Below are 56639 nucleotides of genomic sequence, written 5' to 3' on the forward strand. Positions count from 1 at the left end.
GGGATCGTCGCATGAGCACCAATATCCGCAGAGATCACGTCAGCGCCTTCGAGGCGCTGACGTCCGGTCGTTTCGAAAACTTCGCGCTCTTCTCCTGTTTCGTGGACGGAGCGCCGGCCTCGGCTATCGTCGCCGTAACAGCACCTGAAGACGCAGGCGGCGAATATGTCATCACGCCGCTCTTCGTCAGCGTGACCGACACGATGGTGGTCACTGACCACGGAGGAAGACCGGCCTGACATTGTCTTGCGGGCCGCTCCGGTGACCCGCCAAGCACCAGCGCGACACGCCGGACTTTTTCCTGAATAGACGCGTGTCGCCCGCATTTCTTCTTCCCGCAGTAGTGGTCCCGCATCGATGGCGCCACGGTGCGATTGCTTTGCACTTGGGCTCAGCGTGAGTGCGGGCTTCGGGCCGTGCTAGACTGATCTCGACGACTCGGCAGCATTTTGCGCAGTGACAGGATGCGCAAAATGATAAATTGCGCAGATTCACGAATTGATGTATCCGTGAGGATGAAATGAGAGGGACGTTGGCAGGATATGCCAAATGTCTGCGACTTTTGTCCGAGGGGTCTGAGACGTGAAACCGGGACGCCCAAAACGCCTGAAACTGGAAGAGCGGATCGAACTTGCGCGGCGCTATCATGCCGGGGAAACGCCGAAGGTTCTGGCAGAGGCCTACGGTGTGTCGCGACGACACGTGACCCGGCTTGCCAAAGAGGAGCGGGGCGAAGGACAGGAGGTTCGAGACCCTTCGGTCACGGTGAGTTTCCGCGCGGCGACCTCTGAAATGGCCGACTTCGATACGGCTTGGCACGCCCGTGGCTTTACGAGCCGCAGCCAGGCCTTGCAGGCGGTTGTGCGGGCGCGGTGTGGGCTGCTTGATCTGATGCGAGAAGATCTCCGGGCGTTCTCGGAGACGTTGCGGCAGGCACAAGACCTTGCAGACAGCGGCCGCATTCTGGCGAAGGCGGTGCAACGCGGAAAGCTGACGCTGTCGCCGGAGAACCGTGCGACGCTTGTCGCGCTGCATGATCTCGCGCAGCGCACCTATCGCGATCTGGCCGCGCTGAAAGCGTCGGCCTGTCAGCGACGGGGCGTGGGGTGGGACGCGGCGGATCCCGAGGCGTCAGACGTGCATGAGGAGTTGGTGGACCATGTCTGAGCCGCTCGCCCTCTATCACGCCGTCATGGGCAAGCTCTGGGAGACGGAGCGCATCCAGGGTCAGCGTCAGGCGCGCATAGACACGCGGCTGGCAGTGCGGCGGCAGGGTCGCAGTTACCAGCGCGTGGGCCGGGCCTCGCCGCGCAATCTGCTGAAGTCGGTTATGCCGGAGAGCAGCGCCGCGGTGTTCAAGCGGATCAGGGCAGGGGGGTGCAAGACGAAGCAGAGCCTTGGCAACCAGCTGTCTTACGTGAACGACAAGGCGGTTTACACCTACGCGACGATGACCAACCCGCTGACGGCTGAGGCCGTGCTGACCGAGGCGCAGAAGGCGGAGATCGTGGAGGCCTGGGCGCAATCCTGGAGGGGCACGACGAAGCTCGGGTTTACCTCGCATATGCTGCTGTCGTTCCCGACCGACGTCACGGTGGATCAGGTACGCGAGATCACACTCGATTGGGCGGAGCATTTCTTCGAAAGCGGGGATTACGGCGATCAGTGGGACTACGTGCTCTCGGTGCATGATGACCGGGCCCACAAGCATGCGCATATCCTTCTAAACAACCGGGGCCTCGCCAACAGCACCTGGTTCTCCTGTTGGGCGGAGGGCGTGATGTCGCCGCAGTTGATGCGGGAAAAGCAGGCGGAGATCGCCGAACGCTACGGTGTGATACTGGAGGCCACGACCCGGCTCGAGCGCGGCATCTTCGAGAAGGCCCCAGGTATCGCAGAAATCTACCGGGCAAAGGACGAGGCGCGCCTGCCGCGCGAGATCGCACTGTCGCCCGAAGAGCGGGCCATAGCCAAGGCGCAGGTGATAGGGTTTGCCAAGGACTACCGCAATCTGGCCGATGTGCTGGATCGCATGGATCAGAAACACCTGGCCTACGCGATGCGCCGCATGGCGGCCTCAATCGGCTCGGACACGACCTACAGATTCACCGCAGGAGAGATCGATATGGAGACAATTCGAACGGTCGGTGAGGCCATCGACTATGCCGAGAAAACCATCGAAGCGCTACGGCTCAAGGCAGAAGAACTTGATGCCACCGAACGCCCGGGATTTGAGACCAAGGCGGCGGGTGTCGTTCGTGATCTCTCGCAGATGGTGCCGGACCCTGATCTGCGCGCCCGGTTCGGGCGTGACTTGACCGAGTCCTATCCGCCAGGAGCCGGAGACGGGCGCTTGAGTGCTGCGTTCTCATCGGGCAAGGACCCTGTCCTCGAGGCCCTGAAGGCGGATGCCGCAAGGGCCGGTCTCGATCCGCAAGAGATGGCTGCCCGGATCGAAGCTGGTGGGACGATGAACTATGGGCTTGCTCAGGATTGGGTGGACCGCGACATGGCGGCGGTTCTGGCCAAGGATGGCATCGATCTCGCTCAGGCCAGCGACGATCAACAAGATCGCGCGTTGGAAACAGTCGATCGGTTCATGGACCGATTGCTGGAGCGCGCGAAGGAGCTCGGCATAGCGACGGGTCTGTCGCGCGCATCGGACGATTTGCAGGTGATCGATGACGAGGACCGTGGGCCAAACCCGTATCTGCAGGACCTCGCGGACATGTTGCGCGACGGAAGCCTGTCAGAGGCTCAGGAAGAGACCGTGGAACGCACGCTGAAGGCCGAACTCTTCAAGGAGCTGGGCGAGGAGGGACTTGGGGAGCTGCGGCGCGGCAATTACGAGGTGCTGGCAGAGGTGCTTCCCAACCGGATCGATCAGATCACGGTTACGCAGGAATTCCTCGAGCTGACCCACGAGGAGACCGGTGATCAGGTCTTTACCGACCGCGCCTCCGCTTTGCAGCAGGACAAGGTTGAGGCGTTGGCCCGGGACACCCAACTCGAGATGCAGCGGGGCAGGGGGCTATCGCGCGATCTCGACGATGAGATCAGCTTCTGATGAGCACCCGGCTTCCTCTCTGGGCTGCCGTGCCAGTCGGGACTCTCTGTGGAACGGCACTCGGCACGATCGCGGCGAGCTTCTATCTCGCACTGGCGTTGAGAACGGGGTTTGCCGAGTTTGACATGTTTGCCGTCTGGACGGCGAGCGCGGGTCTGCGCGCGGCGCATCCCGAGGCATTCAAGGTTGCGTTCGGCGCCGTTGGCTTCGGGGCCATTGGACTGGCGGTTCTGGCCTTCAGCTGGACCTGGGCGCAGGACCGGGATGATTACGGGTCCGCACATTGGCAGACCAGACGTGAACTCAAGGCGAACGGCATGCTCCAGACACCGGGATCCGGGTTTGTCTGCGGCAAGCTGGGAAAGCCCGCGTCAAAGGCGCCCTACATCTCTGCGAGCGACATACCGCATGTAATGATGGTGGCCCCGACCCGGGCCGGGAAGGGCGTGGGCTTCGTGATCCCGAACCTTTTGTCTTTCGCAGGTTCGGTCGTGGTTCTGGATGTGAAGGGCGAGAATTTCGAGAAGACGGCAAGGCTGAGGGCGCTCAACGGCGATGAGGTCTTTCGCTTCAGCCCGTTCGATTGGGCGAATAGTTCGCATCGCTACAACCCGCTCGCGCGGATCGCGGCCGCCCCCAGTTTCGCCCAGCAGTTCACAGAAGTCTCGATCCTGGCGGACCTCTTCCTCGACAAGGACAACAAGACACTCGACACCTTCTCCGAGGCAGGCAAATCGATATTCGTCGCGGCCTGCCTTCTGGCGATCCAACGCGGCAGACCGACACTGGGCGAGGTCAACAAGATCGTCACCGGCGGGGATTACAAGAACGCACAGTACAGTGCCTATGCGGAAGAGGCGAGGGAAGCGACGGTGCGCGAGCTTTGGATCAACGCGGCCAGCGCGTCGTCGCGGCTGCTGACGTCCAACATCCAGGCTTTGATGACGGCCGGTCTGAAGCAGTGGGACAACCCGGCGGTCCGTACGGCAACCGATGCAAGCGACTTCGAGTTCGCGAACTTCAGGAAAAAACCGCACGCGCTCTACATCGTGGTGTCAGAAGATCACATCGCGACGCTGGCACCGCTCCTGCGGCTCATGTTCGCGGATCTCATTGCCAGTTTGCGGCAGAACGAGCCGGGTCCCTACGAGCCGTGGCCGGTCATGATGATGATCGACGAGTTCCAGCAAATGGGCGCGATGCCTTATCTCGAGCGGGCGATCCATTCGCTCGCCGCCTATGGCGGGCGCGTCGCGATAATTGCGCAGTCGTTGGCCTCGCTCGATCGCATCTACGGACCCGAGGGGCGCGAAAGCCTTGAGAACGGCGCAGGGCTCAAGCTCTACATAACGCCTCGCGACCAGCGTACCGTTCGCGAGGTCTCGGCGGCCGTCGGCAGCACCACCCGGGAGGCGGTGACCCGCATGTATGGTCGCAACAAGGGCATTTTGGGCGCGACCTCGACGACTTCTCGTCTTGAGGAACGTCCACTTCTCTCCGAGACCGAGGCACGCACCATGGATCCCGATGAGGTGATCATCCTGGCCTCACCTCAGCACCCGATCCGTGCACAGCGCATCAAATACTTCGAGGATTCCTTTTTCATCAATCTGTCAGATCGTCAGGCGGGCCGCGATTTTCCATATCCCCCACGTGTTGATGGCGTAGGGCCCTGGTTAGAAGACCCGAATCCCGCTCCTCCTGCACCCCATCCCGAGTCTTTCGAATCCACTGCAACAAGCGAGCGTGCACGCCGACGGCAATCGCGGTCCATGCAGACGCAAATGAATGAATACGCCGCCGGTGAGCTGCGTCCGGAAACCTTGGATCGGGAGGACCCGGTCCCAGAAAAGTGGGAGCAAGTCTTCCGCGAGCAAGGTGACTTCATCGACGAACTGCTCGGGGACGAAATTGGACAATAGCCTCTGATAAATGCATCGCTCATCAGTCAGAGTAGCCAACTGCACTTCTGTATCGGAAATGATCCCCGTTGCATGCTCATGATGCCATGTGATGCGGCAAGAAAACTACCCTTCTTAGGCTCGCAGAGCTCACGATTTAGACCTGCGTATAGACTTCCACACTAACGTCCGTTAACTTCCAGCCTAGGAGGTAGCGATGGCAAACGAGCTGACATTCGAGGCGATCCGGGGCGTTCAGTCTCGTACTGCGTACTACACTGTTATGGTCCCCATGAAAATGGTGCCGAGGCTGTTCATTTTCGACGGCGATGATCTGCCGCCTGACCTGCGTGCCCAACGGGTGCTTTCAAAGGCAAGGGTACCTCAGATCGCAAATTACCTTGCTGAGAATTGGGACAATTACATCCTTTCCTCGCTTTGCGCTTCAGTTGATGGGGACCTGACATTCACCGCAGCGGGCAACGATGGGGCACTGAAGAACGTTGGTACGCTCAGCTTTGCGATGGATGCGCGGATCATTCTAAATGACGGCCAACACCGCAGAGCGGCAATTGAAGATGCGTTGAAGACAAGGCCAGCCTTGGAAAATGAAACGATATCAGTTGTGATCTTTGCGGACCGTGGACTTGAGCGAAGTCAACAGATGTTTGCAGATTTAAATATGAACGCCGTTCGCCCATCAAATTCGCTGAATATTCTATACGACAAAAGGGATCCGCTCGCCGGACTATCCGTCGACGTGTTTCGAATTGTGCCATTCTTTAATCGGTTTTTAGAGCTTGAGAAAAAATCACTCTCAAACCGAACAACCAAGCTCTACACATTGTCCAGTTTGCAGCAGGCACATGAATGGATGGTTGGTCCAGCAGGAGACAGATTTGGCGAGGAAACGCTCGATCTCGTGGTACAATTCTGGAATGCGCTCTACGACGTTTTGGACGACTGGCAAAGACTGGATGGCGGAAGCTTGAACGCGCATGATCTTCGGCAAAACACGGTGCACTCCCACGGCGTTTTGCTGCAAGCCTTCGGCGTCCTCGGGGGAACCTTGATTGATGCCTATCCTCAGGAATGGCCTGAGAAGCTAAAGTCGCTTTCTTCCTTGGATTGGTCGAGACGAAATGCGGAACTCTGGGAAGGCAAAGTCATGAACGACGCACGCATGAATGGCCAGCGCAGGAGCGTTCTTCTTGGAGCGGCTGTCTTGTTCGAAACTATTGGATTGCCATTGGAAGCAAGAATGAAGGCGGCCATGGAAGCGCAAGGTCAGGTCGCGGCATGAGTAGAGAAAAAAAGGCGACCGAACCTGACGCAGCGCTTACGTTCGATGCACTCGAAGAACGGATTCGCGTTGCCTATTGCAACGACAAGCGCCCTTGGGTGATCGGCTACAGTGGTGGAAAGGACTCGACCTGCGCATTGCAGATGATATGGCGCGCACTGCAGGCACTACCGAAATCCGAACGCGAAAAACCAATCTATGTCTTGAGCTCTGATACGCTGGTCGAAACACCCGTTATTGTGGACTATATCGATAGTGCACTCACGCGCATAAACGACGCAGCGAAAGCACAGGGCATGCCGGTTTCGGCTCACAAGGTTGTGCCTGATGTAAATGATAGCTTCTGGGTCAACCTAATAGGACGCGGCTATCCGGCTCCATCACGTCGCTTCCGGTGGTGCACTGAACGACTTAAGATAGACCCTGCCAATGCATTCATAAAAAGCCGCGTCGCAGAGTTTGGCGAAGTTGTTATGGTGCTTGGTGTTCGCAGCGCTGAAAGCGCAACACGCGCGCAAGTAATGGCGCTTCACCGGCTGGAGGGGAGTCTGTTTTCGCGGCATTCGTCGCTCTTGGGTGCGTATGTTTTCACACCGATTGAGGCGCTCTCGGTTGATGACGTTTGGGACTATATCCTGCAAACGCCGTCACCGTGGGGAGCTGACAATCGTCAGCTTCTCAAGATGTATCGCAACGCTCAGGCGGGTGAGTGCCCGCTGGTGGTCGATAAAAACACCGAAAGCTGCGGCAACTCCCGGTTTGGTTGCTGGGTATGCACTGTCGTCACAAAGGACAAAGCAATGGAGGCGATGGTCGACAACGGCGAGGAATGGCTCGAACCGCTCTTGGACGTTAGAGACTTCCTGGCGGAGACGCTGGATCCAGAGCGCAAGAAAGTCGTGCGAGATTTCCGCAGGCGCACTGGGAAGATAACGCTCAATCGCTCAGGCGATGGGTTGATACCCGGGCCCTACAAACGCGATTTCCGCCAAGAGGTGCTCAAAAGGTTGTTGGAAGCACAGAGGGAGGCGGCGAATCTCGTCACAGATGAGCCTGCTCCGACGCTGATCCATGAAGCAGAAATCCACGAGATTCAGCGCATTTGGCGACGTGAGTTGGGTGATTGGGCCAATAGTGCCTATCAGATTGTAAAGGATGTGCTCGGTAAAGAACTCCATGCGCACGAAGCCGACGACTTCGAGTTTTCGTCCGCCGATGGCGACATTTTGCGCCAAGTTTGCCAGGAACACGATCTTCCAATCCAAATGATGGGCGAACTGCTGGATGCCGAACGTTCGGTTCAGGGCATGCGTCGCAGGTCATCGATCCACACGCGCATTGCAAGCATCCTTGAAAAGGAATGGCGCTCGGAGGACGAAGTTCTGGCAAATTTGGCTGCCGAGCTGGAAGAAGAAGGCGCGGCAAACGAGGCGCCGAACTTATGAGATTTCGTGAGTTAGTCCTTGAGAACGTCGGTCTGTATGACGGTTGCCACACGTTCGACCTTGAGACGGTGCCGGCTGAGGGTGCCAATGTGGTTGCCATCTTGGGGCATAATGGCGGCGGAAAAACCACCTTCCTCGATGCAATCCGGCTCGTATTGTACGGTCGCAGAGCGCTTGGCCCACGCACTGCACAATCAACATATGAAGAGCATCTGTTAAGAAAAATCAGTGCGACAGCGGCAACGCGCGAGGCCGCCATCACGCTGTCATTCGTTCGCGTGGAGAATGGTCAACAAGTCAACTACACGGTCAAACGCGCTTGGTCATCCCGCGGAAAATCCGTGGTCGAAACACTTGACCTTATTAGGGAAGGCCACCCGATCTCTGACCTGGAACGGGCTGAATATGCGCAATACGTCGAAGAACTTGTGCCTCCCGGTCTTTCACAGTTGTTCTTTTTTGATGGCGAGAAGATACAAGAGATCGCGGATGACGATGGCAGCCTCGGGCTGAGAGATGCGATCCGATCGCTTCTGGGATTGGACATTATCGACCAGCTGCAGACAGACCTGACTGTCTATACTAGTCGGCGAGCAGACCAGGATTCATCTGGTAATATTGATCGCCTCCTGTCCGAGCAGGAGCGCCTCAGACAAGAGCTTGCAACCCAACAGGATCTTCGCGCCGAACTGCAAAGCAAATGCGATCAAGCCGCGCGACGGGTGGAGCGATCCGAGGCCGCTTATCGCAACGAAGGTGGTCGGCAGGCACTGTCGCGCGAAGACGTCCTGACCAAACTTCGAAGCGCAGAGATAGACCAGTCCGAGTTGAGCACGCAACTGAAGCGCGCGGCCAACGATCTGTTGCCGCTAGGTTTAGCGCCCACATTGGTACAGCATTTTTACCAAACCTGTACTGAGGCGCGGCAGGGCACTCACGCGATCGCGATTCGCGCCTTCATTGATGCGTTTGAGCGGCAATCAAGCATACCCAACGAGAAAGGCAACATCTGGTCCAGTCAGCATTTTGATGATTTGCGTGCTGTGACGAAGGGAGATGCAGGAGGGCAGGGACCACGTCTGTTGGCAGAACCAGATTGGATTTTGCGGCGTCTGGACTGTCTGACTGATGGGCGGCAGGAAGAAGTAACAAGCTTGGCCGACAGGTTTGACAGAAACAGAGAGCTTCGCGCCAAGTTAAAAAGGGAGCTCGAGGGGTTCGACACGGGACAAGCCGAACAAGCGCTTTCCGCTTTGAAAGAGGCTGAGCGCACCCTTGGGGGTTTGGAACGTGATCTGCAGTTCTGCGACGAAGGAATAGATCGGCTTTTGCGTGATATTGAAGCGATAGAGCGCAAGTTCAGGTCGGAGGAAGCTGCTCTGAAGAAATTGGCTCAAGAAGAGCGCGGGATCGCTCTCGCGGTGCGCGCGCAAACCGCACTTTCTTCTTTTGGAGTTGCGCTCCTCGAGGACAGGATCAGCAGATTAAAGGCCGAGTTCGTTGACTGTTTCAACCGATTGAGCCGCAAGAAATCATTGGTTTCTAGCGTCGAAATCGACCCGGCGGATTTTAGCGTGAGCCTGATTGGCAGTGATGGAATAACAATCGAGAAGAACAGCTTATCTGCAGGAGAACGGCAGATTTATGCGATTTCCATGCTTTGGGCTTTGGGAAAGACAAGCGGCCGTCAACTGCCGATCGTGATCGACACCCCTTTCTCAAGGCTTGACCAAAGCCACCGATTGGCAATTGTTCGAGACTATCTGCCAACTGCAAGCCATCAGGTAATCTTGCTTTGCACCGATACGGAAATGACTCCCTCCCTAGCCAAGTCCCTCGGAGCGCATGTAGCACGGACCTACAAGCTTGAGGCGACCGCGGAAGCAAGACGCACGACACTTTTTCCGGTTGGCGATCTTTCAGCGGAACTAGTCTGATGCATTTTACAAAGCTCAGAGTATCAACTGAGGCAACTGGCCGTCTCCGTATGTTGCGTCAACGCAGCGGCCTCACACCGAACCTCCTGTGCCGGATGGCTCTGACCGCCTCACTCGAGACAGGACCAGTTGGCGACATGGTTCCACCGGAGGAAAATGGGCAGGAATTTAACGCCTATACGCTCTTTGGATCCGACCAACCGATATTCCTTTCAATGCTGATACTTGTCGAGCAAGGGCAAAGCGGAGCAGAATTAGATGACGAAGACCTAATGCGACGCCTGAGATGCCATATCGACCGCGGCATTGGTTACATCGCAATTCGCATAAACTCGCCAGCTGATGCAGCAAGGCTTCTGGCAGGAGATGCGGCATGACTCCCGGGTCAATTTATCTTGATCACAACGCCTCAACGCCAGTCGATGAGATGGTGATTGATCGTGTTGTTGACGCCATGCGCGAATTGACAGGCAACCCCTCGGCAATAGACCACCCTGATGGCGCAGCCGCAGCCGCAGCCATCGAACGCGCGCGCGAACATATCGCGAAGGGAATTGGCGCAAGACCGGCCGACATAGTCTTTGTAAGCGGCGCAACCGAGGCGAACAATCTCGCCATCAAAGGTGTGGTCGCCAGTCCGCGCCGATTGGACAACCAACGCATTATCACGGTCGCAACAGAACACCCTTCTGTGCTTGAAGCGGCAAAACATTCAAGTCCAGCCGAAGACGTGATCGTCCTTTCAGTGGACGTACAGGGCAGGATTGATTTGGACCGCCTCGAGGCAGAACTCAAAAAAGGGGTGGCACTCGTAAGCTGTATGGCCGCCAACAACGAGACCGGCGTGCGCCACCCGCTTTCAGAAATTGGGTATTTGTGTGAGCGATACGGTGCTCTGTTTCACAGCGATCTGACACAGTTGATAGCCTACGAGAAGATCGACGTTCAAGACGCAAACATCCACCTTGCAAGCCTATCTGGTCACAAAATGTATGGTCCCAAGGGAATTGGGGTCCTCTATTGTCGTCGGCGCCGCCCGCATGTGGCGCTTGAGCCGATCAACCGGGGAGGGGGTCAGGAGCGAGGACTTCGCTCTGGAACGCTCAACACAGCCGGGATTGTTGGGCTTGGGGCGGCTTTTGAATTGCGACAATCCCGCCTCGGCGATGCTGAGAGCATCAATGACCTGAGGGATAAGCTGGAGCGCCGACTTGTAGAAGAAACGGGGGCATGGGTGAATGGGAATGAAGCATCTCGAATTCCCAATTCTCTGAATCTTTCGATCCCATCGGTTGAGCCCTTTGCGCTGATGCGACGTCTGACCGACCAGATCACCTTTTCAAGCTCCAGCGCTTGTTCGACGCAATCAGTAGAGGACTCTCATGTCCTTGAGGCCATGTTTGGTGCAGGAACGGAGCGTACAAAAAACGCGTTTCGACTGGGCTTGGGCTATGGCACGACCGACGAACAGATTGAGACAACGGCTGAACTGTTCATTCAAGCGGTTGCTGACATCAGGCGGGGCCGCGTTGGCAGCGCGGCCTGAACTCAAAACGTTAAATCAAATACTCTCATCGCTTGATCTCGCAATGCGTCTTGTCGCGCGATGGCCTGTTCGGCCCCCCATTTATCCTCCTCGGCGATGTTCTGATTGATCGACAGGCGAGAACCTTGAAGGACCGGCTTCTTGTCAACGAAAGGCCTGTTTCCGGCACGATCATTCTCATCTTGGCTGAGCAAGGTAAGGTTTCCAAGTTTATGCAAGTGAGGTAGCATTTCTGCCCCTGCCTCTTCAGGGTTCTGCGGACTGATATGCTCCAGGGTCATTGCGCGGATATCGATCGGTACATTGGGCGCATGAACGGTTGGTCGACCGTTCGCCTGGCCATCATACCACGCCGACATGAATTCGCTCATGGCTAGAATGTACTTCAACTCTTTCTTGTGTCGCTCGTACTCGAGCCCATCTAATTGACGCTCCATCGCCTCTCTGGTCGCGTATCTATCTAGAAGATCCGTCAAAATCGCTTCGACTTCGGGCAATCGATAGTCAGCTGGCGATGTGTTCAGAAGTGTAATAATGGGCCCCATCCTGCGATCGTATTCCGCAATCCGCGCGCGCGCCAAGACCCCATACCGGAATGCAAACCGCTCCAAAACACAAAGCAGTCGCTCGCGATGATCGGCATTGAGGCTTCGCGATGCGTAGACCAGGGGGAGTATCCAGTGCTGCTTTAGGTCTCCTAGGGTGAATGCCAGTCGATGAGCCATGACCGGTGTCAATTGCAGACCCCCACCGGCGATGTCGCCACCGGTCAAAGCCTTCATCATTACCATGTCGGTCTTCAGGGTTTGCACACTCTGAAGAAGCGACCTTGCCTCTGCTGCACCGAGAAGATCACCGCTTGAAAGCTCCTCAAAATGCATCGCTTCAAACTCTGTTGATGTCCTCGCTGTGTTGAAGCGTTTTCCCGTACGAGTCTGATATGCCAATTGAAGATAGGTGTCGGGGTTTTCGGCAATGCCACCGATTTCCTTCCAAGCATCAGATAGCTCATCTCGCTCTGCTGGTTCCAGCCTTTGTTCTGCCCGTTCCATGGTGGTTGCCCGGAGAAGATCACAATCGCTGACGGGAAGACCTCTGTTGTTCAACACCCTGAAAATGAGGCTGGCGTGCTCCGGTGCATTAGCCTCAATATGAACGACTTCCCAGTCTTCGAGAGCACTGGCGTAGAATTGGTTCAGCGCATTGAATTCAAGCGCGGTGGACCCGGTCGCCTCGCGATGCCCCTGAAGCATTGCAAAACATGCGTCAAACGCAGCCTTTAGCAGGTAGTGAGATTGAGCTACTTCTTCTACATGATCGCCTCGCAACAATGCTTTGAAATAGGCGTCATCGGTCTCATTCAAGGTCAGGGGATAAACGTCCCTGGCCTCCATGAAATCGAGATCTCTGCTCATGATGAAACGGAACTGGAGAGTTTCCGCCATTGTGCTCAAGGCGGTTCCGCGCTGTGCATCATCCGCACCAAACTCGGCCGCTGCCAGCAAACAGTGTTGCCGTAGCGCCGCCACGAAAAGGAGAAAAGTGGCAAACCGCTGCTGCCCGTCTATCACATCCCGTCGTGGGCGAACCAGACCGCCAGGGTCTCGAGGCGCGGTTACCACGGATCCAAAAAAGTGTCGCTCACGTTCACCGTTGATACGCTTTTGCCAACACCTGCGAACATCGTCGATGAAGGCGTCTATCTGCTCATCCGTCCACTCATATGCACGTTGGTACGCTGGCACGCGAAAGAGAGTCATTCCGCCAAAAAGACCAGATACGGTAGTCGGTGTCGCGCGCTGGCAGAGTAGGTCCGAGACTCGTTCCATCAAAAGTTACTGCCCAGTTTCATTTTCGAGTAAAGCTTGGTAGCGAATTAAGAAATTTGACGGATCAGACGGCTTGGCGCCCATATTGCTACGAAGAAGCTCAAAGCCTCCCGCGGCATACAGATTCAGGATGTGCATGCCTTCCGGGGACAAGCGCGTAGGAGAGGCGACTTGAAGAAGCTTCGCGATCGACTTCTCAAGCTGTTGTTCGGAGTAATCTTCAGAATGAAGAGCAGTAACCTCTGCATCAACGAGCAAGCCTGCAATGTACTCGCGGTACGGCTCATATTCATTCGGATAGGTCTGAATGAATATGCCCGCCCGATCAAGCATCTCAGGAGAACCTGTTTTCCTGTAGGTGAGGCCCAGCATGAGTCCTGCATAATAGGCATCAAAGAGAATAAGCGAACCGCGCGCTGCATCTGACGATCTGGTTCTGCTGAACATTCTTTGATCGATGTAGCCAAAGTAGCCGCGTGCGGCTTCGTGGAGCACAAACCCACGTGCACGTGTGACCAGTTCAGAACTCATGAGGACACCGCTCCGCTTTGGAATTGGAAGAAGGTGCTCTTGCTTTCATCTATGAGAACGGATCCGTCAGCTTGATTGATTGAGGCAGTGACAAACTGCGTGTCTGTTCGTTTCTCAAACGAGTCTGCGAAACCTTCACGCTCACTGGAGATAACGAAGACAATTAATTGATCGAATATTTTGGGAATGAGAGCCCCAACGTTTTGCCGGAGAACAAGGTCCAGAGAGACTGCAGGGGAATCTACAATGAACGGCAAGCGCGCCGGGGCTTCTGCCAAAAGGGCTGTCAGAAATGCGTAGCACACCGCAAGTTTTTGGCCCTCGCTGGCGCTGTCTTTCGGGAGGTTTTCTTCATTCACCAAATGAAGGCGGCCATCGATCCTGGAAACACGAATGATCTCGCTATCCAAGATTTTTTCGAGTTGGGAGTTTGTTCGGTCTTTCACGAACACTTGTAGCCGTTCTTTCGCGAGCTTGCGAGCACGTTGAGTTGCACGAATTAACTTGTCCGCGGCTGTGAAGTATCGGTTATTGCCGCTAGCCATTTCGAAAGCCTTACGGCGCTTGCCTTCCTCTTCCTTGCATGCTGGAAGGTTTCTCTTCCAGTCAGCCTCGTATATCGAGATTGGTACCTCCGTCAAGAATTGCAGAGCCTGAGACTTCCGCGCTTGCTCTGCCTGAAGTGCTTCTCGCTCGGATGTAAGCCTTTCGACCTCCTCCATGCCTGCTTCTGCCTTCTCGATATCCAGCCTCGCGCGTTCCTGAGCTATGCTGGTCAAACGATCCTCAGCTTCACTAAGGTCATTGACGACGGCAGAAAACCAACGGCGGTCGAATCCGTCTTTGAGCTTGTACTTAATATCGTTAATGACTTGGACTTGCTCATCACCAAGATGATCGTCTGCGTGTGAGAGAATGTATTTCCGCTTTGCCTCATCGATCTCTTCACCGCATATACAATTTTTCTTGGTAGCGAGCTCCTCAAAGAACGATTTTGACGAGCGCGGAAGCCGCCTAGTTTCCAATGTGTTGTTGAGTGTTGTAAGTCTTTCTCCAACACGGGAATGAAGGCTTAGCGGCAATCTGAAACTTGAAACCGCTTCGGTTGCGAAACGCGAAATATCATTTCTCGCCTTTTGGTCACGATCTTCGATGTCTTTTTGACGATTCTTAAATGCTTGATCCTCGAGGCCGAGCTCTTCGAGGCGGTCCGTTATCTCTGCGGTCCGACGGTCGATCTTCGCAAGAGATCGATCCAAGCCGTCCTTCTCTTGCGTGAGTTTCGCAAGTATCTCTTTGGCCTCTTCATACTCACGTTCAAGCCGATTGACCGCCGATTGCTCAGATGCGGTGGTGATATTCTTATTCAGCTTTTTTCGATTCTCTTTGAGGACACCAATTTTGTTCACCAGGTCTTCAAAAGCATCGGTCTTGTAAAGGGCTTCAATAGCTCTGTCCGCAGCAGCAGCACCGTCCTTAAGCATGTTTTGCGCAAGTTCGCCGTCGAACACAAACAGCTCGATACTTCTCTCAAGAGCGTCCGCCAATGCGGGGTCGACTGTACTCAGCAGGTGCCCATTCTGCCGTCCGGCTTCGACGGTGGTTGTGTAGAAATAGTGTCGCCCCATCTCGAAATCGCATTCGAGCCGAATGGATAGCCGTTCGCCATAGACTGATAAGTGAAGTTCAAAGTGTCCCTCCTTTGTCGTTCGGTCAGCCTGAAGTGAGGAGATCGACAGCGAAGGATCTAGTTGACCCGTAAGCGCTGAGCGCAAAAGAGCCATCGTTGTCGTTTTGCCGGTTCCGTTTGGCATCTGAACTAAGACATGACGATACTTGTCCGGTTTTAGGGCAATTTTTGCATCGCGCAAATAGCCACGAAGCCCCTTTGCATTCCAGCCAAGAAGAAGAACGTTATTGCTTGTCACTCAAACTGTCCTCTTCAAGTATGACGTCAATTGTGTTTTCGATCCTGTGAGTGGGCGGCATGACATCCAGCGTTGAAATCAGCAGTCGCTCAGTCGATGTCTGAGCTGTGACGCTCACCGAGACGCCTTGCGCCGCTTCGGCAATCGCAAGTGCGATTTCTTCGCTCGCGGTTCTCTTTTTTGGACTCGTCACTGTTCTTCCTTTCGCGTTGCGCTAAGGCTCCGCAGCCAGTCATATCGCTTTACGTCTGTGCTGTCGCTATCGTCATCACAGCCAAAGTCTACAAAGTCTAGCACATGCGCGCGTTTCTCCTCGTTGTTGGGATCTGTACGCAGGCAACGACCAAGCCTCTGAATTGTTTCCAGTTTCGCCCGGGCTGAAGAAAACAGAACGATGTTCTTGACGGACTTAATGTCAATGCCTTCTGATAGCCGGTGGCAACTTACCAGACAGTCCAGTCGCCCGTTCGCAAAATCCAACAAGCGCTGCGCTTCATCACCTTCGTAATATGTTCCGAACACAATTCCTGCATCCATAAGAAGTCTTTGCACAAGCTCACCGTATTTGCGTGTTTCTACAAAGATCAGGGAGCGTTCATAGAGCTCTGGTTTGCTCGTGAGATGCTCATTGAAAGGTTCCAACTTCTCTATCGTAACCTTTCGCACACGAGAAATGTCACGATAGAGTGCTTCGTCGCTCACGACTTCACCTGACGCCCTACGGGCATGGTGGCGCTTGATGATTTTCCGGATTTCGGCCCGATCGTCATCCGACAATTCATACTCTAATGCCGTGTAATCAAATTCGCACAAAATACCGCGTTGAATAGCATCTTCAATTTCAAACTTGAAAATGATGGGGCCGACTTCGTTCTCAATGAAATCGTTTCCAGCTTGATCATACTCCCTTTCAGGGGTCGCACTCAGCCCTAACCGGTAGCTGAGTGGTGACACCAGACCAGAAAGCGTGGTCACCTGTGCCGGCGATCCAAATCCATGAACTTCATCACATACAATCAGCGTTCTCTCTGCTGTCCCTTCAACACTCGAAAGAAACTCCGGCAAGTGGTGCTGCGAAACAAGGAGTAGCCTTCTGCCGCGGCTCGCAACAAACCGCGCTCCTTCGTGATGCGAGCCAAATTGCCGATAGACCCTGCAGTTGCAGTCCGTGACAAGCGCCTGAAACCATTGTTCTAGGAGGTCGTTGCCGCGCATGGTCACGATGACAGTATCGACCAGATCGCGAGTTGTGAGCTTGTCTATGATCCGTAGTGCTGTCCGGGTTTTACCGGTGCCGGTTGCCATTTCGAGCACGCCGTTCTTCTCTGCTAGAAACCTTTCAACTGCCTCATCTTGGTGGCGCCATCTTGTGTCTTTGAGGACCTTTGCTTTCGAATCGCTTTTTGGCCGGTAGAACTGAGCGATATTCCGACGTATAGCCTCGGGGATATCGAAGCATTGGACATTCGGATCAATGTTGTTCCACAGTCTTTCAAAGCGGTTTCGATGGGACTGAACACGTGACGCGTCGCGCGCGTCAGCCCAACTCAAGAAAACATCTAAGCTCTCGAAATTGCGCCTGCCTTGCTCGGTTTCGTTCTGAGAACCGTGGAAGACAACCGCTTCATCCTCACTATCACGAAATATGCCAAGTTTGGGATGGTAGTCTCCACTCAACTTGCCTGTCGTTATAGCAATACGGATGGTCAGAAGCTTTTCCGCGATCATGTATGATAGTGTCTGAACAGGCTTGGAACTTGCGCTTTTTTCGAGCTCATCAACTTCGTCTCTAAGTGCCTGAAGCAGGACGTCGTCTTGGATTGCGTCCGCACCCTGTTTGATCGCTGCCCAATCTTCGGGCTTGAGCTTTGGACTGGTGATCAGCCGCATCTTGCCGCCGTTCCCCGCAAACTCTGCTATGCCGCTTGAAACACGTTGAAGCCAACTCGACGTAAAGTACCCGACACCTCGATCATAGAACACTGAGTGAGCAAGGCATGGATTCATTAACACCTGATCGATGTCATCTAGAGATGTATCCACATCTGAAGGAAAGGTCAGAGATCTTAAAGACTTGCTCATGAAACGATGGTGCAACATGCACACGCAACATGGAAGTCAGATGTGTCTTTCTTGTGCTTTTTCCCTAGCCCAGCACGGCCACGTTATGGGCTATTCAGAGCCGATTGATCAAGTTTTGCTCTCAGTCGATAGCAGGACGCTTTGCCAGGTGATCTCGTCGCGGCCGAGGAGGTCAGGGCGTGTTTCAAGGTATTGTATCTGGAAGCCGTTACTTCCTGCCAGTTCAGTCAGCTCATCCAAAGATACTTCAAAAATTGAGCGTGCCGCGTCTGCCGGACCAAGACGGAGGGTGATGTAGACAAAACCGCTAGGCTTCAACAACGAAGCAATCGCAGAAACAGCGGCCGGGCGGTCCTCCTCGGAGATATGCATCCAAACTGCGCTCAGAACGATGATATCAAACCTCCTTGTATGGCTGCTAATGATGTCCAACCCGGGCAAGGCGTCGCGGACCCATTGAATGGAGCTGTCTTTGTGGGCGTGGCGGGCGATCTGAAGCATGGAGCTCGACGGTTCTGCTGCAACAACCCGATGGCCGAGCAAAGCGAGCCAAGCCGAGTCTCGGCCTGTTCCGGCACCTACATCAAGAATATCCACCCGCGCGCCTGCAAAGCCTTCCTTGAGGATCTTCGCGAGACCCGGGTGCGCAGCATCCGCCGAGATGCCTTCATAGCTGTCGGCCAAGTCCAACGCGTGTTGGTCATAATATGCGGATGCCGGAGTTTTCGTCATAGGATTCGCGACCCGAGACCAATCAATTTGAAAACATGTCATGACCAGCAGGCTAAAGCTGGTAAAACACGCGAGGAGGAGCATCGACTGGAATGACCGGCGCACAACCAGAGGTCTGTTGTACCAGCAATCGCCCTTGGCTGAAACAAAGTTTGCGGGTGAACGGGTTTCTAACCAGTTGAGCGTCTGCTCTATCACGTAGCGCAGACGCTGAATCACCAAAAACAAACAGGCATTGCCGACAGTTGCCAGGAACAACAGCGCAACTTGAAAGAATGGTGAACCATCTACTTTGGACACCCCGAACCATAATCCACCTGTCAGCGTCATGGAGATGAGTGGAATTTGCCACATCTGGTGGTTGAGGGCGCGAAAGGTTTGGTGGTTCTGCTCGAACGCCAGAGCGCTCAGATCAAGCTCTGGCGAACTTTGCTCCTCTGTCATTTTTTCTTCCTCTTGAATATGCTCGCCTTCGCGATGGCATGGTTGCTGGGCACTGGCATTGAGTGCTTCGATTGTCGTCAAGTCTTAATACGGAGGATCAATGGGTGACTGTATTTTTTCACGGTAATTTTGGATTGAACAGAGAGCGCATGTCTCGTATCTTGGCTAACGCACTCAAACAGCCAACGCTTCGCGACAAAGAGCTTGCAGAGCCCTTCAGATACGGCGCGCCATTTGCTTCCGCGTATCGTTCATGGCTGCATAAATCTGGTGTCATTGAGCTAAGATTTCCGATTGTTTTGACACGCTTTGGAGAGGTTCTTCGCGAGAAGGACCCTGAGTTCCGCAAGGTGCCTACGCTTTGGTTCATTCACCAACAGTTGACAGCGGATCCCGAACGCGCTGAGGCATGGCATTTTTTCATGGGCGAGTTTCGATCTATGTGGACCCAGTTTTCGGTTGCTGACCTGCGAAACGGATTGGTTATGAAGCTTAGCGCGCATGATGCAAAACACTTTGGACCTCAAAGCATGATGATACCGGTCATCGTACGTAAGCTTCTGGAATGCTATACATCCGATGCAGGGCTGGGGCCTCTAGGATTGCTCGAATGTCATTCGGACGAAACTTATGAGTTCTCGAAAAAAGAAGCAGACAAAGCGCTGTCAACACCCCAGAGCTTAGCTGAGGCATATTAAACAATAGCAGGCCATGCTCACCACTTTGCCATCCGCAGAAAGCTTGACAACATTCGTACGAAAAACTCAATCGTGAAAAAAGAATCTCCGAAATTTTGCAGTTTGGTTTAATCAGCGTGTCCCAACAACCAGGACCTCTGAGACGCCGCGTTTACCGCTGTCGCGTCCTAGCTGAACAATGACATCTATCGACCGTCGGATGTAGCTCTGTACCTCGGCGAAGGTTAAAGGTGTCCCGGCCTGCAAGACCATGATCGCCAACCGGTCTATCGCAAGCTCAGCGGTTTCGGCGTGGATTGTTGTCACCGATCCGCCGTGACCCGTGTTGATGGCTTCCAGATATGTCAGCGCTTCAGCACCGCGCAACTCGCCCACAACGATGCGGTCCGGGCGCATGCGCAAACTCGCCTGTAGCAGAGCATTTGTTGACCGCTGCGATGTCGGAACGCGTTCAGCCAGCAGGCAAACGGTGTTTGGCTGACCAGGGAAAAGCTCGAAGGCGTCTTCAATGGTGATGAGCCTCTCGTCGTCCGGAACCGATTTCAGCAGATGCCTTGCGAAGGTGGTTTTGCCGGTGGACGTCCCACCGCTGACCAAAAGATTCAAACGATGGCGGACGAGCGACGACAAGGCTCTGGAGAGGTCGCTCTTTGCAATTTCCTCGACTTCTGAGAGCCTCGATTGCCGCCGGTCATCGAGCGAGACCGGCTTCCCGAACAGATACTCAGGATCGAAGGTTGTCTGGCCACCAACGCCAAATAGTCGAATGGAGATCGCAGCACCGTGTTCTACCGCGGGTGGCACAACAACCTGGATGCGTAGCGGGCGCTCAAGGTAGTCGATCTTACCTGAAACCAAAGGCGACTTCTGCGACACGCGCGCGCGCGCATCACCAACCAATGTGGCAGCCAGATTTGCTGCTGCGGCCACCTCGACAGTGCGGTCAATTTTCTCCATGGCGTGGGCACCTTGGCGTTCGATCCAGACATTACCATCCGGGTTGATCGCCAACTCAATGATGTCGTCCCGCAGGATCAAATCGCGATAGGGTTCTAGGTATTGCTCGAGATACGAGGAGGGGAGGGACGCTTCGCTCAATAGATCACGATGTCCCTATCGACCAGTACGGTTACCATGGCCCCCTGGTCGACGTAGATGGTTGGCGAGATCGAGACCTGATCGGCGATCACCGAACTTGTCGCGTCTTCGAGATCACTGCCGACCTCCTCCAGAACCTCGCGGGTCACTTCGTCTTCCGTGGAATTGGCGGCGACTGCGGGGGCCGCGCCGATAATCGATATCAGAGCAGCTCCTCCAAAGCGTTCGTCGAACTTCGTATCCACCAAACCGGTCAGGCCAGAGCGTCCGAGTCGATCACCCCCGACTGAGGCGATCTGCATGGATGTACCGTCCGGCGTGAGGACGCGCGTCCATAGAATGAGGATGCGCTTCTGGTTCACTTCCACACCAGATCGATATTGCCCGAACAATCGCGAGCCTCGCGGGAGCAGTACTGCGTCGCCGGAAAACGCATAGACAGGTTCCGCGACGACCGCGACAACGTTTCCGGGCAGATCACTGTTGATGGCCGTTTGCAGTGCCGCCTGTATGACGGACCCTTGCGCGAGAGTGCGTTCGGGTCGCTCCATCTGCGCCGCCTCATCGATTTCAAGCGGCCGCGCCGCGCCTCTGAGATAGGCTTCGTTTTCATTCAGTGGGATATCTGCGCCTGGTGCGCCGTTCTGCAGGCCGCTGGCGTTTGGTGCCGTGACCGATGATCCTGTCGAATAGACCACGGCAGGAGACTGGATCTGGGCCCTCAATAGTTGTTCGGCCTGCTGTTCGGCCTCGCGGCGCTTTTGTTCCTCTTCCTGTCTGCGACGTTCCTCGAGAAGCTGTTGGTCGCGGATCAGGGCGTCATTGGCGCGTTCCCCTTCAAGGGCTTCGCGTTGCGCGCGTTCCGCCTCCAGAAGACTCTGAAGAGAGTTCAGCCGGGTCTCGCTGTCGCGTTCTAGGGCCGCGAGTTGTTCATCTCGCTCCGCGACAGCGGCTTCGAGGGCTTGTGCTTGATCTGCGAAAGCACTGCGCAGTTCGGTAACGGCTGACTGAATCTCGGCGTTTCGCTCGGCTTGAGTAACGGCGAGTGCTTCACGAAGCTCAGCCAGTTCGGCGAGGATATCTACGCTTGGCTCAGCCGCGGGCGGGATCGGCTCGGGGGCCTCAAGGGCTTCTTCCACAGCGATAAGGGCATCGTTCACGCGCTGGTCCGCTTCATCGGCAGGAAATTCCAGCCGACCACCATTTGAGAGACCGTCATTCTGAAACGGCTCGACATCCGAAGTCTCTAGTTGGTCTGGATCCGCTTGCCAGTCAGTCGCCAGGAAATACGCAACGCCCGCACTGCCGAGGCCGAGAGCGAGCGCCAGGGCAGTGACACCGAATCCCGATCTGGGTTTGGAGCGTTTTGCCTTGCTGAATGTATCCAGCCGGTTCTTCAGGTTGGGATCATCCGACATGGCTCAGTTGCTCACGTATATCGCGGAGGTGTCTCGGTAGATGCAGAGCGCTTCTTCACCCAGCCGCAGTGTCCAGAAGTCGTTGACACCGGAGACGCGGACGGTGTTGCCGTTCTGGGTCCAATTGACCGTGCGCTCGCGACCGCGGTTGTCAGCCTTGAAGATCGCGGGTTGCCGTCCACTTTCGGGAAAACTGAAGTAGGTAAACCGACCGTCGTCATAGACCGTGGCCGGGCGAAAGTCGCCTTCGCCGGCGATCTTGTAGTTGTAGTTGCGCGGCGCCTCGAACCCTTTGGGCTGTGCGTTCGTCAGTGTGGCAAGGCGCTCTTCGCCCGGGTAGCGAAACCGCACTTCGAAGAACATGCCCGTGCGACCTGGAATCGAGCCTTCCCGGAGATGGAATGCATAGCTGCGACGGTTGGTGATCACGGTCATGTTGGTCGAAGCATTTTGGACATGCGGCTTGATCGTCAGCACATTGCCAAGCTCGGGAATTGGATCGACCTGAAAGCTTTCGGTGTCTCCCACGATTACAGCCTCGAACCGCTCCCCGTCTCCAAACTGGATCGTGGTCGAGTGCCGCAGATCCGTCTCGATACGGAACACCTGCTGCTCGTCGTAGACCGCATATCGTATGCGGATATCTTTCGGCCCACCCTGAGGCGTCGCTTCCGAAAGCACTTGAGAAGGTGCAAGAGCCAAAAGCAAACAGGGCAGGGCGGTGCGCAGCTTCATCACTCAGTTCTCCAACGTTTCGGCGTCGACACGATAAGACGTGACGACAAACCCGAGCGGGTTGGCCCAGACCTGCTGCAACCGCTGACGGGTTTCCGGGCGAAACTCGTAGCGCAGCGTAGCGACGTAGGGCCGTGTCACAGTCCTGTTGTCACGGGGTTTTCGAAGCGTTTTCGTGAACCGCACCTGCGCCACCCCGGGTTCGACCTGGTTCACAGACCGGATGACCACATCGATTTTCGCGTCCCGTCCATAGACTGAGATCGGATAGTCAGGATTGGTTGAAGACCAAAGATCGCGAAGCGTGCGTGCGGCGTCTTCGTCGGATCTTTGCAGGACCGAATTGATCCGTTCTTCACCGTCGGTCAGGTCGTAGGTTTCGCGATCATCCACGTAGGCGACCAGATTAGCCTGAATGATCGCATCACTTTCGTCGAGGCTGAGCGCCTCGACAGCGGCAACACGGTCCATTTCGCCGGTTTCCTTGTCGACGACGACCACGAAGGTCTCGACCGTCTTGAGCGGGAACAAAGCAACGGCTCCCACGAAACCGACCAAACCGATGATCACACCAGCAGCGGCGACAAAGTAGGCAAAACGCTCGCGCCTGCGTGGCCCAAAGATGAAGTCGGCCTCGAAAGCGTCCTGATCGAACTCCGCGCGGGTCATGTCTTGCGAAAGGATTTTGTCAGCGCGAGCGCGGCTGCAGGCGTCCGGCGGATCAATTCGTTGCTCTTCGTGGCCGCACCGCTCACTTCGCGTCGTAGCTCGTACGGCGTTCTGCCGGTCAAGATGCGTCCTGCACCACCCGCGCCATACTCTCCAGCGTTGACTACGCCGCGTCGCGCCAATCCCGTCAGGCCGATCGCATTCGAGGCGATGCCCATGACACCTGTGAGGTTGGATGCGATGAACGGGACGGCGGCCATCACGCCAGCTGAAAGGAGCAAGATCACGAGGAACGGCAGGATCAGGCTGACCGTTTCGACGTTGTCCGGGTCGGCGGAGGCGTCGCCAATAGACTCAGCGATGGCGACGATGATCCCGGCGGCTCCGGCAGCGGCCACAGGCATCAAGGCATAGCCGATGGTTGCCCGTGTCCAGGCTTCGAAAAGCGATTGGGTCGGTTTGAAGAGCGACGTCAGGATCATGAACGGCGCGATGACGATCATCAGTGTGAAAACGATACGCGCGTAGGCGATGATCCCGGCGGTGACGGCTGCGAAGATGGCGGACAGAACGAAGAAAATCGCCCCGAGCACTGCGCCAAACACCCAGCCCGCACGGTCGCCGATGGCGTCACCATAGGCGGTGATCCGGTTCACCATGCTGTCGAGGCTTTCGTAGACTCCGGTTTCATCACCAGTGGCTGTCAAGGCAAGAATACGAGATCCGATTGCCTCTGGGACGTCCGAAACGATCCGGTAGATAACTTCAAAGTTTTCCCAACTCTGAGCGAAGATTCCAATCAAAGATATTTTCAATCCGAATGCGAATGCGCTGCCAAAAGTCATAGGGCGCAACTGCGTGACAACACTTATGCCAAGAATGATGAGAAGGAGCACAGAGCCAACGCCAAGCACGTCTCCGACTTGCCCGGCAGCCTCCACAAAACCGGCTTCAGCGACGGAATCGATTGCGTCATCGACCTGCTCAAGGATGTCTGTGATGATTCCCATTCAGTTACCGCAAATGTCGAGGAACTCCGCTTCCAGGCCATCGGCCTGGCTCCGCAGGTCGATCACATCGAAAGGCAGCTTTGGATTGTCTGAGGTCACATATTGTTTGGAAATGCGGACGACGAGTGACCAATCAATTTCGTTGAAGGGGCATCCACAAACATCAGATTGAATTGCCGTCTGGTATGCGTCGATGCGCAAGATCTCGCGATAACCATTCCTGACATAGGCAAACGAATCCAATTCTTTTGGCGGTCGCGGGGCCTTGCATTCTGTTTGGTCTTCGGTCGGTTGCGCCATGGTTTCGAACCCACCTTGGGAGGTTTGAGCGCTCAGCGTCAGCGGCAAGCAGACCAGCGCAAGCGCGGTCAGGGAAACGGGGCCCACTCGGATCATTTTGGCACCTCCATAGAGCGGAATTTTCGCTCCTCGGCGAGGGTTGCGGCATCAACAACACCCAACTGCCCGCCATTGACGCCGGCGGCGGCTTCCAGACGCCAGATCTGGGTGAGGATGATGCCGAGTTCGGCCGTCACGCGCGTGTTGAGATCGACCGCGGCTTTCAGACCGCCTTGGTCGTCGATCAGCCCCACCATGGTCTCAAGACGGCCAAGGCTTTCCCCGGCTTCGACATGGCTTTCCTGAGCGGCAACCGACAGCATCGCGCTGGACCCGGCTTGCGTCGCGATCCGATTGTCTGCGGGCTCACCGCTGGTCGCCAGGGATGTCAGGCGCGCTTGGGTGAACCCGCTGCCGGACAGAACCCGTTCAACGGCAGCATCCAGCTCCGCCCCCGGTCGAAAGCCGCTCAGGAAGTCACCGCTCGAAATGGCTTCAGCTGTCGCGAGTGGTGCTGTCAGCTTGCCACGGACCCTCTCGAACTCTTCGACGGTCGCAAAAAGCTGGCCCAATTCATTGCCATCGATGAGAGAGGCCAGTTGGCCCTCGAGGTTCAGAAGCTGGCTCAATTGCGTTTCCAACTCCTGCCGCATCGTCGCGAGCTGTTGCAGCTGGACATTCAGATCCTCTGCCATGTGTTCGAGCTGCAAGACCAATTGTCGAAGGTTTGAGTTGTCGAATGTCGGGACACCCTGGGCATCGGCTTGATCTGCGGGCGTGACGGCGAGAAGCGTGGCGAAGGCGGTGCCGAAGGTTTTTCCTTTCATCGGATGACTCCCATGCGCATGAAGTCGCGCTCAGAGAGCCGGTCCGCGGCCAGATGTTGGCCATGGGCTGCCTCGCGCTGACGGTTGGCAGCCATCAGACGAACGCGAAGGTTGAGGATGCGGCCTATTTCGGCCTTGGCGTAAGTATTGAGTTCGAAGGCCCGCTTGATGTCCGGCGTCTCGTCGATCTGCCGGATGATCGAGGCGAGCCGATTGATGACTTGCTCGGTCGTGGCGTGGCTATCGGCGGCGTAGTAAACACTGGCTTCTGAGATGCTGCTGTACTCCGCAAGCGCCAGGTCCGACGGCGAGAGCGTGCCGAGCGCATCCGCCCCACCAACAACGGCGAGATATTCGTTGTAGAACCGCGAGATATTCCTGACATATCCTTGGGTTTCGGCAAAGGGTGGCACGCCGCCATATTCATGGACCCGGCCAGGTCCGGCGTTATAGGCGGCAAGTGCATGCGGGATGTTTCCGAACGTGTTCAGCTGCGTCGTGATGTACCGCGCGCCGCCGCGGAGGTTGTCCATCACATCGTAGCGGTCGACGCCCATATCGGACGCTGTTCCCGGCATGAGCTGCGTCAGGCCATAGGCGCCCACGGGGCTTTGCGCGGTGACGCTGAACCGGCTTTCCTGTTTGATCAGCGCCTGGAAAAGGCAGCGCCACTGGGTGGCCGAAAGACCGGCCCGCCGCACTCCAGCCGCTCCGGCATATTCATCGGCCACCCGCACAATCATCATCTCGACGGTCTCGCGTCCCTCCCCGAAGAGGCGGCTGTCCATAGGGTGATTGGCGGCAACGGGGTAGACATCGCCCGCAGGGAAGTCCGCGTTTCCGTCCAGCGCGCGAATGTCGAGCCCTGGGCCGGTGAGTGCGGCTGACATCGCCTCCAGCACCCGAAGCTGATCGAATTGAACCGAGGAGAGCGTTTCGCCCGTGCCCAATTGGTCGCGCTGCGCCTCCATATCGTCCGCCAGTTTCGAGAGGATGGTGAAAAGCTGCCCAAGCCCTGCGTTGTCTTGCGTCGGCACACCTTGCGCATGGGCGAGGGGCGTCGAGCAGACCAGAATGGCAATGAGAGAGGCCGCTGGTTTCATGGGCTGCGCCCGATCGCTTCGAAGTCGCAGTCCTTAGTGCCTTGCGCCGCAAAGGAGAAAACTTCTGTACTGGCTCTGCTCACGGCAGGCGCGCCGTCGCGGCCAAAACACGGTGAGGTGGCATCCGTATAGCGTTCACAGGCGGCAAGCATCGTCGCCAAAAAGATTAGAGCTAATCGCATAGCTGCCTCCAGAAGTTGGGGATGCTGCGCCAGTCGTTGCCAAGCTGGGCCTCAGCGGATCGGCCTCCTCCCAAAATGGTGAGAAGTGGCCCAAGTGCTGTGAGATCCGCATCGACAAAGACGCTGTCACCTGCGGATCGCACCAGCGCGATACGCTGGCCTGCCGTGGGTCTTGTCAGCAGTTCGGCTTCTTTTTCGTTCACGCGCAGGAAGTCGTAGTCGGAGGACGTCGCCCGTTCGTTGGGGAAGAGTATCTGCGTGGGTACCGTCTCGATGATGGTCTTGCCGACCCGAGCCTCTCGCAATTGACTGGGGTATTGGGTCATCATCACAACGACGCAGTTCATCTTGCGGAGGGTGACGAGCCAGTTTTCGAGTCTAGTCGCGAAATAGGGATCGTCGAGAAGCTTCCAGGCTTCATCGAGAACGATCACAGTGGGTCGGCGATCTTCCACGATCCGTTCGATCCGGCGTAGGATGTAGGACAAGACGGCCATGCGTTCGGTCGACATGTCGAGGATCTCGGTCATGTCGAATCCGACAATGTCACCGTCCATATGCAGGGCATCGTTGTCCTGGGGCATATCGAAGACCCAGCCATAGCGGCCGCCCGGTGCCCATTCCCCAACACGCGCCTGCAACTCGCCATCGTCGTCGAGCGATTGGAACAAGGTCTGGAACGAGACAAACCGTTGCAGCGAGGGGCCGGCATCCGCATTTTGCGACACCGCGCTCTGAATGTGCCGAGACTGCTCTCCGGACAGATCGCCCGCCCGCGCCAGAAGCGTCGCCAGCCATTCCGACAGCCAGGCCCGTCCGCGTTCATCCGTCTCTGTCTGCAGCGGGTTGAGGCCCGTCGGGATACCGGCAAGGATCGTATTGTAGTGACCGCCCAGGGCGCGCACCGCCATCTCGAGCCCGCGATCCTTGTCGAAGAAAAACAGCCGAGCGCCGACCCGCTGCGCTTGGGCGGCGAGAAAAGCAGTCGTGAGGGTCTTGCCGCTGCCCGTGCGGCCCAGAACAAGCGTATGGCCAACAGTCGGTTCGCGCTCGGGCGATCCGGGTTCGTGGAAGTTGAAACCGTAAGCAGAGGTGCCCGCCGTCGGGAAGACCGTTAGGCGCGCTCCCCACGGTATCTCTCGATCCGAACGTCCTTCGACGCATCCATGCAGCGCCGAGAAATCCGCAAAGTTGATCGTGGAGATCGGTGTCTTTCTGGCACGGTAGCCGTAGTTGCCGGGAGCCTGCCCAAAATAGGTTGCCTTGAGGGCCATGTTCTCTCGCACGATCACGGCCATGATTTCCTGCCCCAGACGTTTGATCTCGGCTGCGGCCTGTTCGAGCGTCGGTTGATCGGGCGCGTGGACGGCGATGGACAAGTGATGATCGCCGAACGCAATGCGCCCGGCTTCCTGATCATCGGCCGCTTCCATGAGCTGATCCCGCAAGGAGACTGCCGCGTCATCGGCCGCACGCATCTGCCGAACGATCCGTTGAATCCGTTCTGCCATGATGTTTGTGGGGATCGGCGTGAAGGAATTGGTCAGCACGATATCAAGCGGAAGGTCGAGACCGTCAAACAGAGAGACATCCGTAAGCGCGGGATAGCTCTTGATGCTGAAGAGGGCCCCATACCGTGTCTCGCCCGTCGTGCCACATGTGATCCGAGCCGTATCTCCGTCAAAAGTCGCTCGGCAGGACCCAAGCGCGTAGCCCAGGGGCAGGGGGGCGTTTGGTCGCGCAATCGGGGCGTATTGGCCGGTGAGCAGCGTGGCAAGAAACCCGAGCCATTCGCCGGTGGTGTTGTCGAGACGAACGGGTTTTGCAGGTGCAAGCGCAGTCTCGAAGAATCCGGCCACTTCATCGAGTTCCCGCGCACGGCCCGCGCGGTCTTTCATCCAGGTTCGCTTGGCAAAGGCGTTGAGCAGCGGGACCCGTGCCCCGATCTCCGGACGTCGCAAGATGCTCAGATAAAGTTGCGGTTTCTTGGGCGCAAGTTGCGCGATGTGAGCTTGCCAGCGTCGGTCGATCTCCGCTGCAAAGCCGTCGCCTTGTACAGGACGCATCGCGAGCTTCTGAGGGACAAATATGCGATGGACATAAAAGCCGTAGAGATTGCCCGTTTGCGCGATGACGGCCGCGACCGCGCGTTTCATGGCATCAAGATCGGCGTCCGGCGTTGTCGGTGCCGCAAGTCCCTCGAGACGGAGCGTGGCCATCAGATCGCCCTCCCGCAAGACCATGACATCGGGTTTGGCGAAGGCGACGTAGGGCAAATGCTCGGCGAGATGGCTTTCGCGTGCCAAGGCTGTGCCGCTGGTTTCAATGACCGCCGGGCTGGGCTTTGCGTATTTTATCCCGTCAAGCGCCATAGCTGTCTCCGCCGTGAAGCGCTCGATTGCGCGTGCCGCGCACCGTGCCGTAAGAGACGCGCAGAACTTCGAAGAAATGCGGTTCCTTGTCGGCAACAAACCAGAGGACAGGATAGGCGAGCGCGCCGACCAGAAAGAAGACCGGTGACTTCGTCCAGATAAAGGGCAGGACCACGCCAAGCGTGAGCACGACGAGATATCCGACCGGCAAGCCGAGATATTTCGGTGGGCGGGCCAACCCGAGAAAGAGAGGGGATCGCATGGCCATCAGGTAAACCCGTCAACGATGGTGCCCGCGGAGAAGATCAGGACGATCCCGATCACCACGGAGGCGAACCATCCCCAGTTGAGCCGCCCCATCATGCACATGAAGCCAGTGCCGATGACGGCGAGCGTCGCGACCGCGATGCCGATTGGGCCGGTGAGCGCCGCTTCGATTGTCTCGAGCATTGTCTGGATGGGCGAGAGGTCCTGGGCAAGGGCAGGGGAGGCCCATAAGGCCAGAAGGCCAATGATTGGAGGCAGGTATCCTGGAGGCAATCTTCGCATCGGTTTCCCTCGTTTCAGGTCTTACTTCAGGTCGAGCACGACGACGGGACGCGTGGCGTCGCGCATCGTCGGTCCGGTCAGGTCTTGCGTGGCTGCGCCGGAAAGGCGCGCTCGAATGCGATGCACCCGGGCGATGTAGTCGCGTGTTTCCGTGAAGGGTGGCACGCCCCCGTATTCTACGACGCGATGCGGCCCGGCGTTGTAGGCCGCCAGCGCCAGATCGACATCGTTGAAGGATGACAGCTGCGCCAAAAGGTACCGTGCTGACCCGTCGAGGTTCTGCGCGATATCGGTTCTGTCTACGCCAAGGTCGCGTGCGGTGGCGGCCATGAGTTGGCCAAGACCATAAGCGCCTTTGTCACTGATGGCGTCAGGGCGATAAGCGCTTTCAGCTTCGATCAAGGCGCGGAATAGAGCCAGCCAGTCATCGGAGCTGATCTCGAGTGCTCGTAGGGCTCGGTTGCGTTCATGTCTTGAAGCTGTCGCATGAATGGCCGCCAGCACATCCGACGGGGCCGTGGTCGCAAAGTTCTGAGAGTGTGTGGGCGGGGGGTTCTTGTCTACCTGGCCGTGAACCGTCCAGCCGTCAGTTGTTCTGACGCTTCCGTCCGCTCCGAAGATCATCACCTCCGCCGGGAGCGTCGAAGGGGATAGAGTAGTCGCTGTCAAAACACAGAGTGCGACCATCGCCGAACTCGTGGTGATGTTTGAAGAGGCCGGGCCAGATGTTGAAGAGGCGGGGTTCTGGTCCGTAGGGTCCGAACCGTGTAGAGACGAGGATCGCCTCGGGCTCTCCTTCGCGCAGGTAGACACACTGATAGCGGGGCTTCCCATCGTCCGTGAACTCGACAAGCTCGTACCGACAGCGGAAGTCGACTCCCGACCCGATGAGGTCCTTCACCCCATCAATAGTAATCAAGATTTGGTCTCTTGCGATCGGCACCGGACTCCCCCACTGGGAGTCCTTCTACAATCGGCAGCATTCCGCAGAAAGCCATCACTCTGCAATATATAATATTGCGCAATACGTATTTTGAGCGAGAATTGGCCTAATCACTCCAGGAGGCCGATATGAGACACACCCGCCTTGCGTCACTGGTTCTGGCAGCCGGGCTGACGGTCGATGCCCAGAAAGCCCGTGCCTACGATATGGATTGCGCCATCATGCTGTGTATGGCCGGGGGGTTTCCGTCGAGTGCTGTGTGTTCAGCCGCCTATGCCGAAATGATCCGGCGGATTACGCCCTGGCCGAGCCGGCCACCCTTTGGGGTCTGCACCTATGCTGCCGTTCCGGTTGCTTTGGGCGGACCGGGTGGAGAGGATGCTCTCGATATTTCGACACCGGACTACGAATGGCTACGCCGAACGCGCGTGCTTTGGTGGCGCGGTCGATCTTATGAGCCGCGCGATGAACCACGTCAGTGGGACTGGTCCATCAGATCCTGCGATCATGAAAACAAGAACTGTCATTACATCGTGCGCGTCTACGGCTCACATTCGCCTTGGCCGGCTTCGTTCGCGTCGGAAAACGGTCAGGACATCCCGACACCTGGCTCGGGTGGGCTTTGGACCTTCTATAGCCGCGCCGTCATGATGGAGTATGGCGATTACGACGGCGCCATGGATTACACCGATTGGGTCAGATACTGAGGCGTCGTTCGGCAACTAAAGGTATTCGATATCGGCACGGGCCTGCGCCGCCAGTTTCGACAGGCCATGCCGGGTTAGGTCGAGCAGGAACTCGGACGGCGTCATCGGCGGGTTTTCATACCTTTTTCTCACGCGGCGGAGTGCACGGGCGCCGCCAGATGGATACAGGTCGTAGGTATTGGCGAGCATGTCATCCGAGCCGAGCGTTTCAACGCCATACTCGTCGAGAACTTCGCTTGGGAAGTCTCGATGGTTTTCTGTCATAATAACCTGTGCCGAGCATCGAATCGCCGCCGCGAGAACGTGTCTGTCGTCCGGGTCCGGCAGGTCCAGACCAGCAATCAAGGGCTGGTATCCGGTCACGAAGCATTCTTCGAAGGTCTCTCTGATGGCGGCTTCCTGCTGGCGAACGCTCTCTTCGAGATGTGGTTTGAGCGCGATCAGGTTGCGTGTCCATTCGTCGAGGATTTCATCGGTGACCCTGGCCCGAAACAGGCCTTCTTGTGTGAACGTTAAGAGGACGTCCCGAACCCGGAACGGAAACAGGACGTTGGCATCGAGGACAACCACGAAGGGGTTGGCCACAAAACTCATGCGTTGTCGAACTCCTGACCCAATCGCGCAAGGTCGCGCATCGCCTGCTCCTGGCGCCGCTCTTTCTCTTCCCGGTATTGCATGAGCGCCATCAGAGGCACGCGCCGGTGCTTGCCCACCTCTTCAAATCGGATTTTCCCCTCCTTGAGCAACTTCGTGAGATGAGGGCGGGATACGTTCAGCATGTCAGCGGCTTGTTGGGTTGTGAGCATGGTGCCGACCGGAACCAGCGTGACCATGTTGCCATTGCTCACATGGCCGAGCAGTTCGATGATCAGTTTTCCAACCTCTGGCGCGATGGAGACCGGATCGCCGTTCTCTCCCGAGACTTTCAAGCCTCCGTCCAGCTCCATAGCCACGGCGATGGCCGTTGCGGCATGCGCGGCACTGTCGATTTCTTCCGGGGTCGGCGGGCGCTCCATAAGCCCGCTCTGGGCTGGTCTTTCCGCGGTATCGGCCATGGTTTTTCTCCTCGGTTCATCCCCTTAGATGTACCCAGGGAGTCACGCATGCAAGAGAAATAAACGGAATAAGTGAAATAAGTGTAACGATTTTGATAGACGGGTCGCGCCATCGAGTGTAAACAAAACAGGAACAGAATCGCCTTAAGGAGCAGTCTCATGGGCAAGAACACGAAACGCACCTCGCGGAAAGTCGCATCGCAGGCAGCGGCCACACTGAGCGACCCGAACGCCTCCGCAACCGCCAAGAGCCTGGCGGCATCCGCGCTGGCGCAGTCCGGGACTGGTAAACAGACGGGGGCGGCGATGGAGGACAAAGCCTCCAAGGTCCTGCAAAGCGACAAGTACAGCAGTGACACGAAATCGTTGGCAGGAACGGTTCTCTCGCAATCGAACAAGGCGCGCTAGACTAGGCGGGTCCGGATCTATCGAGATCGATATCTCGTTCGATGATATTGACTACGCAAATCTCCTCGGGCCTTACGAGCCAGACCCGCGTGCGGTCGCCGGTGTTCCAGAGATGCTCTTGCCAGACGACAAGTTCTGACCCGTTCACGATTGCTACGCCTTCGCGCACGGGCACGCCTTTGAGCGGACGATCATCCACCCGCCATCCCGGAGCAGGGTGTCGTCCGGCCTCCTAGTTGCGGGGTTTGAGAAGTTCCGAAGGATCGATGTTCAGAGCTTGGGCGATCTTTTCGAGCGTTGTCAGCGAGGCGGAATACTTGGCGTTTTCGATCTTGCCGACATAGCCGCGGTTCACACTTGCACGATGCGCCAATTCCTCCTGACTGATGCCCTTGGCGCGCCGGGCATCTTGAAGATTCAGACCTACTCGTTCCTTCAGATTCATGACCGAAGCTCGGCCATGATGTGGCGTATTTAACCACGCAATATACTATACATTCGACGATGAAGCGGCTGATACTGTGTGATTTTCGGTTTCTAAAGGTGTCGATCAAGCTCGCCATTTGGTTGAATAAGATAGCATGGTGACTTCATGCAGCGAGGCGGAGTGGTCCTGTTGGGCAAAGTTTTGCCCATCGTCGCGGCTGAGGCAGGGGTGCGCCGCAGCAGATATTCTGAGTCTGATAAGGTTTATTATGTAAATAATATATGGTCGCGGAGAAAGTCGACTGTTGCCTCCCGACATGCCAACCTGCTCACATGCAACGGTTCTTCTCAGCCAAGATGCCGGGCGTGAAATTTGTGATGAACGTCTTGGTCTTCAGCCTGATCGGGCTTCTACCGGTCTTGCTCGTTTATGTCATGCGTGCGCCTGGATTTGCTTCGGCGTTGATGGACGGTGGACCGGCGCTATCACGATTTCTCAGGCAGGTTCTGACGAATGGGCTTCCGGTCATCTTTATCGTCAACTACGTCGGCTTCTTTCTGTTTGCGGTGTTGAATACCAAGGACGCCAATGGCCGTGATCCGGCGTCGTTCATTCTCCTCGATCTTGTTATCCGAGTCGCTCTCTTTCTCGTTCTCCACGCCTTCATCTATGTGCTCTCCGCCAGTTGGTTCGGCTCGTTTGGGGGTAGTCGGGCGACGGCTCTTTCAGTGGTTGCGCCCACACTGGCGCGGTCAGCACTCTTTGAAAACATATCCGGAGTCTACCTGTACGCCACTTTGGTAAGTGCACTGCCGCTCTATGTTACGGCAGCCGGAAAGTCGGCAATCCTGAGACCATTCGTTGATCTCTTCCCAAGAAACATGGGCGCGGTTTCGGTTGCTCTCCTCGCTTTTTTGTCGGCCGCTGTGTGTCTGACGGCTATTGCCGCCGTCATCCTGCGTCTTCAGAGCTAGATTGCCGTCGCGCTCTCACGTGAGCGCGACGCGCGCCATGCTTTGGCAAAGGCCAGAACCCAGAGCCCTGCAAGAAGGAAACTCCAAAGCGCGTTCCAACTCGCCATAGACAGGCTGAGGAACTCCCAGGCGACTTGGTCGCACATGACCAAGGCTGATGGCGCGGATGATGCAGAGGGCAGAAGGTCCGCACCGGACAAGTTCGACATATCAAGACCAGAGCCGGTGCACGCCGTCGGACCTTCCCACCAACCCCGTTCGACGCCGGTGTGGAACATCCCGATGCCTGCTGTCGTGAACGCTGCGGCAGCGCCTGCCATCAGTAGTAGTAAGATGGGCAAACCAACCATGAGGAGCGCGCCAATAGCGATGGCGATCGCGTGAGGGTATCGCTGCCAAATGCACATCGCGCATGGTGCGTAGCCCGCTGCCTGAAACAAGAAGGCAGCCAGCAAAAGAACGGCCGATCCGCCGGCAGCGATCAAACCAAGTTGTTTCGAAGACAGCGGCATTCACTTTCCTTTCGCCTACACGCAGCTCGTCGGTCGAACTCGGTGTACCTCTCCAAGTACGCGCCGCAGTTGCCGATTTCTCGGCAACTGCGTATTCATGATCAGTTCGGCATTATGGCCCCGATTGCGTACATGCCATCCTCGCCCTTGACGAGCATCAGGGTCACCTCGTCACCATCGGTCACCTCTCCCATCATCTGCGCGTTTTCCAGAACCGTCATATCCATCGTCATTGCAGGCCAGCCGATCTCGGGAATCGGGTCATGGCTCACATTTGCAGTGCCGTCGCCGATCGAATTGATCACGGCCTTCGCGTGAACTGCGCCCTCCATTTGTTCAGCGGACATCGGCATGTTCGAATGATCCATATTGTGGTTCATTTGCGCGATAGCCCCTGTCGCAGACAGGGTCAGAAGTGCGAGACTTGCAGTCAGTATCTTCATGAGAAGCTCCATTCTTGAGATTTGTACGTTCGATTATTCGGCAGGCAGTGCTGCATCGACGGGCTGCTGAATTGGGGACGTGATTTCGCGGTTTACGCGTTTCAGCGCGAGCCGTTTCCAAATCACGAATATGGAAGGAATGACAAAAAGCGTCAGCAGGGTCGCTGTCACCATACCGCCGATCATCGGTGCAGCGATGCGTTGCATGATCTCCGAGCCGGTGCCAGTGCCATACATGATCGGTATCAGCGCCGCGAAGATGGTGGCCACGGTCATGACTTTGGGTCTCACCCGAAGAACAGCTCCCTCAAAGACGGCCTCCTCGATATCGTCTTGTGTCAGCTTGCGGCCCTCGGATTGACCGAGTTTGCGTCGCTTTTCCCAAGCGAGATTGAGATAAAGCAGCATGACGATGGCTGTTTCGACGGCCACGCCGGCCAGGGCAATGAAGCCGACAAGGACGGCGATCGAAATGTCGAAGCTGAGATACCACAGAAACCAGACACCGCCTGCCAACGCGACAGGAAGCGCGGCGAGAATGATGCCAACTTCAATCACCCTATTGAACGCCATGAACAACATCAGCGTGATGATCATAAGCGTGGCGGGGGCGACGATCGCCAGCCGGTCCTGCATCCGCTCGATGTATTCATACTGCCCAGACCATGTCAGAGAATATCCGGGCGGCAGGCGCACCTGATCGGCCACGACCCTCTGCGCCTCGGCGACATATCCGCCGAGGTCTCGTCCTGCGATATCGATAAACACGAACCCCGTGCGCCGCGCGTTCTCTGATCGGATCATGCCCGGACCATCGACAATTCGGACATCGGCCAAGGCGGTCAACGGCACATGAGACCCTGATGGGGTGACAACGGGCAAGTTTTCGAGGCGTTCGGGGCTATCGCGCCACGCTTGCGGATAGCGCAGGTTAATCGGAAAGCGCTCCAGCCCTTCAACGGATTCCGATACCTGCATCCCACCGATGGCGGTTTGGACCACATCCTGAACATCCCGCACGCTCATCATATACCGCGCTGCGGCGTCGCGTTTGACGTCGATTTCGATGAAACGCCCGCCTACCGGGCGCTCCGCATAGGCGGAGGCAGTGCCCTCAATAACCGACACGGCCCGTTCCACTTCGATCCCGATGTCTGTGATGACGTTCAGATCAGCACCCGAGATCTTGACACCAACGGGCGTTCGTATCCCGGTGGCAAGCATGTCGATCCGGTTCTTGATCGGCTGGATCCAGACATTGGTCACGCCCGGGATCTGCACAGTCCGATCAAGCTCATTGCGAATTTTCTCCATGGTCATGCCAGGGCGCCACTCAGCTTCTGGTTTGAGCTGGATCGTGGTTTCCACCATCGTGAGTGGTGCAGGATCGGTCGCTGTCTCAGCGCGCCCCACTTTGCCGTGCACAGTTTCAACCTCTGGGATTGTAGCGATCAGGCGATTGGTCTGCTGCAGGACCTCGCGCGCCTTACCGATCGACACTCCCGGGTAGAAGCTTGGCATATAGAGGAAGTCGCCCTCATTCAGCTCGGGCATGAACTCGGACCCGAGCCGTTGGTACGGATACCACATTGAAGCCACGAGGGCACCGGCAAGCAAGGTTGTCGCCCACGGCCAGGCGATGGCTGCGTCCAGAAAGGGACGATACAGGAAGACAACCAATCGGTTCAGTGGGTTTTTGCGCTCGGGCAAAATCCGGCCCCGGACAAAGTATCCCATCAAGACCGGAACCAGTGTGATCGATAGGATCGCGGCGGCGGCCATCGCATAGGTCTTTGTATAGGCCAGCGGGGCAAAAAGCCTGCCCTCCTGATTTTCCAGCACAAAGACAGGCAGAAAGCTGACCGTAATGATTGCCAGGGAGTAAAAGAGGGCCGGACCGACCTCAGAGGCGCATTCCTGCACGATCCTCCACCTGTTTTCTGCGGTCAGCTTTTCCTTTTCCAGCCGCCTGTGCATCGCCTCGATCATCACGATCGACGCATCGACCATGGCTCCAATGGCAATCGCGATGCCACCAAGCGACATGATGTTCGCATTCACGCCCTGCGCTTTCATCAGAATGAAGGCAGCGAAGATGCCGAGGGGCAACGACAGCAGGATCACCAGCGATGAGCGCAGATGCAGCAGAAATGCCGCACAGACCAGGACGACGACAATGAATTCCTGCGTCAGCTTCTTCTTGAGATTGTCGATTGCGCGTTCGATCACGCCGGACCGGTCATAGGTTGTGATAATCTCGACACCCTCCGGCAGGTTCGGCCGCAACTCTTCGATGCGGGCCTCCACCGCTTTGATGGTCGCAAGGGCATTGCCACCCCATCGCATGATGACCACGCCGCCAGCGGCATCGCCTTGCCCGTCAAACTCTCCGACGCCGCGGCGCAATTCCGGTCCTAGGCGAATGTCAGCAACGTCGCCGAGGGTCAGAGCAGCTCCACGCTCGTTGATCATTAGGGGGGCGCTGGATAGATCAGAAAGCTCATCGATGTATCCGGACGAGCGGATCATGAATTCTGCTTCGCCCATCTCGATCACGCTTCCGCCGGTCTCTCGATTTGCCGCCTGAATCGCGTTCCTGAGTTGTGTCAGCGTGATATCGTAGGCCCGCAATTTGTTCGGATCGACAACGACCTGATACTGTTTGACCATGCCGCCAATCGTTGCGACTTCAGACACACCGTCGACAGCCTGCAGTTCGTATTTCAGAAACCAGTCCTGCAGCGTTCTCAGTTGCGCGAGATCGTGTGTGCCGGTTCTGTCGATCAACGCATATTGGTAGATCCATCCGACCCCGGTGGCATCCGGGCCAAGCTGAGGGGACACTCCGTCCGGCAGGCTCCCGGTGATCTGCCCAAGATATTCCAGGACGCGGGACCTTGCCCAATACAGGTCCGTGCCATCTTCGAAAACGACATAGACAAAACTGTCACCAAAGAAGGAAAAGCCGCGTACATCCTGTGCGCCAGGTACCGCCAGCAACGATGTGGCGAGCGGATAGGTGATCTGGTTTTCGACCACTTGCGGCGCCTGCCCCGGATAAGGGGTGCGGACGATCACCTGCACATCGGACAGGTCCGGTATCGCATCGACCGGTGTCTCGCGGATGGCCCAGATGCCTGCGACACCCATCATGGCGGCAAGGACCAGAATAACAAACCTATTGGCCAGCGAGGCGCGGATGATCGCCGGGATCACTGGGTAACCCTCCCGTTACTGACAACATCGATCAATGTCATCGAGAAATCCGGGTTGCGCCGCAGGATGAGCGTGACGTCCGTTCCCACTGTGAGTTGGGAAATCTCGAGCTCCTCAGCCAAGGGAAAATCCATTGTCATTCCGGGCATGCCGATATCGGTCATCGGCCCATGGGTGATGTTCGCCGTCCGTGATTGAGCATCGATGGAGTTGATTTGACCTGAAACCTGCATGGGCGGTGCCACAGGTTCGGCCGCCGCCAGCACCATATTCATGCCGTCCGGGCGCGCGAAAGTGAGCACCATCTCCACATCTGTCATCAACGCGGCAGCGTCGAGTGACGGATCAATATCAAAGGCCATGGTCATGCCAGGCATGCCGATATCGGTCATCGGTCCATGGGTGATCGTGGCCTTTGAGGCGTTTGTATCGACACTATCGATCGTGCCTGAGACCACGATGGGCGGTGCCGCAGCTGCTTTAAGCTCGACATCAGACAAGATCATGTTCAAGCCATCCGGCCGTGCAAATGTGAGGGTCATTTGGACGCCGGTTTTCAGCGATGCCATGTCCAAGCCCGGATCGATGGGGAAATCCATGGTCATGCCTGGCATTCCGATCTCAGCCATGGGCCCGTGGGTGATCGTTGCGGTTCCGGAATTCAGATCCAGGTCGTCGATGGTGCCGGACACCATGATCGGCGCTGCGGCATTTGTTTCAGCCGCTTCCACCTCTTCGGGATCGGTGCCCTCGGCGCGGACCGCGACTACGGAGAAAAGGCCGCCATCACCTGCCGTGAGATCGAATTCGATCGGCGCATCGAGAGGCACGGCCTCAAGATCAACCCCCAACACCGGCAGGTCCATCGTCATTGCGGGCCAGCCAAGCTCTGGGATCGGGCCATGCTCCAGCGTTAGCTTGCCATCCGACGTCACCGCGCGTGCAATCCCAGTGCCGGTACCGGCAATTCCATCATCTGGCGCAAGTTCGGTGAGGCTCAGGAGTCCATCTGCGCCACGGGCCACGAGAAACGCGACTGCCTCCCCCTCCTTTAGCCGATCCAGGGGAACATCGGCTCTCACCGGGAAGTCGGATGTCATCGCTGGCCAGTCCAGGCTTTCCAGGGCGTCATGCTGCACGGTTGCCACCCGACTCTGTGGATCGAGAGCAACGAGAACACCGCTGCCCCGCGCCGGGTCGGCATCCGTTGGCGCCATGCGCGTGAAGCCTGCGCTCAAAGCGCTTTCGCTGTCGATCAGGAACTGTGCGGAGGCAACGACCTCTTCACCCGGACCCAGGCCCTGAAGAATTTCTGTCCGCCCGCCTTCTCCGAAACTGTCCCGGAGACCGGCAGTCACCAATCTCGGTCGGAAGGTCCCCTCCCCTGTTTTCAGGATGACGCGCTCAGCCGACCCTGTCCGTATTACGGCCTCAGATGGCACAGTCAGGACTGTACGGCTTTCGTTGGGCGTGAGACTGACACTTCCGAACATTCCGGGGCGGAGCACGCCATCGGAATTGTCAAACCTCAGTCGAACAGGAAGCGTTCGTGTTTGGGGATCGAGTTCGGGATAGATGTAGTCGATGTCGCCTTCAAACACGCGCCCTGGCAAGTGTTCGAACCGAGCGATAGCCCGCATATCCTCAGACAGCCGGGCAATATCACGTTCAAAGACATCTACAATGAGCCAGACCTTTGACAAGTCAGCGACAGAGAAGGCAAGCGTTCCAGGTTGCAGATACATGCCATCGGCCGCATTCAGGGCGATGACCACGCCGTTCTGTGGTGCTTCGATCTCGATGTTGCGAACCAATTCGCCGCCCGCCTCGATCTCCGCAACCTGGCGGGCAGACATACCGTGGCTCATCAGCTTGTTGCGCGCCGCATCCAGAATGCGGGGGTCACCATCTTCGACAGCGCGAACAAGATCACCCGTCGCGGCTGCGATGAGTGGAGAAAAGAGCTCGAAAAGAACCTGCTCCCCGGCAACGCGGTCTCCGACCGCTCGGACCTTAAGCCTTTCGACCCAACCTTCTACCCGCGTATGCACATGACTGGTCAGATGTTCGTCATACCCCACGAAACCCACAGTCTCGATCCGAGGTTGCACTTCACTCATGCGGGCGACCGCCGTGCGTACGCCGATTGCGTTGATTTCGGCCGCGTTCAGTGTGACCTCGGCAGGATCACCAGATGGTTCCTGTCCGGCATAGACGGGAATAAGATCCATCCCCATGGGCGACTTGCCCGGTCCTGGTTGACGGAAATTTGGGTCCATGGGCGCAACCCAATAGAGAATCTCGGGGCCTTCAGATCCCCCTTGCACCGCTGGATTCAGGTACAACCGCTCAACGTAAACCCCACCGCCAAGGCCGGCTGCCAAGGCAAGAACTGAAAGTGCCGCGTATCTTCCACGCATAAACATCGTCTCCTGACGGCTGCATTGGATGCAGCGATCGATCGGTCAAACAGCCCGCACATGCGGGCACCGAAATGTCAGGAGTGTCGGGGCGGGCGATCGGGCACGAGGGGCTCACGGGATACATGAGCCCTGGAAAATCCGACACGTGTTGGCGCTGTAAAAGCGGTTTCTTCAGACCGATGATCCAGATGTTGCTGGTAGTCCATGACACAGCAAAGACCGGTGTGACACCCGTCGCCGTGTCCTGCGTGAGCGTCCGCTTGCCGCTCGCCATTGTTTTCGGGGTGTTGCGCGTGGACGTGGTTGGGCACTTCTCCCGCCGAAGCGACAGCGGCGATGTGCAGGCCGCTCTCCACGCCGCTGATCTCTCCATCAAACGGCATTGCCTGCGTTCCGACGACGGTGATCGTCAGACACACACAGGCAAGACATGCCGATCGCAGGAAAAAGAACGCGTTCCAAACCATATGCGTGAAATAGCGCTCTTCAGAAGTTGCGGCAATTGGAGCGGGGCTGAAAGATTGTATCAGTTTGTAAAGTTGACCTTTTCCAAGGCTTCACACTACGAACTTAGGGGGGACACGGTGAGATCAGGCTTCAGATGGATTGCAAGAAACGGTCAACGCTTTTGACGATCGGTGCGATCATCGCAGGGTACGCCGCCCTGCGCACAGTTCCCTCATTGTTGCCGGAAAAACTGGAATTGCAGGCGCTCGATAGACCAGAAGGATTTCGTAAGTTCGTTGCGGGTGAGACGTCAGGCGGCTTCGATCCTTTTGTAGGCTTGGGCACGGCGGACAGCACCGAGGTGGCGGCGCAGAAAGCTGCAGCCTTAACGCGTGTCTCCGAGAATATTTGTTCGGCCCTTTACGGTGGTCTGAGTCCCACGCCTACCCAGGTCCCGATGGCGTCGTTCTCGGACTACTATTGCCCCTTTTGCCGGGTGCAAACCAAACGATTGGCCGACATGACGAGCGAGATGCCAGACAAGATCGCAGTGGCGTGGCATGAATTGCCGCTCCTCGGCGACAGCTCAAATCTTGCGGCCAAGGCAGCTCTTGCGGCGAAACGGCAAGGCGCGTACGTCGCTTTCCACGAACGTTTGATGACAACGCCGTTCCAAGCATCGCCGGAATACCTTGCCCGCCTCTCCGATGACATCGGCGTCGATAGCAAGAAATTGATCACCGACATGGAGAGTGCCGAGATCACGCGCGAGCTGGAAGACAGTGCAGCGCTTGCACGCGTGTTCGCCTTTGTCGGCACGCCGGCCCTCGTGATCGGCCGCACTGTCGTCCAAGGTCAGATCAGCGACAGAATGGTTCGCGAGATCATCGAGTTGGAACGCGAAGAGGGTTGGCGAGATGTTTGTACGGCTGCATAGGCTGCAAGGCTCGCCCCGGGAAGTCTTGGCGTTTCTCGTCAATCGACGGTGGAGGCAAGATGGATAGGCGGTGCTTCATCCTGTTTGCTTCTTCGTGGGTCGTGGGGCCTCAGGTCGTTGCGGCCGCGACGCGCGAGATCTGGTCGGCTGCCGAGACGGCCGACGCATTGGCGCGGAACAGAGTATCCCTGATTGATGTTCGATCGCGCCCTGAATGGGTGGAAACGGGCGTTGCAAAAGAGGCATGGCCGATCAGTATGCACGAACCCGGGTTCGAGCAGCGCTTGTTCGCCGCACGCGACTTTTCAGGCGAGAAACCCATTGCGCTGATCTGTGCCACCGGCGGGCGCAGCGGCCGTCTTTTGAGCGTCTTGAAACGAGCCGGCTACACGGGCTTCATCGATGTGTCGGAAGGCATGCTGGGATCACCGAAGGGGCCAGGCTGGATCGCACGCGGATTGCCGGTGACAGATCTCGAGGCGGCCTTGGCAAGCCTGCCTCGCGCATTGCGTTGACCGCATGCTCATCCAAATGACCGTCCGGGTTTCTCACCTCGGGGCTTGGCCTCTGCTCTTCTTTCTCGGTTGCATGGGCATCTTCCTATCCGATGCCGTCAAGGCTGCCGAATCCGAGAGCTTTTCAAACCCCGCCGTAACCGCGCGTCTTATCTCGGCCGAAGACGGGATTGCGCCAGATGCCGCCTCCGTCTCACTCGGATTGGCCTTGGAGTACGGTGAGGGCTGGAAGGGATACTGGCGCACGCCCGGCGAGGTTGGCTTGGCACCGGCGATCGACTGGACTGGTTCGACCAATCTGAAATCCGCCGAGCTCCTCTGGCCCGCGCCGGAACGTTTCGAGGCCTTCGGGATCGAGAACTTCGGCTATTCAGGTCGGGTTGTCTTGCCGATCCGCGCGAGACTTGAGGACGCCGGCCACCCTCTGGAACTGCGTGCCCGCGTGTCGTTGCTGACATGTTCGACTGTCTGTGTGCCTCATGACTTCGAACTTTCTCTCGCCCTTCCACAAGGCATCGGGATCGATACAAACTCGGCTCGCCAGATTGCTACTTATGCCGATCGCGTTCCCGCAGTACCCGAGAACAGCGACATCAGAATATCGGTCACGGCCCTCGATGCGCGCGACTCGGCTCTCATCGTTTTGGCAACGAGCGACACACCGTTCGGTGAGGTCGACGTGTTCCCGGAATTCGGACCGCTTGTGACCTTTGGCAAACCAGATATCCGATTGGATCGCGATAGAACGGAACTCTGGGCACAAATACCGATCAACGCCTGGACCGAAGAGCACGCAGAGCCTTCGGTGACGATCACAGACACCGCACGTGCAATCACGGCGCCGATCACGCTTACCTCAGATCCCCCTGCCCCACCGTTTTCAAGCGCGAACCCTCGAACGAGTCTGCTGAAGGTCGTGGCGGTGGCCGCCATCGCCTTTCTCGGTGGTCTGATCCTCAATGTCATGCCCTGCGTGTTACCCGTTCTATCGATCAAGCTCACATCTGTTTTGAAGGTAACCGGTCAAACCCGGCAGATGACGCGCAACGGATTCCTGTTTTCGGCTTTGGGGGTACTGACATTTGTCTGGGCGCTTGCGGCTGCCTTAGTGTTTCTTCAATGGATCGGAGTATCCGTCGGCTGGGGTATACAATTCCAGAATCCGGTCTTCGTGACGCTGATGTTCATGGTCATCGCCGTCTTTGCCGCCAATCTCTTCGGTGCATTCGAGATAACCCTGCCCGCGGCCCTTCAAGACCGCCTGGGTGCAAGCAATGCCAGAGCCGAGTACATCTCAGACTTTGGCACCGGACTGCTTGCGGCCATCCTCGCTACGCCGTGTTCCGCCCCGTTCCTCGGCACCGCGATAACCTTTGCGCTCGCGGGTACACAACTGGACGTGATGGTGATATTCACGGCGCTCGGTCTTGGACTGGCCCTCCCCTACCTCGTCATTGCCGCACGTCCCGAGTTGGTCACGCGACTGCCCCGGCCCGGGCGATGGATGCTTCTGGTCAGGATCCTTCTTGGCGGTCTGTTGCTGGCAACAGCCGCATGGCTCTTGTTCGTTCTTGTCGGCGTGGCGGGTGGGCGGGCAGCTGCCTTCATCTCGGCACTCACAGCTGTGTTCATCGTCGCCGCATCAATCCCACAGGCAAACCAATGGGTACGGCGTGCGGTTCTCAGCGCCTGTGTTTTTCTGGCGATTTTTGGGGCAGGTCTCACCTCAACCCCTGACCGCACCACAGCAGGGGTTGATGCGACGTCCCACTGGCAGGATTTCGAACCCCTCGGCATCGCGCGCCGCGTCTCTGAAGGCGAGACGGTGTTCGTCGATGTGACCGCGGATTGGTGTCTGACCTGCAAAGCCAACAAGTCTCTCGTGCTTGACAGGGATCCAGTGCGTGCGCGGTTGCGCGGCGGTTTTGTGATCGCCATACAGGCGGATTGGACCCGCCCGGATGACAACATCGCGCGGTTTCTCGAGCGATATGACCGCTACGGCATTCCGTTCAATATTGTCTTCGGGCCAGGGTCGCCTTCCGGCATCGCTCTCCCAGAAATTTTGACGCCACAGGCAGTTCTTGACGCTCTCGACACAGCGTCTGTTCGAAGTGTCGCGTCGGAGTAACGCGCTTAATCGAGCTGAAGATCGGAAATCGACGCAACGATTCTGCCCTTGGTATCATCGCTGTCGGCCGACACGGCCAATCCAATCAGGGCACCCGGCTCGATCCCGAACGCAGTGCGATGATCTGATGCGAGATCGACCTGCTCACGATACTGCCCGATCTCTGAAGGGCGGAGGACTTTGCTGCGCAACCGGGGCGAATAGGGGCTGGGCAATATCGCATTGGTCGGGTGCGCACCGCCCCACACGTAGATCAGGGCGCGTGCGCTGTCCTCTTGAAGAATGCGCCGCGCGCTCTTTCCGCTCAGCGCGTCCACCCTCTCCGGATCAACGAACACGAAGTAGACTGCCAGATTTCTGTCGTCACCACCTTTGATCGTAAGATTGGTCGGTCGGACACCCTCGTAGACCCGCCAGACCCAACGCGCAGAGTCAGCCGAACGATTGAGGTCCTCAACTGGGCGCCAGAGCAACGAGACAGTACCATCCGAGAGGATGTCCAACTGGCGTCCCCTTTGACCAAAATCGTTCGAGAAAAGGCGCAAGAAGCCCTGCTCTTTCCAGCTGCCGTCAAAAGAAATCACCTCGTTGGCGATGCCCGCGGCTGGTGTAAACACGGCGCATGTCAGCAAGGTCAGGACTTTGGCGACATGGACCATTGCTCGTCCTATATCCAACCGAGTGCGCGCGCGGGCATCCAGACCCCCATGAAGATCATCATCAGATTTTCGGTCAGCGACACAAATCCCAGTGGCACGTTCGACCCGCCACCAACACAAGCGCATTTCAACTCTCGCCCGTCGATATAGACCGCCTTGAACACGGAGACCGCCCCGATGGTCCCGATTACGAGGGCGATTGGGGCGCTGATCCACACAAGTGCGCCCGCGACCATGAGAACGCCCGCGATGGCTTCACCAAAGGGATAGATGTAGCCGTAACGCACCCAGCGTTGCGCGAGCAGATCGTAGTTCAGGAACATCGTCGAGAAGCCTTCGATATCCTTCAGCTTCTGGACGGCAAGGAAGCACATGGAGATCGCGATAAACCACTCGAAAGCGCGAAGGGTAAGTATCGACCCGTAGAACGCCCAGCTGAGGCCCAGGGCCATGAGAAACGCCACCGAGAAGATCGCGATGACCGGCTGATAGGTCGTCTCGTCCGCCTCCTTAACCTCTTTCCCGAAGTGCTCGCGCAAGGCGTCATAGCCGCCGATGCGCGTACCGCCGATGAAGGTCTGGGGTGTTGTCGATACGTTGTGTTCCGCCTTGAACGCGTCCGTCTCTTCGCGCGTCGTCAGATGATGATCTTCGACCTCATACCCTTCGCGCTCCAAGAGATCTTTCGATTTCAATCCATAGGGGCAGAGGTGGTCTTCCATGACCATGCGATAAAGAACAGCCTTTCCTGCGGCCTGGTTGGTATCTTTCGGCATCATGTCCTCCATTGGTCTAGCTGTTGCAGGTCCAGTATCCCATGAAGCCAACCGCGAGCGGGGTTTCACCGGTCAATTCGAACAGAAGGGTAGCGCCTTCTCCATTGTCAGCATCGCTCATCGCGACGGTCATCTGGCCACCATCGGCCATCAGTACACCTCCAGGGGCCACACTGCCGGTCGCTTCGAATTGCACCAGCGACCCGGAGACCTTCGCGATTCCCTGCCCGTTTCCATCGGTCGCCAATATGGGGTCGGCGTTGACGGCGCGAACGAACGTACACATCGGCTCGGTGCCGAGCCCGCTTTCGATCTCCGCGTCCGAAAGAGGAGCAGGACGGATGCCTGCAATGACCGGCGTCGAGGTTGCCTGCGTCAGGCTTGCCACGCTTGCAGGTCCATCGGATTTACCCAATGGCCATTCTGGCCCAGCTTCACCATTTGCTTCGATGTCGGCGAGCAGGAAGCGCATCTCCGCAATTTCCCGATCTTGAGCCACGACAATTTCTTCAGCAAGCGCTTTGACGCGCGGGTCAGTGATTTCCGCCCTCTTGCTGGTCATAATTGCAATCGAATGGTGCGGGATCATGGCACTCATCCAACTTTCATCCTGCACGGTTTCTTGGCCGCGGACGAGCCAGAGAGCGCCGGCGAACAGGACTGCCGAGCCTGCGAGAATTGCGACATTGGCAGCGAGGTTTTTGTACATGCCCCACATAAACAGGAGCATCACGACTGCCATCGTCGCACCCATGACAAAGGTCATATAGAACCGTGTCTCGCTCCAGTAGACATGCTCGATGGCATAGGTGTTCAGATACATCAGGCCGAACATAATAGCGGTCGACGTTCCAACCATCGCGAGGAAGCGCCCGTAAGAAGACTTGCCGTGACTGTCCGATTTCGCGGAATCGGCTGTGCGGCTGTCGTGATTTAATATTGCTGAATCTGACATGTGAACTCCTTTCGCTTTTCTCTCAAACAAGATTCCAGCGCTGGAGGGTTCCGAAATAGAACGCGTTTTCAGCGGATGTTCTTCAGGTCACCAGAAAGATCCTTCAAGATCGGGCAATCCGGTCGGTGGTCTCCGCGGCAGGCCTCGACGAGATGCGACAAGGTCTCGCGCATTTCCTGAAGCTGCGCGATTTTGTCGTCGATTGCGCTCAGGTGCTCCTCAGCGATGGCCTTCACCTGGGCGCTTTCCCGCGTTTCATCCTCGTAGAGGCTCAAGAGATTGCGGCAATCCTCAATCGAGAACCCGAGCGCGCGCGCGCGACCCAGGAATGCAAGCTTGTGCAGATCGGTCTCGCGAAACGCGCGGTATCCATTGCCGCTGCGCTGCGGTCTAACCAGGCCAATATCCTCGTAGTAGCGGATGGTTTTGGGCGGGATGCCGGACCGCTCTGCAACTTCTCCAATGTTCATGAGACGATCCTCCTATTCTGCGGGTTGGGTTTGTGCACTGATCCGTGGCGCGGTGATGTCTCTGTCTTCACGCAAGGCTGGCGCGATGCGGCGCAGACGCAGGGCGTTTGTCAGAACCGATACCGACGACAGGGCCATCGCGCCCGCCGCAAAGACCGGGGAGAGAAGCAAACCAAAGGCCGGATAGAGAACCCCGGCGGCGACCGGGATCAGCGCAACATTATACCCGAAGGCCCAGACGAGGTTCTGGCGAATGTTCGACATGGTGCGTCTGGAAACCTCAACCGCATTCACCACGCCGCGCAGATCGCCTGACATCAAGACCACATCGGCGGATTCGATGGCGACATCGGTTCCGGTGCCGATGGCGATGCCGACATCCGCATGGGCCAGGGCCGGTGCATCATTGATGCCGTCGCCCACGAAAGCAATCTTTCGGTCTCCCGCGCGCAGATCGTCGAGAGCTGCGACCTTGCCATCCGGCAGGACACCCGCGATCACGTGGTCGATTCCGGTTTCGCGCGCGATGGCCTCCGCCGTCTCGCGTTTGTCTCCGGTGATCATCGCAACCTTGAAACCGCGCGCGTGCAGGGCTGCAACGGCTTCCTGGCTGGCGGGTTTCACGGGGTCTGCCACGGCGATCACTGCGGCCAGTTTGCCGTCGATAGCCGCATAAAGCGCTGTCCGGCCCCGCCCTGCCAGTTCGGCTTCCGTTTCGACCAAGGCGGCGATTTCAATCCCTTCGCGGGACATATAACGGTCCGCGCCTACCATCACCTCCTGACCGTCGACGGTCGCGGCGACGCCGTAACCGGTGATCGACCGGAAGCCCGTGGCTTTCGTAACGGCGATCCCTTCTGTCTGCGCTCCGCGGACAATGGCTTCGGCGATGGGATGCTCAGACTGGGCCTCGACGGCAGCGATCAAGCTCAGCACCCGGTCACGGTCCAGACCCTCGGCGGTGACCAGATCGGTCAGCGACGGCTGGCCTTCGGTGACAGTCCCCGTCTTGTCGAGCGCAATGACATCGACTTCGGACAAGGCCTGGAGCGCATCCCCCTTGCGGAACAAGACCCCCATCTCTGCGGCGCGCCCGGTGCCCACCATGATCGACGTGGGCGTGGCCAAGCCCATGGCGCAGGGACAGGCAATGATCAGAACCGAGACGCCGGCCACCAGCGCAAAGGTCAAAGCCGGGTCCGGTCCGACAAGCAACCAGACCACCACCGTGAGCGCGGACAGCACCATGACCGCAGGCACGAACCACAGGGTCACGCGGTCAACAAGGCCCTGGATGGGCAGCTTGGCGCCTTGCGCCTCCTCGACCATGCGGATGATCTGTGCGAGCGTGGTATCCGACCCGACCCGTGCGGCCTTGAACGTCAGGCTGCCAGTGCCGTTGACGGTCCCGCCCGTTACGGCGGCACCTGCAGCCTTCTGCACGGGCACAGGCTCTCCGGTAATCATGCTCTCATCCACATTGCTGGATCCCTCGGTAACCTCGCCGTCCACAGGGATCCGCTCACCCGGGCGGACCAGGATCACATCGCCGACGGCGAGTGCATCGACATCGACCTCTACCGTGTCACCACCCCGGACGACGCGCGCGGTGCGGACCTGCAGGCCCAGCAGAGCCTGAATCGCAGCGCCGGTGCGGCCCTTGGCCCGCGCTTCGAGCCAGCGACCGATCAGGATGAGGACAACGATGACCGCCGCCGCCTCGAAATAGACCGCGCGCACCCCCTCGGGCAGCAGCCCGGGCAGAAATGTTGCGACCACCGAATATCCCCAGGCCGCGCCGGTGCCGACGGCGACGAGGCTGTTCATGTCCGGGGCGCCCTTGAAGAGCGCGGGAAACCCCTTGGTGTAGAAATGGCGTCCCGGCCCGAAGAGGACGAGTGTTGCGAGGACGAACTGGATGATCCAAGACGTTTGGAGACCAATCGTCGTCATCACCAAGTGATGAAATGCCGGAATAAGGTGGGAGCCCATTTCTAGGATGAAGACCGGAAGCGTTAGAATTGCTGCCAAAAGGACGCTGCGGCGCAGTCCGTCGGCTTCTTCTGCCTTGCGTGCGACGCGAGACTGGCTCGCCTGCGCCTCTGCAATCTCGGCCGGATAACCAATCGCCGCCGATGCCGCCATCAAATCGCCCAAGGACACGGCGCCCTCGAAATACTCGACCGTCGCCGTTTCTGCCGCCAGGTTCACGCTAACAGAAAGCACTCCGGGCACGTCCGCCAGTGCCTTGTCCACCCGCCCGACGCAGGATGCGCAGGACATGGACGCAATGTTCAAGGTGACCTTGGATGTCCGCGCGGGATAACCCAAGGAGGCAAGCGTCTGCGTGGCGTCGGTAAGCCGAGACGGATCATCCAGCGAAAGGCGCGCCGTTTCGGATGCGAGGTTGACGGCGACTTCGGAAACCCCGTCGAGCCCCGCCAAGGCCTTTTCAACACGCCCCACGCAGGATGCACAGGTCATGCCTTCGATGCTGAGCGTTGTTTGGCTGGTGTCGGTCATGGCATGTTACCTCGATTGCGTACTCGAGGCTGATATAGGGCTTCCAGTCACTGGAAGCTCAAGGGGTTTATCGGAGATTTCTTTTTCAACCCGCACAGCATCAACCTACAGTCTCTCTAACCCCCTGTTTCCGATTGAAATGTATCGATTTGTAAACTTGTCGCACGAGCGATTGGTGCGCTATTTCCGAGGTAGGAGTATGTTCGATGTATATGTCAGATCAAGAAAAGCAGCCGCAGAATTCAAAGATGATGCACGTCGGCATGTGGGTGTGCTGCGCGGTGATGCTGCTTCCGCTGCTTGTTCTCTTTGTCCGAGGCGGCTCGTTTTTTGGATTGCAGGACAGTTTGGGCGTTCTGGCACCAATCGCCCTTTGCCTCGGCGCACATGGCGTGATGTTCTTCTTCATGGGGAAGTCCTGTCGTGGAGGCAGCAAGTCATCGAATAGCAACGCTCCCGTCGCAATAAAAACCCCAGTTCCAACATCGACGGACGCTTGACCTTCCACCAACTGGAATCCCTATTTCCAATTGATGAGAAAAGGATGCGCCATGAAATTTCACGTCCCAGAGATGAGCTGCGGCCATTGCGTCGCTACAATCGAAAAAGCGGTAAAGGCCGCAGACCCGTCAGCAACCATCCGGACGGATTTGGCTGCACACGCGACAGAGATCGACTCGACAGTCTCCACGGCTGCCCTGCTTCAGGTTCTTGCGGAAGCGGGTTATCCGGCGACCGCTCTGGGAGAAGGTCCGGAGGATTGAAGAGCCGGATGAACGGGACCTCTAAGGCGTTGGGCCTGATTTTTGGTGCGTATTTGCTGACCGGATGTGCCACGACGCCGGCGGTTGATGCGGACGGTGCCTTCACCGAATTGCCTGAACCACTCGTCGGTCTCGCTGCGCCATATCAAAACCTCAACAAGGTACGGCTTGATCCGAATGACAATTGCTTTTGGTATCTTCACAACGGCCCGGTCGAAGCGACCTGGTTGCCGCTCAGAACGCCTCAAGGCAATCCAATCTGCCAGGCGGTGAGCTAGGTCAAGACGCTTTGAGCAACATCAAGGTGCCCATTTAGCTGCCGATCGCATCTTCGGGCGGATACAGGTGAGCGGTCTTGCCCGTTTCCACGTTGGGATAGAGATCGTTGATATGTGCCATGATCATGCGCACGCATCCTGAACTCGCACGACCTCCGATCGAACGCGGCTCAGGCGATCCATGAATACGCAGATAAGTGTCCCGGTTCCCCACGTAGAGATAAAGCGCACGGGATCCCAATGGGTTGGTTGGCCCCGCGTCCATCCCCTCCGCATGCTGTGCATAAAGGTCCGGGTCGCGTTCGATCATGTCGTCCGTTGGACGCCAAGTGGGCCACTTGGCTTTACGCCGCATCGTGTAGACACCCGGCTCGTACAATGTCCCGCGTGCGATGGCCACGCCATAGCGCATCGCCGTGCTGCCGTTCGGCTCGATATGGTACAAGTAGCGCGCAACGGCATCGACATGGATGTCACCCGGCACGAGGCCCGCCTTTGCCTCCACCCGAACAGGAAGGAACCGCGGATGAACCCCCCACGGATTGGAAGTTGAGGGGTCATAACCCGGAGGTGTGACTTGCGCATCCCAGACATCCCACATCGCGCGCGGGGACGTGGGCGCTGCCGATATCGACGTGGCGAGCGGCGCCGAAAAGAGCATTGCAGACCCTACCACAAAGTGCCGACGCGTCAGTTTGGCCATCAAAGTACCTCTTTCACTCGTTTTGACTGTGTCCGTTCGCCCATTGTCAGGAAACTATTGACCTGCGGCGCGTGCTTCCTGCGCAAGACGGATCATCTGATCAGCCTCGATGACCCCCGGAACCAGCGCGTCTCCGATCACAAAGGATGGCGTGCCATTGAAGCCGAGCGCGCGGCTCATCTCCATTGACGCCGCAATATGGGCATCAATCTCAGGCGCCTGCATGTCCCGTCGCAGCTGCGCGACATCCAAACCAATTTCCTGCGCAACCTGGATGACGGACGCTTCCTCGGCTCGGCCCTGCATGCCCATCAACGCCCAGTGAAACTCTTCGTATTTGCCCTGCTCTCGCGCGGCCAATGCGGCGCGCGCGGCAAAAACCGAGCCGTCTCCGAGGATCGGCCACTCTCGATAGACCAGCCTCACATTGGGATCTTCGTCCAAGAGCGCTTCGATATGCGGCTTCACGCGACGACAATAGGGGCAGTTGTAGTCGAAAAACTCCACGACCGTGACGTCGCCTTCAGGATTTCCGAGAACCGGCGCGTTCGGGTCGTTCTCGAGGAGATCGCGGTTTTCGGAGAGGACACTCGCCGCTGCGGCGGCCTGCCGTTCCTGTTCACGCCGTTCAATGATCTGAACCGCCTCGAGGACAATCTCCGGGTTTTCGCGGATGGCCTCCAGAACCAATTCCTTGACCCGGTCTTCGCTGAGCGCGTCAGCATGAGACGCGAATGGGGCGAGCAAAGTGACGACCAGAGACATTGTCATTGCGATCTTCATGAGAGTTCTCCTAGTTCACCGGCACGCCATTGGTGCGCGCGGCTTGCATATCCTGTATTTCCTCGGGCCAAGTCGACTTTATGTACCCGAGGATATTCCAGATTTCCTGGTCGGAAAGTTGGTCGCCGAAACCGGGCATGCCGCTGTCGAACTCCATGCCCTGAGCGGCCATCACCTCTCGGCCCCCAAGCTTTGTGTAGTCGAACAGCACCTGGTCGGCATGATGCCAGGTGTGACCGGTTTCATCATGGGGAGGTGCCGGCAGCCGACCGTCCGCGCCCGGACTCCGCCAGTTCTCCTGACCCTCCAGATTGGCCCCATGGCACGCAGCACAGGTCTCGGCGTAGAGCGCTTTGCCGACCACGAGATCGACGCTTTCCGGCATCACCCCGCTTTGGACATCTTCGGCAGACCCGGTCCAGACATAGGCTGCCGCCCCGAGCGCCGTCAGGACACCAATCCCGAGGATGGCAGCCATCGCTCTCATGCCACATTGACCCATGTCATCATGCCGGACGCCGCGTGTGACAGCATATGGCAATGCAGCAGCCATTTTCCTGGGTTGTCTGCCACGAAGGCAATGTCGCGCACTTCGCCCCGGTCGAGCAGCGTGGTGTCGCGCAGCGCGCCGAGGCTGCCATCGGGTGCGATCTCGTGAAAATGCATGCCATGAAGATGCATGGCATGCGGAAACGATGTGTCATTAGTGATCTTCAGCCGAACGGTTTCGCCACGCGACAACTCCGCCAGTGCTGGACCATCCATGCCACCCACCGCGCCATTGAAGGCCCAGAAGTTTCCTGTCTCCATCATGTCGCGCATCGAAGACATCCGACCGCCCATCATGGCACCGCGCATGCCGCCCATGGCCCCCCCTTCCATCAGCAATGCGATGTCCCTTGCCGATCCCAGATCGGGCATGGCATGGGCATTCGGCGGCAGGGGTAGAGGCGTTTCGCGCCGCGCGCGTGTGCCGTCGCCAGTCACTTCGAAGGCCACCTGAGAAAAGCTTTCATCACGGCTCAATTGCACGATATGGCCCGCGCTGCCGACCTCTGCGGTCACGTCGACGATCAGGTCCACCCGTTGTGCCGACGACAGCAGGAATGGACCTTCCACGGGTTGCGGTGTGGCCAGCGGCATCCCGTCCATGGCCACAATCCAGCCTTCGAGCCCCTCCAGCGCGAGTTGGAAAATCCGGGCGTTCGATGCATTGATCAGCCGCAGGCGTAGACGCTCATGCCGTTTCACGGTCTTCGCGGGATTGTAGTCGCCGTTCGTTGTGATGTAGTTCCCAAGGCGCCCGGCATGGCTGAGGTCATGCATCGCCCCGAAAGTATCCGCAATCTGAGCTGTTTCCGGATCGATGCGCCAATCGTCAAGGATCAGGACCTCTTCCCGATCGATATCGATCGGCTCCGGCTCTTCGACGATCAGCGCACCCTGAAGACCACGTGCGACCTGCTCGAACGAGCGGTTGTGCGCGTGATACCAGTAGGTGCCCGCGTCGGGGACAACGAAATCGTAGTCAAAGCTGTCCCCAGGGCGAATGGCGTCCTGCGTCAGACCCGCCACGCCATCCATCGCATTTTCGATGCGGATCCCGTGCCAATGGGTCGATGTCGGATCGGGTAACTCATTGACAATACGTCTCTGTACCCGCGCGCCTTGCGTAACCCGGATTTCCGGGCCCGGCGCGATACCATCGAACCCCCAGATCTGCGTTTTTCCATAGTCATCAGGCAAAAGCTGTATATTTGCGACCCGGGCTGTCACCGCGCGCATGTCTGTCTGCGCGAGCAGTGAATTCGGCATGCACACCAAACCGGCAGCACTCATGCGAAGGAAGTCGCGTTTTGAAAGAGTCATGATGGCACCGTTAGGATTGAGGTGAAGACAGCCGTGGCAAGCAAGATGACACCGATACAAACCCATTCGAGAGAAATCGATCTTGCAAGGTGCGGCCCAGCTTTGGGCTCACCGCTCTGCAAAGCGGGCACAAGCCGTGTTTTGTTGATGGCCGCAAGGGCCAGAAGCAGCGTCACGACGGCAATCTTTGCCAGAAGTGTCAAACCATAGGCAGTGCCGAGAAGCGCGGGTAACGAACCAACCAGTCGCCAGGTCATTACCACGCCAGCGAGCAGCAGGAGTGGGACCGCAACAGATGCGACCTGTCCAAAGCGATGTCCAAGCACGGCAGCAACTCGCAATGTGTCCGCAGACCCCGAAAGCTTATGGAGCGGAAGAAGGACGCCGATCCAGAATGCGGCAACGATCAGATGACCGAACAAGACGCTCTGAAACCACAGGCGATCTTCGCTGGCGACATGACCGATCTCGCAAAAACTCCAGATTGCCAAGAAACTGCCCAAGAGCGCGACCCATAGCCACCGCCCCCCCAAGACCACACCGGTCAGGAGTGCCCCCAGGCCCAGTAGCCGCAACAGCAGGGCGTCTCCGGGCGGCGTTTCCCAGAGCAACGCCAGGATCGCCAGATCAGTCATGCCTGAAGCATCATCCATGAGCACTGCGCCCCGCACGGCAAAGCCGAGGAATGACATTGCAGCCGCCAAAAGAGCAAAGAAGACGGCCCAGGCGCGTAGAAAACGGTCGAGCCCAGCCAACTGCTCGGAAAAGACTTGGCGACAGAGTATCAGCCCGGCACTCGTGAGGACGCCGAGATAGAGCAAAAACTTTGTGGCAACCGCAGCCTGTCCCCAGATATCCGGCACCGCTCACTTCACTTCAAACGAGAAGACACCGTTCATCGGGTGCCCATCAACACCAAGCCCGCGCCATTCAATGTGATACATGCCCGGCCCCATGGGCGTGAGAGGAAGCGAGAATTCTTTGACAAAACCGGATTGGGTGCCGAGGTCCAGAGCCTCGGTGTGCGTCTCAGCATGGGTCATTTCGACTTTCGTCAATCGCATCCCATCGTTGAAGCGCAATCCAATCGTCTCTGGTACGGCGTCAAGAATGGCGCCATCTGCAGGCGTCATGCTTTCCTTTTCAGAATGGGCGAGGGCTTGCGTGCTTGCCAGCGCCAAGAAAACTGTCAGTGCTAATCTATATTTCACGGATCGTCCTTCGTCGGTTTCTTCAGTCAGTTTATACCATTCGCGCGTTGCAACTCACGCACATAGGCCACGATCATTTTCACATCGCCATCGGTGACACCTTCAACCGGCGGCATGTTCCCAAAGCGCCAATGATGCGCACGGACGCCATTCTTGGCTGCCAGAAGGAAGGCGGCATCCCCATGGTGGCTGGGTTCGTAGATTTTATGCACAAGAGGGGGCGCCACACCGTCCTGCCCGGCCGCATTTGCGCCGTGACAGGCTGCACATTTCGCATCGTAGGCCAGTTTGCCGACCTCCGCGTTGGCCGACAGCGCTTCCGGCAAGGCGACATCGACCATGGGTCCGTTGGCGCGAGACGCGTCGTCCGTGGTCGTTGCCACGTCATCGTCAGTTGGTCCTGTCCACCAGAAGCCAATGCCAAGAACCACCGCAAGGGCGACGGATAAGATCGTGTAACGCCCCATCAGATCAATTTGACCTGCGTTCCGACCGGTGTCCGATTGTAAACCTCAATGATATGTTCGTTGTAGAGGCCGATGCAGCCGCTCGACGAACGACGACCAATTTTGCGCGTATCGTGTGTCCCGTGAATGCGATAGTACTGCCACGTCAAGTGCAGCGACCGCACTCCGAGCGGATTGTCCGGACCTGGCGGCATATAGGCCGGCAAGGACGGATCGCGCTCGCGCATGGATGGCGTGGGCGTCCAATCCGGCTCAGGATCTTTGAAAACGATCTCAGTATAGCCTCGCCGCGTCAGCT

Annotated in this window: 58 protein-coding genes (1 of these 58 running past the window's edge); 19 read left to right on the forward strand and 39 right to left on the reverse strand. The window is 57.6% G+C overall.

Translation table 11 applies throughout. The features are described 5' to 3' along the window. The 9 genes from Q1A34_RS20245 to Q1A34_RS20285 form a co-directional block, all read left to right on the forward strand. Positions 1 to 239: hypothetical protein (locus Q1A34_RS20245; protein ID WP_300038913.1), on the forward strand; the 239-nt coding region annotated here is incomplete at its 5' end. Between the two features lie 343 nt (positions 240 to 582). Further along, positions 583 to 1167 carry a helix-turn-helix domain-containing protein gene (locus Q1A34_RS20250; RefSeq protein ID WP_300038916.1) on the forward strand — a complete coding sequence of 195 codons (585 nt, stop codon included), beginning with the start codon at positions 583 to 585 and terminating at the stop codon, positions 1165 to 1167. Further along, positions 1160 to 3067 carry a relaxase/mobilization nuclease domain-containing protein gene (locus Q1A34_RS20255; RefSeq protein WP_300038919.1) on the forward strand — a complete coding sequence of 636 codons (1908 nt, stop codon included), beginning with the start codon at positions 1160 to 1162 and terminating at the stop codon, positions 3065 to 3067. Before Q1A34_RS20250 ends, Q1A34_RS20255 begins: the two co-directional genes overlap by 8 nt. Then, positions 3067 to 4989: a type IV secretory system conjugative DNA transfer family protein gene (locus Q1A34_RS20260; protein ID WP_300038922.1), complete on the forward strand. Its 1923-nt coding sequence runs from the start codon at positions 3067 to 3069 to the stop codon at positions 4987 to 4989. The genes Q1A34_RS20255 and Q1A34_RS20260 overlap by 1 nt, the downstream gene beginning before the upstream one ends. A 196-nt stretch (positions 4990 to 5185) precedes the next feature. Next, a complete protein-coding gene (dndB, locus tag Q1A34_RS20265) occupies positions 5186 to 6271 on the forward strand; it encodes a DNA sulfur modification protein DndB (protein WP_299784345.1) in 1086 nt (361 codons plus the stop codon). After that, positions 6268 to 7716 carry a DNA phosphorothioation system sulfurtransferase DndC gene (dndC, locus tag Q1A34_RS20270; protein ID WP_299784343.1) on the forward strand — a complete coding sequence of 483 codons (1449 nt, stop codon included), beginning with the start codon at positions 6268 to 6270 and terminating at the stop codon, positions 7714 to 7716. Before dndB ends, dndC begins: the two co-directional genes overlap by 4 nt. Beyond that, positions 7713 to 9653: a DNA sulfur modification protein DndD gene (gene dndD, locus Q1A34_RS20275; protein WP_299784341.1), complete on the forward strand. Its 1941-nt coding sequence runs from the start codon at positions 7713 to 7715 to the stop codon at positions 9651 to 9653. Before dndC ends, dndD begins: the two co-directional genes overlap by 4 nt. Beyond that, the gene (gene dndE / locus Q1A34_RS20280) at positions 9653 to 10030 is read left to right on the forward strand and encodes a DNA sulfur modification protein DndE (RefSeq protein WP_299784339.1); all 378 of its coding nucleotides are present in this window, start codon (positions 9653 to 9655) and stop codon (positions 10028 to 10030) included. The genes dndD and dndE overlap by 1 nt, the downstream gene beginning before the upstream one ends. Beyond that, entirely contained in the window at positions 10027 to 11199 is a 1173-nt protein-coding gene (locus tag Q1A34_RS20285; RefSeq protein WP_300038925.1) for a cysteine desulfurase family protein, read from the forward strand. Before dndE ends, Q1A34_RS20285 begins: the two co-directional genes overlap by 4 nt. 2 nt (positions 11200 to 11201) lie before the next feature. Here Q1A34_RS20285 and Q1A34_RS20290 read toward each other — a convergent pair whose 3' ends face one another. The 6 genes from Q1A34_RS20290 to Q1A34_RS20315 all read right to left on the reverse strand — a co-directional run bounded on the left by Q1A34_RS20290 (position 11202) and on the right by Q1A34_RS20315 (position 18826). Continuing rightward, positions 11202 to 13028 carry a DUF262 domain-containing HNH endonuclease family protein gene (locus Q1A34_RS20290; protein ID WP_300038928.1) on the reverse strand — a complete coding sequence of 609 codons (1827 nt, stop codon included), beginning with the start codon at positions 13026 to 13028 and terminating at the stop codon, positions 11202 to 11204. A gap of 6 nt (positions 13029 to 13034) precedes the next feature. Next, entirely contained in the window at positions 13035 to 13559 is a 525-nt protein-coding gene (locus Q1A34_RS20295) for a hypothetical protein (protein WP_300038931.1), read from the reverse strand. Next, positions 13556 to 15487 (reverse strand): hypothetical protein, encoded by a 1932-nt coding sequence (locus Q1A34_RS20300; protein WP_300038933.1) that lies wholly within the window; start codon positions 15485 to 15487, stop codon positions 13556 to 13558. Before Q1A34_RS20300 ends, Q1A34_RS20295 begins: the two co-directional genes overlap by 4 nt. Beyond that, positions 15474 to 15680: a hypothetical protein gene (locus tag Q1A34_RS20305; RefSeq protein ID WP_299784329.1), complete on the reverse strand. Its 207-nt coding sequence runs from the start codon at positions 15678 to 15680 to the stop codon at positions 15474 to 15476. The genes Q1A34_RS20300 and Q1A34_RS20305 overlap by 14 nt, the downstream gene beginning before the upstream one ends. After that, on the reverse strand, positions 15677 to 17569 hold the full coding sequence (locus Q1A34_RS20310) for a DEAD/DEAH box helicase family protein (protein WP_299784327.1): 1893 nt from the start codon (positions 17567 to 17569) through the stop codon (positions 15677 to 15679). Before Q1A34_RS20310 ends, Q1A34_RS20305 begins: the two co-directional genes overlap by 4 nt. A gap of 108 nt (positions 17570 to 17677) precedes the next feature. Continuing rightward, complete coding sequence (locus Q1A34_RS20315) at positions 17678 to 18826, reverse strand: bifunctional 2-polyprenyl-6-hydroxyphenol methylase/3-demethylubiquinol 3-O-methyltransferase UbiG (protein ID WP_300038936.1); 1149 nt, start codon at positions 18824 to 18826, stop codon at positions 17678 to 17680. Between the two features lie 23 nt (positions 18827 to 18849). Between Q1A34_RS20315 and Q1A34_RS20320 the strand changes: the two genes are divergently transcribed. Then, positions 18850 to 19443 carry a DUF4007 family protein gene (locus Q1A34_RS20320; RefSeq protein ID WP_299784323.1) on the forward strand — a complete coding sequence of 198 codons (594 nt, stop codon included), beginning with the start codon at positions 18850 to 18852 and terminating at the stop codon, positions 19441 to 19443. Between the two features lie 111 nt (positions 19444 to 19554). On the opposite strand, the gene Q1A34_RS20325 is transcribed toward Q1A34_RS20320, so the two are convergent. The 13 genes from Q1A34_RS20325 to Q1A34_RS20385 all read right to left on the reverse strand — a co-directional run bounded on the left by Q1A34_RS20325 (position 19555) and on the right by Q1A34_RS20385 (position 30688). Further along, positions 19555 to 20541 (reverse strand): ATPase, T2SS/T4P/T4SS family, encoded by a 987-nt coding sequence (locus Q1A34_RS20325; protein ID WP_300038939.1) that lies wholly within the window; start codon positions 20539 to 20541, stop codon positions 19555 to 19557. After that, a complete protein-coding gene (locus Q1A34_RS20330) occupies positions 20538 to 21959 on the reverse strand; it encodes a TrbI/VirB10 family protein (protein ID WP_300038942.1) in 1422 nt (473 codons plus the stop codon). The genes Q1A34_RS20325 and Q1A34_RS20330 overlap by 4 nt, the downstream gene beginning before the upstream one ends. A gap of 3 nt (positions 21960 to 21962) precedes the next feature. Continuing rightward, a complete protein-coding gene (locus Q1A34_RS20335) occupies positions 21963 to 22694 on the reverse strand; it encodes a TrbG/VirB9 family P-type conjugative transfer protein (protein ID WP_300038945.1) in 732 nt (243 codons plus the stop codon). Between the two features lie 3 nt (positions 22695 to 22697). Further along, positions 22698 to 23363: a virB8 family protein gene (locus Q1A34_RS20340; RefSeq protein WP_263845720.1), complete on the reverse strand. Its 666-nt coding sequence runs from the start codon at positions 23361 to 23363 to the stop codon at positions 22698 to 22700. Further along, positions 23360 to 24373 carry a type IV secretion system protein gene (locus Q1A34_RS20345; protein ID WP_300038948.1) on the reverse strand — a complete coding sequence of 338 codons (1014 nt, stop codon included), beginning with the start codon at positions 24371 to 24373 and terminating at the stop codon, positions 23360 to 23362. The genes Q1A34_RS20340 and Q1A34_RS20345 overlap by 4 nt, the downstream gene beginning before the upstream one ends. Beyond that, positions 24374 to 24769, reverse strand: a complete 396-nt coding sequence (locus Q1A34_RS20350) for a hypothetical protein (RefSeq protein WP_227364355.1) — start codon at positions 24767 to 24769, stop codon at positions 24374 to 24376. Next, positions 24766 to 25539 (reverse strand): type IV secretion system protein, encoded by a 774-nt coding sequence (locus Q1A34_RS20355; RefSeq protein ID WP_300038952.1) that lies wholly within the window; start codon positions 25537 to 25539, stop codon positions 24766 to 24768. The genes Q1A34_RS20350 and Q1A34_RS20355 overlap by 4 nt, the downstream gene beginning before the upstream one ends. Further along, a complete protein-coding gene (locus tag Q1A34_RS20360; protein WP_300038955.1) occupies positions 25536 to 26642 on the reverse strand; it encodes a lytic transglycosylase domain-containing protein in 1107 nt (368 codons plus the stop codon). Before Q1A34_RS20360 ends, Q1A34_RS20355 begins: the two co-directional genes overlap by 4 nt. 172 nt (positions 26643 to 26814) lie before the next feature. Beyond that, positions 26815 to 29196, reverse strand: a complete 2382-nt coding sequence (locus Q1A34_RS20365) for a type IV secretion system protein B4 (protein ID WP_300038958.1) — start codon at positions 29194 to 29196, stop codon at positions 26815 to 26817. Next, on the reverse strand, positions 29186 to 29464 hold the full coding sequence (locus Q1A34_RS20370) for a VirB3 family type IV secretion system protein (protein WP_013959852.1): 279 nt from the start codon (positions 29462 to 29464) through the stop codon (positions 29186 to 29188). The genes Q1A34_RS20365 and Q1A34_RS20370 overlap by 11 nt, the downstream gene beginning before the upstream one ends. Next, positions 29464 to 29745, reverse strand: coding sequence for a TrbC/VirB2 family protein (locus Q1A34_RS20375; RefSeq protein WP_013959853.1), 282 nt, complete (start codon positions 29743 to 29745; stop codon positions 29464 to 29466). The genes Q1A34_RS20370 and Q1A34_RS20375 overlap by 1 nt, the downstream gene beginning before the upstream one ends. 21 nt (positions 29746 to 29766) lie before the next feature. Then, entirely contained in the window at positions 29767 to 30369 is a 603-nt protein-coding gene (locus tag Q1A34_RS20380; RefSeq protein ID WP_300038961.1) for a lytic transglycosylase domain-containing protein, read from the reverse strand. Continuing rightward, positions 30332 to 30688, reverse strand: coding sequence for a hypothetical protein (locus tag Q1A34_RS20385; RefSeq protein ID WP_318527446.1), 357 nt, complete (start codon positions 30686 to 30688; stop codon positions 30332 to 30334). Before Q1A34_RS20385 ends, Q1A34_RS20380 begins: the two co-directional genes overlap by 38 nt. Positions 30689 to 30816: 128 nt before the next feature. Here Q1A34_RS20385 and Q1A34_RS20390 point away from each other — a divergent pair, with 128 nt between their 5' ends. Continuing rightward, positions 30817 to 31395 (forward strand): hypothetical protein, encoded by a 579-nt coding sequence (locus Q1A34_RS20390; RefSeq protein WP_300038964.1) that lies wholly within the window; start codon positions 30817 to 30819, stop codon positions 31393 to 31395. A gap of 15 nt (positions 31396 to 31410) precedes the next feature. Here Q1A34_RS20390 and Q1A34_RS20395 read toward each other — a convergent pair whose 3' ends face one another. Both Q1A34_RS20395 and Q1A34_RS20400 read right to left on the reverse strand, forming a co-directional pair. Continuing rightward, positions 31411 to 31989 carry a PIN domain-containing protein gene (locus tag Q1A34_RS20395; RefSeq protein WP_300038967.1) on the reverse strand — a complete coding sequence of 193 codons (579 nt, stop codon included), beginning with the start codon at positions 31987 to 31989 and terminating at the stop codon, positions 31411 to 31413. Further along, positions 31986 to 32450: a helix-turn-helix domain-containing protein gene (locus Q1A34_RS20400; RefSeq protein WP_013959858.1), complete on the reverse strand. Its 465-nt coding sequence runs from the start codon at positions 32448 to 32450 to the stop codon at positions 31986 to 31988. The genes Q1A34_RS20395 and Q1A34_RS20400 overlap by 4 nt, the downstream gene beginning before the upstream one ends. A 159-nt stretch (positions 32451 to 32609) precedes the next feature. Between Q1A34_RS20400 and Q1A34_RS20405 the strand changes: the two genes are divergently transcribed. After that, complete coding sequence (locus tag Q1A34_RS20405) at positions 32610 to 32858, forward strand: hypothetical protein (RefSeq protein WP_044025800.1); 249 nt, start codon at positions 32610 to 32612, stop codon at positions 32856 to 32858. 232 nt (positions 32859 to 33090) lie between these two features. Here the strand turns inward: Q1A34_RS20405 and Q1A34_RS20410 are convergent, their stop codons facing one another. After that, on the reverse strand, positions 33091 to 33303 hold the full coding sequence (locus Q1A34_RS20410) for a helix-turn-helix transcriptional regulator (RefSeq protein ID WP_300038972.1): 213 nt from the start codon (positions 33301 to 33303) through the stop codon (positions 33091 to 33093). Between the two features lie 314 nt (positions 33304 to 33617). Here Q1A34_RS20410 and Q1A34_RS20415 point away from each other — a divergent pair, with 314 nt between their 5' ends. Continuing rightward, positions 33618 to 34259, forward strand: coding sequence for a hypothetical protein (locus Q1A34_RS20415; RefSeq protein WP_300038975.1), 642 nt, complete (start codon positions 33618 to 33620; stop codon positions 34257 to 34259). On the opposite strand, the gene Q1A34_RS20420 is transcribed toward Q1A34_RS20415, so the two are convergent. The 4 genes from Q1A34_RS20420 to Q1A34_RS20435 form a co-directional block, all read right to left on the reverse strand. After that, positions 34256 to 34771, reverse strand: a complete 516-nt coding sequence (locus tag Q1A34_RS20420) for a disulfide bond formation protein B (protein ID WP_300019763.1) — start codon at positions 34769 to 34771, stop codon at positions 34256 to 34258. The genes Q1A34_RS20415 and Q1A34_RS20420 overlap by 4 nt on opposite strands. Positions 34772 to 34872: 101 nt before the next feature. After that, a complete protein-coding gene (locus Q1A34_RS20425; protein WP_227364362.1) occupies positions 34873 to 35214 on the reverse strand; it encodes a copper-binding protein in 342 nt (113 codons plus the stop codon). 33 nt (positions 35215 to 35247) lie between these two features. Continuing rightward, positions 35248 to 38430, reverse strand: a complete 3183-nt coding sequence (locus tag Q1A34_RS20430) for an efflux RND transporter permease subunit (RefSeq protein WP_300038978.1) — start codon at positions 38428 to 38430, stop codon at positions 35248 to 35250. Further along, positions 38427 to 40856, reverse strand: coding sequence for an efflux RND transporter periplasmic adaptor subunit (locus Q1A34_RS20435; RefSeq protein ID WP_366942871.1), 2430 nt, complete (start codon positions 40854 to 40856; stop codon positions 38427 to 38429). The genes Q1A34_RS20430 and Q1A34_RS20435 overlap by 4 nt, the downstream gene beginning before the upstream one ends. Positions 40857 to 41454: 598 nt before the next feature. Here Q1A34_RS20435 and Q1A34_RS20440 point away from each other — a divergent pair. The 3 genes from Q1A34_RS20440 to Q1A34_RS20450 are packed head-to-tail and all read left to right on the forward strand — an operon-like array spanning position 41455 to position 44883. Further along, positions 41455 to 42237, forward strand: a complete 783-nt coding sequence (locus tag Q1A34_RS20440) for a DsbA family protein (RefSeq protein WP_300038985.1) — start codon at positions 41455 to 41457, stop codon at positions 42235 to 42237. Positions 42238 to 42296: 59 nt separating this feature from the next. After that, positions 42297 to 42752, forward strand: a complete 456-nt coding sequence (locus Q1A34_RS20445; protein WP_300038988.1) for a rhodanese-like domain-containing protein — start codon at positions 42297 to 42299, stop codon at positions 42750 to 42752. Positions 42753 to 42756: 4 nt separating this feature from the next. Beyond that, positions 42757 to 44883 (forward strand): protein-disulfide reductase DsbD domain-containing protein, encoded by a 2127-nt coding sequence (locus Q1A34_RS20450; RefSeq protein WP_300038992.1) that lies wholly within the window; start codon positions 42757 to 42759, stop codon positions 44881 to 44883. Between the two features lie 5 nt (positions 44884 to 44888). Here Q1A34_RS20450 and Q1A34_RS20455 read toward each other — a convergent pair whose 3' ends face one another. From Q1A34_RS20455 to Q1A34_RS20475, 5 genes are all read right to left on the reverse strand, one after another. Further along, complete coding sequence (locus Q1A34_RS20455) at positions 44889 to 45542, reverse strand: DUF3047 domain-containing protein (RefSeq protein ID WP_300038995.1); 654 nt, start codon at positions 45540 to 45542, stop codon at positions 44889 to 44891. A gap of 8 nt (positions 45543 to 45550) precedes the next feature. Then, on the reverse strand, positions 45551 to 46318 hold the full coding sequence (locus tag Q1A34_RS20460; protein WP_227364370.1) for a glutaredoxin: 768 nt from the start codon (positions 46316 to 46318) through the stop codon (positions 45551 to 45553). 16 nt (positions 46319 to 46334) lie between these two features. Next, positions 46335 to 47273 carry a DUF305 domain-containing protein gene (locus Q1A34_RS20465; RefSeq protein WP_300038998.1) on the reverse strand — a complete coding sequence of 313 codons (939 nt, stop codon included), beginning with the start codon at positions 47271 to 47273 and terminating at the stop codon, positions 46335 to 46337. Between the two features lie 68 nt (positions 47274 to 47341). Beyond that, positions 47342 to 47743 (reverse strand): Cu(I)-responsive transcriptional regulator, encoded by a 402-nt coding sequence (gene cueR, locus Q1A34_RS20470; protein WP_249994620.1) that lies wholly within the window; start codon positions 47741 to 47743, stop codon positions 47342 to 47344. 12 nt (positions 47744 to 47755) lie between these two features. Beyond that, positions 47756 to 50266 carry a heavy metal translocating P-type ATPase gene (locus tag Q1A34_RS20475; RefSeq protein ID WP_300039003.1) on the reverse strand — a complete coding sequence of 837 codons (2511 nt, stop codon included), beginning with the start codon at positions 50264 to 50266 and terminating at the stop codon, positions 47756 to 47758. A 206-nt stretch (positions 50267 to 50472) separates the two neighbouring features. Between Q1A34_RS20475 and Q1A34_RS20480 the strand changes: the two genes are divergently transcribed. The 3 genes from Q1A34_RS20480 to Q1A34_RS20490 are packed head-to-tail and all read left to right on the forward strand — an operon-like array spanning position 50473 to position 51308. Further along, the gene (locus Q1A34_RS20480; protein ID WP_300039006.1) at positions 50473 to 50766 is read left to right on the forward strand and encodes a DUF2933 domain-containing protein; all 294 of its coding nucleotides are present in this window, start codon (positions 50473 to 50475) and stop codon (positions 50764 to 50766) included. 51 nt (positions 50767 to 50817) lie between these two features. Further along, positions 50818 to 51030, forward strand: a complete 213-nt coding sequence (locus Q1A34_RS20485; protein WP_249994627.1) for a heavy-metal-associated domain-containing protein — start codon at positions 50818 to 50820, stop codon at positions 51028 to 51030. Between the two features lie 8 nt (positions 51031 to 51038). Beyond that, positions 51039 to 51308 carry a hypothetical protein gene (locus tag Q1A34_RS20490; protein ID WP_300039012.1) on the forward strand — a complete coding sequence of 90 codons (270 nt, stop codon included), beginning with the start codon at positions 51039 to 51041 and terminating at the stop codon, positions 51306 to 51308. 34 nt (positions 51309 to 51342) lie between these two features. Here the strand turns inward: Q1A34_RS20490 and Q1A34_RS20495 are convergent, their stop codons facing one another. The 8 genes from Q1A34_RS20495 to Q1A34_RS20530 form a co-directional block, all read right to left on the reverse strand. After that, a complete protein-coding gene (locus tag Q1A34_RS20495; protein ID WP_300039015.1) occupies positions 51343 to 52011 on the reverse strand; it encodes a L,D-transpeptidase in 669 nt (222 codons plus the stop codon). A 54-nt stretch (positions 52012 to 52065) separates the two neighbouring features. Further along, complete coding sequence (locus Q1A34_RS20500) at positions 52066 to 52794, reverse strand: DsbA family protein (RefSeq protein WP_300039018.1); 729 nt, start codon at positions 52792 to 52794, stop codon at positions 52066 to 52068. 10 nt (positions 52795 to 52804) lie between these two features. Continuing rightward, on the reverse strand, positions 52805 to 53281 hold the full coding sequence (locus Q1A34_RS20505; protein WP_300039021.1) for a cytochrome c: 477 nt from the start codon (positions 53279 to 53281) through the stop codon (positions 52805 to 52807). Beyond that, a complete protein-coding gene (locus tag Q1A34_RS20510; RefSeq protein WP_300039024.1) occupies positions 53278 to 54663 on the reverse strand; it encodes a multicopper oxidase family protein in 1386 nt (461 codons plus the stop codon). The genes Q1A34_RS20505 and Q1A34_RS20510 overlap by 4 nt, the downstream gene beginning before the upstream one ends. Then, positions 54660 to 55526 carry a CopD family protein gene (locus Q1A34_RS20515; protein WP_300039027.1) on the reverse strand — a complete coding sequence of 289 codons (867 nt, stop codon included), beginning with the start codon at positions 55524 to 55526 and terminating at the stop codon, positions 54660 to 54662. Before Q1A34_RS20515 ends, Q1A34_RS20510 begins: the two co-directional genes overlap by 4 nt. A gap of 3 nt (positions 55527 to 55529) precedes the next feature. Next, entirely contained in the window at positions 55530 to 55874 is a 345-nt protein-coding gene (locus Q1A34_RS20520; protein WP_300039030.1) for a copper resistance CopC family protein, read from the reverse strand. Between the two features lie 26 nt (positions 55875 to 55900). Further along, entirely contained in the window at positions 55901 to 56215 is a 315-nt protein-coding gene (locus tag Q1A34_RS20525; RefSeq protein WP_259650590.1) for a cytochrome c, read from the reverse strand. Between the two features lie 125 nt (positions 56216 to 56340). Next, a protein-coding gene (locus Q1A34_RS20530) for a L,D-transpeptidase (protein ID WP_300039033.1) crosses the window boundary here: on the reverse strand, positions 56341 to 56639 show its 3' portion. It continues 271 nt past the right edge of the window; only the last 299 of its 570 coding nucleotides appear in the window; the start codon falls outside the window, past its right edge; it ends in the stop codon at positions 56341 to 56343.

Source organism: uncultured Roseobacter sp. (assembly GCF_947491795.1).
GTDB lineage: Bacteria > Pseudomonadota > Alphaproteobacteria > Rhodobacterales > Rhodobacteraceae > Roseobacter.

Coding starts and splice junctions, on each gene's coding strand:
- Q1A34_RS20350 (WP_227364355.1), bottom strand. CDS start 24,769: ATGATCCGAGTGGGCCCCGTTTCCCTGACCGCGCTTGCGCTGGTCTGC.
- Q1A34_RS20465 (WP_300038998.1), bottom strand. CDS start 47,273: ATGTCAGATTCAGCAATATTAAATCACGACAGCCGCACAGCCGATTCC.
- Q1A34_RS20420 (WP_300019763.1), bottom strand. CDS start 34,771: ATGCCGCTGTCTTCGAAACAACTTGGTTTGATCGCTGCCGGCGGATCG.
- Q1A34_RS20360 (WP_300038955.1), bottom strand. CDS start 26,642: ATGAAACCAGCGGCCTCTCTCATTGCCATTCTGGTCTGCTCGACGCCC.
- Q1A34_RS20295 (WP_300038931.1), bottom strand. CDS start 13,559: ATGAGTTCTGAACTGGTCACACGTGCACGTGGGTTTGTGCTCCACGAA.
- Q1A34_RS20435 (WP_366942871.1), bottom strand. CDS start 40,856: ATGTTTATGCGTGGAAGATACGCGGCACTTTCAGTTCTTGCCTTGGCA.
- Q1A34_RS20405 (WP_044025800.1), top strand. CDS start 32,610: ATGGGCAAGAACACGAAACGCACCTCGCGGAAAGTCGCATCGCAGGCA.
- Q1A34_RS20255 (WP_300038919.1), top strand. CDS start 1,160: ATGTCTGAGCCGCTCGCCCTCTATCACGCCGTCATGGGCAAGCTCTGG.
- Q1A34_RS20375 (WP_013959853.1), bottom strand. CDS start 29,745: ATGCGAAGATTGCCTCCAGGATACCTGCCTCCAATCATTGGCCTTCTG.
- Q1A34_RS20285 (WP_300038925.1), top strand. CDS start 10,027: ATGACTCCCGGGTCAATTTATCTTGATCACAACGCCTCAACGCCAGTC.
- Q1A34_RS20485 (WP_249994627.1), top strand. CDS start 50,818: ATGAAATTTCACGTCCCAGAGATGAGCTGCGGCCATTGCGTCGCTACA.
- dndE (WP_299784339.1), top strand. CDS start 9,653: ATGCATTTTACAAAGCTCAGAGTATCAACTGAGGCAACTGGCCGTCTC.
- Q1A34_RS20480 (WP_300039006.1), top strand. CDS start 50,473: ATGTATATGTCAGATCAAGAAAAGCAGCCGCAGAATTCAAAGATGATG.
- Q1A34_RS20340 (WP_263845720.1), bottom strand. CDS start 23,363: ATGACCCGCGCGGAGTTCGATCAGGACGCTTTCGAGGCCGACTTCATC.
- Q1A34_RS20445 (WP_300038988.1), top strand. CDS start 42,297: ATGGATAGGCGGTGCTTCATCCTGTTTGCTTCTTCGTGGGTCGTGGGG.
- Q1A34_RS20390 (WP_300038964.1), top strand. CDS start 30,817: ATGAGACACACCCGCCTTGCGTCACTGGTTCTGGCAGCCGGGCTGACG.
- Q1A34_RS20400 (WP_013959858.1), bottom strand. CDS start 32,450: ATGGCCGATACCGCGGAAAGACCAGCCCAGAGCGGGCTTATGGAGCGC.
- Q1A34_RS20495 (WP_300039015.1), bottom strand. CDS start 52,011: ATGGCCAAACTGACGCGTCGGCACTTTGTGGTAGGGTCTGCAATGCTC.
- Q1A34_RS20410 (WP_300038972.1), bottom strand. CDS start 33,303: ATGAATCTGAAGGAACGAGTAGGTCTGAATCTTCAAGATGCCCGGCGC.
- Q1A34_RS20310 (WP_299784327.1), bottom strand. CDS start 17,569: ATGAGCAAGTCTTTAAGATCTCTGACCTTTCCTTCAGATGTGGATACA.
- cueR (WP_249994620.1), bottom strand. CDS start 47,743: ATGAACATTGGAGAAGTTGCAGAGCGGTCCGGCATCCCGCCCAAAACC.
- Q1A34_RS20490 (WP_300039012.1), top strand. CDS start 51,039: ATGAACGGGACCTCTAAGGCGTTGGGCCTGATTTTTGGTGCGTATTTG.
- Q1A34_RS20345 (WP_300038948.1), bottom strand. CDS start 24,373: ATGGGAATCATCACAGACATCCTTGAGCAGGTCGATGACGCAATCGAT.
- Q1A34_RS20370 (WP_013959852.1), bottom strand. CDS start 29,464: ATGGCCATGCGATCCCCTCTCTTTCTCGGGTTGGCCCGCCCACCGAAA.
- Q1A34_RS20335 (WP_300038945.1), bottom strand. CDS start 22,694: ATGAAGCTGCGCACCGCCCTGCCCTGTTTGCTTTTGGCTCTTGCACCT.
- Q1A34_RS20290 (WP_300038928.1), bottom strand. CDS start 13,028: ATGGAACGAGTCTCGGACCTACTCTGCCAGCGCGCGACACCGACTACC.
- Q1A34_RS20425 (WP_227364362.1), bottom strand. CDS start 35,214: ATGAAGATACTGACTGCAAGTCTCGCACTTCTGACCCTGTCTGCGACA.
- Q1A34_RS20450 (WP_300038992.1), top strand. CDS start 42,757: ATGCTCATCCAAATGACCGTCCGGGTTTCTCACCTCGGGGCTTGGCCT.
- Q1A34_RS20415 (WP_300038975.1), top strand. CDS start 33,618: ATGCAACGGTTCTTCTCAGCCAAGATGCCGGGCGTGAAATTTGTGATG.
- Q1A34_RS20365 (WP_300038958.1), bottom strand. CDS start 29,196: ATGGCGCTTGACGGGATAAAATACGCAAAGCCCAGCCCGGCGGTCATT.
- Q1A34_RS20395 (WP_300038967.1), bottom strand. CDS start 31,989: ATGAGTTTTGTGGCCAACCCCTTCGTGGTTGTCCTCGATGCCAACGTC.
- Q1A34_RS20330 (WP_300038942.1), bottom strand. CDS start 21,959: ATGTCGGATGATCCCAACCTGAAGAACCGGCTGGATACATTCAGCAAG.
- Q1A34_RS20260 (WP_300038922.1), top strand. CDS start 3,067: ATGAGCACCCGGCTTCCTCTCTGGGCTGCCGTGCCAGTCGGGACTCTC.
- Q1A34_RS20510 (WP_300039024.1), bottom strand. CDS start 54,663: ATGACTCTTTCAAAACGCGACTTCCTTCGCATGAGTGCTGCCGGTTTG.
- Q1A34_RS20440 (WP_300038985.1), top strand. CDS start 41,455: ATGGATTGCAAGAAACGGTCAACGCTTTTGACGATCGGTGCGATCATC.
- dndC (WP_299784343.1), top strand. CDS start 6,268: ATGAGTAGAGAAAAAAAGGCGACCGAACCTGACGCAGCGCTTACGTTC.
- dndD (WP_299784341.1), top strand. CDS start 7,713: ATGAGATTTCGTGAGTTAGTCCTTGAGAACGTCGGTCTGTATGACGGT.
- dndB (WP_299784345.1), top strand. CDS start 5,186: ATGGCAAACGAGCTGACATTCGAGGCGATCCGGGGCGTTCAGTCTCGT.
- Q1A34_RS20475 (WP_300039003.1), bottom strand. CDS start 50,266: ATGACCGACACCAGCCAAACAACGCTCAGCATCGAAGGCATGACCTGT.
- Q1A34_RS20460 (WP_227364370.1), bottom strand. CDS start 46,318: ATGCCGAAAGATACCAACCAGGCCGCAGGAAAGGCTGTTCTTTATCGC.
- Q1A34_RS20500 (WP_300039018.1), bottom strand. CDS start 52,794: ATGAAGATCGCAATGACAATGTCTCTGGTCGTCACTTTGCTCGCCCCA.
- Q1A34_RS20505 (WP_300039021.1), bottom strand. CDS start 53,281: ATGAGAGCGATGGCTGCCATCCTCGGGATTGGTGTCCTGACGGCGCTC.
- Q1A34_RS20380 (WP_300038961.1), bottom strand. CDS start 30,369: ATGATCTTCGGAGCGGACGGAAGCGTCAGAACAACTGACGGCTGGACG.
- Q1A34_RS20525 (WP_259650590.1), bottom strand. CDS start 56,215: ATGGTCGATGTCGCCTTGCCGGAAGCGCTGTCGGCCAACGCGGAGGTC.
- Q1A34_RS20455 (WP_300038995.1), bottom strand. CDS start 45,542: ATGGTCCATGTCGCCAAAGTCCTGACCTTGCTGACATGCGCCGTGTTT.
- Q1A34_RS20355 (WP_300038952.1), bottom strand. CDS start 25,539: ATGAAAGGAAAAACCTTCGGCACCGCCTTCGCCACGCTTCTCGCCGTC.